This is a genomic window from Desulfogranum marinum, from assembly GCF_016918565.1.
Lineage (GTDB): Bacteria > Desulfobacterota > Desulfobulbia > Desulfobulbales > Desulfobulbaceae > Desulfogranum > Desulfogranum marinum.
In genome coordinates this window covers 1-49,909 of record NZ_JAFFQD010000038.1, presented here as the reverse complement: position 1 = coordinate 49,909, position 49,909 = coordinate 1, and the positions used below count along the sequence as shown (strand labels likewise).

Below are 49,909 nucleotides of genomic sequence, written 5' to 3'. Positions count from 1 at the left end.
GCACTCGGAACCGAAAGCTAACAGCTCGGGAACAGAAGAGTAACAGGACCAAATCGAAGGTTCGTGTAAGGGTTGAGCATGTTTTCGGTGCGCAAACCCAGAAGGCAGGAAATTTGCTTGTAAGAACAGTCGGCCTGGCAAGGGCGACGGTGAAGATTGGGATGAGAAACCTTGCGTACAATATGGATCGGCTGGGCACATTGCTTGTAACATAGCAGGAAAATGGGTTTCAGGGCGATTGAGTTGTTCGCTGCAACCCCAAAAACACGAAAATTTAAATGTTGAATTGACCCTGATTTCCATATTTATCGCATAATTAAAGACGCTGGGGAATAAACCATTTATTCGAGATTCCCTTACGTCTTAGATCATTTAACCCGGCATACAGGGAAATTTTTGCGCATTCCGGAAAGGTTGCAGTGATTTTTTCAAGAATCTTTACGAGAAACGGGGTTTTTAAGGCCAGTACGTTTCCATCGATAAGAAAGATTGATTCGACCCGGTGCATCGTGCTCCCGGCTTCATCGATATCCTTGAAAATGTCCTCGATATCTCTGATGCGAAATCTTTTTTCCCTGAACATGTCGCAGAACGTACATTTGTTATGGGTACAGCCCAAGGTCGTCTGAATCAGTAAACTGTTGGCCTCAGGCCATGGACGGTATATTTTTCCTTGGTATTGCATATCTCTGTCCTTTGTGTATTATCGCGCACTTTGCGTTAATATCTCCTCAATAACACCAACAATTTCTTCACATTTTTGAGGATTGAGTGCATCGGGGTGCGGCGAGGCAAATTGTCCAATATCGTTATCAAAATACTGTCCGGAAACACCTTCGAATTCATCGGACAAGGTCGCGCGGGTGAGTATTTCCGCACCAATGCGCAGGTCGCCGCCGGCCACGCCGTAGGCCTGTTTCACCATCTTGGTGCCCAGCATTGATTTGGGATTGACCGCAATAATGGAAGGGCCGGCATTTTTGAGCGAAAGCGCCATATGCCGAGACCACATCGTCAGTGCCAGTTTGCTTTCAGCATAGGCCGCACCGTCGGACAGCTCCGCCTTGCCGGCCAGGGCTGCTGGATCGACCGGGAACTGGGCAGCAGAAGACAGATTGATGACTCGTCCGGATGCATCAAGCAGTGGTAAAAGCTTTTTGGTCAGCAGGTAGGGTGCAATCGTATTCACCGCAAAGCGGACGTCAAGCCCGTCCTTGGTTAGCGGGGTGGACGTGCTATAAACACCGGCATTATTGATGAGCACATCAAGTTTTTTGTGCTTTTCTGTCACAGCTTTTGCCATTGTTTCTACGCCTGTCATGTCGGATAAATCAGCTACGTAGCTTTCAACAACTCCACCATCGGGCAGCGTCGAGAGCATAGTTTCTACGTTGTCGAGTTTTTCCGGGTTGCGGCCATGCAATAAGACTGTGTGGCCTAAGGAGACCAGTGTCCTGGCTGTTTCCAACCCGATTCCGTCGGTGGCCCCTGTAAGAAGAATTGTTTTTTTCATACTCTTGTCTCCTGGCTTTGTTGCATGTACCCATGCACTTGTTTATTGCAGTGAAATGTAACAATGTTTCTATTTGTTGATAATAGAGATAATATGCGAATCAGTTTTTAGGATTTATTGATAATCAGAGCTTCCGTTCAGTATTCATTATCTTTTGGATCGTAATCACACTTTGTTCAAGTGTTTGCGCCAGGGTGCTCAGGTTGACCAACATCGGCAGACCTTGAATCTTTACAAGTGGGTGCTGCTGAACAATGACTATCCCATTTGATTTTTATAATGAGCAAATGTTCAATTTCTGATTGCATGATGAGACTATAATTGCCATTTTATAGTTTGATAATTAGGTAAAATAGATAATCAGTTTATACTTTTTGTTGACAATGAAAAATGAATATTGAACACCTCAAACTCTTTGTCCGGTTAGCCATAACCAGCAATATCAGCTCCGCCGGGCGCGAGTTAGGGTTGTCGCCAGCAGTAGCAAGTGCGCATATAAGCAAACTGGAAGAAGAGCTTGGTGTACGCCTGCTCCACCGAACCACCAGAAAAGTGTCATTGACCGAAGAGGGGGTGGCCTTTCTCCCGCACGCAGAAGAGGTGCTGGCAAGTATTGAAGCCGCTCGAGCCTCTGTCGGTGCCGGAGACGTTTTGCCAAAAGGAACCTTAAGGGTTACAGCTCCTTCGTCTTTTGGCCGAATGCATCTTATGCCCGCATTAAAGGGTTTTTTAACGCGCTACCCAGACCTCTCTATAGACTTGCGGTTGACAGATACAATAGTTGATTTGGTTGAAGGTGGATTTGATATTGCCATTCGCAATGCCGATTTGAAAAGTTCAACCCTGATTGCCCGCAAACTGGCACCTGACAAGAGGATTATTTGCGCATCCCCGGATTACCTGGCAGAGTTTGGTGAGCCCCTTTCACCGCAAGATTTGCGTAATCATCAATGTATTCATTTAGTGGGCCTTGAAAGCTGGGTATTTGATACCCCGGAGGGTCAGGTGAGTATCAAAACAAAGGGACGCTTTCGCACCGATCATGGAGAAGCAGTCCGGGATGCTTGCGTAGATGGGTTGGGGCTAGCGATGAACGCTACATGGAGCGTCTATCAACATCTCAAAAGGGGGGATTTGGTGCAGGTTTTGAAAAATTATCCGCTGGTGACCGAGGCCGCCATTTGGGCTGTTTATCCAAGCTCGCGCTTGCTGGCGCCAAAAGTACGAGTTTTTATCGACTATTTTGGCGAATGTTATGGTAACCCGCCATATTGGGATCAGCAATAAGGAAGTTTTACCCGGTGGTAAATGGTTTTATTTACAGCTTTTTGGTACGGGTAATTTTTTGAATATTCGATGAATAATTACATTTGCGGGACAATGGCTATCTGTGAAAAGAGTAATCGGTAGCGCTTCAAACTTTTGACAAAAAGAGCGTCCGTTCTTATCACTGTTGTTTTCTTGTAGACAACGATCATTCAAAGGCACCACAAAAGGATATACACTATGCAATGGCTCGTCATACTCGATCCGATAGAGGCACTTTTCGAAGCAACAGATACCTCGCTTGCCCTTATCAGGCAGGCACGGCTCCAGGGAATTGAGGTCGAAACAGCCACCATGGACTTGCTTCACTTTTCCGGTCAACCATTGGTGATTGGGACGGCCGAAGACGGGACCGAGCACTGCAGGGGGTTGGACGAATATGACCTTATTTTTATGAGAAAGGAGCCGCCCTATGATCTTGCCTTTCATTATGCCACCCAGCTGCTCTCCCTCTCCGATACTCCGGTGATAAACTGTCCGGAAGCCCTGCGTAATTTTAATGAGAAGCTGATTGCTCTGCCGTTTTCCTCCCATATGCCTCCTACCTTGGTCAGTGCAAGCCCGAAATTGATAAAGAAATTTATCGATCAACACGGAAGCTGTGTGATCAAGTCCCTGGATAGCTTCCAGGGGAAGTCGGTTCGCCGGATAGAGCCGGGGGAGGATGAAACAATCGAGGATTTCACCGATGGTGGGCGCTCTCCAATTATGGTGCAGCAATTTCTCGAGCGGGTGTATGAGGGAGACAAACGTGTGATCATGCTCGGCGATCGAGTGTTGGGGGCGGCAATGAGAAAGCCAAGGAGCGGCTATCATGCTAATTTTGCCAGTAGCGATGCCCTGAAAACACGGCTCACGCCCCGCGAGCAAAAAATTGTTGACGACGTTGGGCCATGGATGGTCGAACAGGGCATCCATTTTTCCGGCCTCGACTTTATAGGAGAATACTTGACCGAGATTAATATTACCTGTCCCACTGGAATCATGCAGATATCCAAACTGGACGAAACAGATCTGCCCCGGCAAATTGTTGATTATTTTATTGAAATGACGAGGTAATACACTCCTGATGAATGCCCTTTCTATCACGAATCTCCAAAAGACCTATGCAAGTGGATTTCAAGCGCTAAAAGGGGTTGACCTGGAGGTTCCCAAAGGCGATTTTTTCGGTCTGCTTGGTCCAAATGGAGCAGGGAAGACCACCACCATCGGCATCATAACGTCCCTTGTTACAAAGAGTGACGGCAAGGTGGAGATTTTCGGGGTCGATATAGACCAGGATTTCCCCCGGGCCAAGAAACTTATCGGTGTTGTTCCACAGGAATACAATTTTTCCATTTTTGAAAAAGTACAGGATATCGTCACCCAGCAGGCAGGCTATTACGGTATCCCACGGGATGCAGCTCTAGCCAATTCAGAGCGCTATCTCAGGCAACTGGGGCTTTGGCAGAAACGTGACAGCCCTGCCAGGGAACTTTCCGGAGGCATGAAACGAAGGCTCATGATTGCAAGGGGACTTATCCATGAACCGGAACTGCTGATCCTTGATGAGCCAACGGCCGGGGTGGATGTCGAGCTGCGGCGCGGCATGTGGGACTTCCTGCTGGATCTCAACAGCAAGGGCAAAACCATCATCCTCACCACCCATTACCTGGAAGAGGCGGAACAACTTTGTAATACTATTGCCATCATCAGCGAAGGCGGGATAATCGAAAATACAGACAAGAAAACGCTGCTCAGGAAATTGGACCATGAGACGTTTGTGTTTGAAGTCAGCCCATTGGCTGGTAGGGAGATTCCTCTGCTTGCAGGGACAAACTTTACCCCGGTTGACGAGACAACCCTGGAAGTAACCAAGACAAAAGAGCAGTCTATGAATGCAATTTTCGATCATCTCTCCTCATGCAGCATCGTGGTCGAATCCATGCGCAATAAGTCCAACAGGCTGGAAGAGCTGTTTATGGAGCTGGTAAACAAATGAAGGAAAATTTGATATCATTAGGCGCAATCGCCAGAAAAGAAATCATCCGGATTTTTCGTATCTGGATACAGACACTGGTACCTCCGGTTATCACATTAAGCCTTTATTTTATTATTTTCGGCAGTTTCATCGGTTCCCAGTTGCGAGAGATTGAAGGGTACAGCTACATGGCATTTATCGCTCCGGGGCTGATTATGATGTCGATTATCACCAACTCCTACACCAACACTGTTTCCTCGTTTTTCAGTGCCAAATTTCAACGCAACATCGAGGAACTCCTGGTAAGCCCAACCCCCAACTGGGTGATCATACTCGGCTACGCATCCGGCGGAATGGTGCGGGGACTAAGTGTAGGTTTTCTGGTTTCCTTAGTCAGTCTTCTTTTTGTCAGGCTGCCCATTCACAGCCTTTTCTACACTGTGCTTTTCGCTTTGTTGACCAGCTTCGTGTTTTCGCTGGCAGGAATTATCAACGGCGTATTTGCCAGGAAATTCGACGATGTCTCCATCATCCCCACCTTTGTAATCACTCCACTTACGTACCTGGGCGGTGTCTTCTACTCGTTGAGCCTGCTTCCCGGTTTCTGGCAAGGGGTATCCAAAGCCAACCCCATAGTCTACATGATCAACGGGTTTCGCTACGGCTTTTTGGGCATCTCCGATATCAGCATTTTCATAGGCTTGTCCATGCTGGTTTTTTTTTCGGTGGCACTTTTTTCAGCCAATATCTATTTTTTGAAAAAAGGAGTGGGGATAAGAACCTGAAAAGTTACAATACATATTTAGCTCCGATTTCCCATCAGTTCAGGCTGTGCCGGATTCAAAGTATGTAGGGTGGACCGATCGTGTACAAAAATGAGGTGCGGTGAACGATTACCATTTTTTGAAATGGACGATTGACCACCTTCCTTTTTTAGGGAGGATTAATCTCCGTTAATCATGTCTGCGGACAATAAAATGCCGCCCTTTGATCTTGTTTTTGGAGAGCGCTTTCTCGGCTTTATCGGCCATGGTGCGCTCGATGGCAACGTAGGAATAAAGCGCAAAGCAATTAATCTTGCCCACGCAACTTCCAGGGATTCCCGCATCCTTGGTCAGGGCACCGAGGATATCTCCCGGCCGAAGCTTGGTCTTACGTCCACCATTTATGGAGAAGGTTACCATGGGAGGGGTAGCGCTCTCTTCGGTTGATGGTTCAAGCGTTTCGATATCAGTCACCTCAAAAGTAGTGCCCATCAGGGTGTTTATCTCTTCCAGCCTGAAGCGCTCCGTGGGCTCCATAAGGGAAAAAGCCATTCCCTCTTTCCCGGCCCTGCCTGTCCGGCCAATGCGGTGGATATATACCTCCGGCTCAAAGGGGAGGTCAAAGTTGATTACCGCACTGAGCCCTGAGATATCAAGGCCCCTGGCTGCCACGTCCGTGGCAACCAGAATGGGAGTGCTGCCGTTGGAAAAGCGCACCAATGTTTGGGTTCTGTCCTTCTGCTCAAGGTCACCGTGAATGGCTAGAGATGAAAAACCTTTTTCATTAAGGAATGTAGAAAGAGACTTGCACTGCAGTTTGGTGTTGCAGAAAATCAGTGCTGATGACGGCTTATACGCCTCTAAAACCTGAGCTGCAACAGCGGGCTTACTGTCCAACTCGGCTTCGTAGAAATATTGCCGGATAACGTTTTCTTCGTGCTCGGCATCCACCACCACCCGGTGCGCGTTTTTCTGAAAACGCGTGCTCAGTTCAAGGATCGGCTTTGGAAATGTAGCGGAAAAAAGAAGGGTCTGGCGATGCTTTGGAACATACCCCATGATGACTTCAATACTGTCGGCAAAGCCGATATCCAGCATTCGGTCGGCCTCATCCAGGACAAGGGTGGTGACATTATCAAGGTTCATTGTTCCGCGTTTTAAATGCTGTTCAATGCGTCCGGGAGTCCCCACTACAATATGTGCTTGATGCTCCAGGGAAATTTGCTGGGGCAGGAAAGGAACTCCACCGCAGATAGTTACAATCTTGATATTGTGTTTAAACCGGGCTATGCGCCTCAGCTCAACGGCCACCTGCTCTGCCAGTTCGCGGGTGGGACACATAACCAGGGCCTGCACCCTGAAGCGCTTCACATTCAAATTATGCAGCAAGCCGATGCCAAAAGCTGCGGTCTTCCCGCTTCCTGTTTTGGCCTGTGCCAGCAGGTCCTCACCTTTCAGCACATGGGGCAAACTCTCCGCCTGGACCGGAGTCATCTGTTGGTATCCCATGGTCTCCAGGTTTTCGATCATTGGCTTGGTTAATGGTAAAGCGGTAAAAGCACTCATGAAACCCTTTTTTATTGAATCCAGGCCTGCAAGGCCATTTATATTTTTTCCACACCCAGCAGTGTCTGGCTTATACACGAGTCAGTTGATTTACTGTCTTTTCCCCCAATGAGTCACATAAGCACTGATGAGAAATCGAGGTTAGACCGCCAAAGCTTCTAGCTTCGCGTAAGCCGCAAGTAACACCTTTTCTCCATGGTCGTCAAAGAGCACGGTGAGGCGACCCTGCTTCTTGTCCGTAATCGCAGTGACAGTCCCTGCACCAAAGGTGGGATGGAAGACCATCAGACCTTCACAGACGTCTGTTATCGTGAGAAATGTGGACTGTTTTGTGGTGGAACTGGTTGTTGCCTTCTTCTGAATTAGCTTCCTTTTGACTCCAAGAGCCTGAAGGTAACGCTCAGCTATAAGCACTTCATCAGCTGCAAGGTCCTTATCGCTAGACTTTCCAGACAATAACCTGCCAAGGGCGCTTGAAAGACCTATATTTGCCTCATACAAGAACCTGCTGGCCCGAAGACTTCCTGTAGGTAGCTTACTATGATACTGAGCGATGTTTCGTTTCAGTTTCGCGTCAGGTGGATGAATACATGCGACCTTTTCAATTCCCCGGGTTAGAGCCACATAAAACAGCCGCCGCTCGTCCTCAAGGTTCCCCTCCTGTTCCAGCTCCCTGTACAATGGAAAACTCCCATTTTCAAGCCCTGGCAGAATAACGAGAGGCCACTCCAGTCCTTTTGCTCTGTGGATGGACGTAAGCAGTAGACTCTCTTCATGTTCAACATTTGTTTCCTGCTGCAACGAATGTATCTTCTCAATCAAACCCACCATTGTCAGATTATGAATGGTGGCAAAGTTGATAAAGGCTTTGCAGGTTTTGACTCTGTTTTCGGCAGTTGCAGCGCGGGCGGAAAAAGAATGATAAAACTCATACAGTTTGAGTTTTTGCACAAGCTTTTTAAGAAAAGGTCCTGCCGGCCCTGAGTGACTGCGGAGCTGGAGCCATTTCCAGGTTTCAGCAGCCTCAGTAAAACGCTTTTTTATAAATGGTGGAACCTCGCCGTCACACCATTGTTTGAGTATTCCTTCACCCTTGTCTAGATCCAGGCTAATGGTAGTAGCAAGCGTCGTAATTTCTTCTCTGCGGACCCCAAGATGGGGCTGGGAAAACATCGCTTCCAATTGCTTGTGGCGATCTTCAGAAGAATCGTCAGCAAGGGATCCACACCCGAGTTTGAGGTACCCCATTAAGGCATTAATTTCCTTACAGGTAAATACATCAGCACCGCCCTCAAGGCGATAGGCAATACCTGCCTCCAGCAGAGCAAGCTCCACCGGAACCGTCTGTGCAAACAGGCGAACCAGAACCGCTGCTTCGGCGAGGGATCTACCATTCTCCTTCCAGGCACTAATCTCCTGCAACACTCCTTTTCCACTTTCTTCTTCAATGCAGGAAAGTTCGGTATGGCTGGTTGATTGGTGGGAAACGCATATTTTTTTATCCCGCTTCCTATTGTGTACGATCAAGTGATTTGCAGCAAGCGAGACCTGGTGACCATAGCGAAAGGTATAAGAGAGCTGGTAATTCGTAGGATTTTTAAAGTCGATTGCAAACCGTTTGGTTATATATTCCGGCTGGGCCCCTCTCCACTCATAAATACACTGATCGACATCACCTACGACCATAACTTTGGCACGCGTGCCTGCTACGGTCTTAATGAGTTGCTGCTGACATTCATTTATATCCTGGTACTCATCAATAATAATGTGTTCGACCCTGTTGGCCACCCACCTCGCGAGGTCATCGCTATCAAGTATCGCCATCAACGGTTCATGTATTAGATCGGAGAAGAAGCGGATTCGCTCTCTTTTTCTGGCCTCCTCAAATCGTCTAAATGCTTCAGGGAAAAAATGAAACCGGGAAGGAAAATCCAGCTCGCGAAAAATCTTTTCAGGTCCTCGAACTGTAGATTTTACCTGGTCAATGAAATTGAGAAACTCTTCAATGTCCTCTCCCATGAGAAAACCGTCTTCTTCTCCTGCATCACGGTAGGCTTCATTTGCTACTTTTTTGGCAATTCGTTCCTGGGTGTACTCTTCGGTTACAAGTCGGTATTGGGGCAAGGCGCCCCTTTTGCAGAAACTGTTTACCAGTCGTAGGCCAAAGGAATGGAAGGTGCGAACTTCAGGGAGAGGTTTATTCAGATGAGCAAGGTGTTTTTCCATTGCCTCTTGAAAGGCATCACGCGCAGAACGGTTAAACATAAGGATCAGGATGTTTTTGGCCACAGCGCCAGACTCCAGTAGATGACCAATCCTTGCTACCATTGTCGTGGTTTTACCTGAACCTGCTACAGCACTAACACGGGCATGCCCGCCGCTATGTTCTACTATACGTAATTGCTCGCGGGTCAGGTTCATCAGGGTCTAGACATAATGTTTGTGAGTTGGATGGAGTGAAGAAGAGACCCTTCACCCTTGTCAACGTGGGTTAAAATGAACGTATATACAGTCACCCCTGAGCCATAACCAAGGAGGCAGGTCATGAAAGAGAATAACATAAAGCATGCAGGATTGGATACCCATAAAACAGTATCGTAATAGCTGTTAGAGATGAACATCGTGCGTGAAATACGTATTTATGGACCCAGCCCCAATACACTTGAGACGGTAGATAAATTCCTTTGTAAACAGGTATCTCGACAAAACGAAGGTGGTTGCGTTTACCAAGCCTAGCCCACAGGATTTGGTCGCTGCCGCTATTAGCCCGAATTCTGATGAGAAAAACGGGCTGGATTATAATAAATCCAGCTCTCCCCCCATTTTTATTCAATTTCCTTATTTCCTACAAATTTCTTGCATAATGCAGCTGTATCTTCTCAAGCAACAAAATAACAAAATCATTCGGTTGGTTAACCGGAAAGGAGACAAAAAATGATGACACAAAAAGTAAAAAGTCTGGTGATACTGTTCATGTTCCTTGCTGTTATTCCTGCAACAGGGTGCACAGCAGGTAATGATAATAGGCGGCAACAGGGTCCCCCGCCTGAAGCTATCGCAGCATGTAAAGATAAAGCTGTTGGCGATACGGTTCAATTTTCAGGACGGCGGGGAGAAACAATAGAGGCCACCTGTCTGGAGATAGAAGGTCAGATAGTGGCTGTTCCTGAAGGTATGGAAGGCGGAAGGCCTCCGCGAGATTAAAGGCCACTTTGAAAAATAGCTATTACGTTCAGTCTTCCTGAGTCTTGGCAATACCTTGTTATGCTTAAAAAAATTATCCTCGGAATATCAGTTGTATGCCTGTGGTAATTGGTTCGCATGCCTCGGTGGTCATGGCTTGCCTGACCTTGAACGTAATAGCTAATTTTTCCAAGACATCCCAGAAAAGATTGATGCCGGCTTCCATTCAAATTCCTCTTGAGCATTTTGTATCTCGTTGATTCTGATTGTATGTATTTGAAATTGCAAGTTTTAGAAAATGAGCAAGATGCTCAAGAGAAATTTGGGCCAATTGGTTTGGTGACAGTATCATCGAAAAATACATGAGACCTGTAAATGAGTATTGAACATATAAAAGGGTGTATTGGCTGTGGCATTTGCGTCCAAACCTGTCCGACTGATGTTCTCCGTCAGGACGTGAAAACAAAGAAGGCTTTCATTAAATATCCGGCTGACTGCCAGATATGCCATCTTTGCAGGATGTATTGCCCGGTTGATGCCATAACTATTTCTCCGGAAAAATCCATTCCGGTTGTTGTTTCCTGGGGGTAAAGTTGATAGCAAATACAGAGAAAAAGAACGTATGGCAATCAGTTATCATTTTTACAGGACTACCTTTGTTTATTTGGGCAATGAGTACTTTTCCTGAGCGTTCGCTATTGAAAGAATCGCTGTCCGTCGTCACTATTCTGGCTTTTTTTCAGATGGTGGGACAGTTTTTTTGGACACGAGCCAATAAATCTGCGGTTGCACAGCTTACGATGAGCAAAATAATAAAATATCATAAAATCATCGGCTATATAGTGGTCATGGTTTTATTGATCCATCCGTTTTTACTGGTACTACCAAGACTTTTTGAGTCAGGCGTTGCCCCTGTCGATGCTTTTGTCACCATCATCACTACCCTGCACCGGGGAGTGGTACTTGGACTCATCGCGTGGTCGTTAATGCTTGCATTGGCAGTGATGTCTCTTGTCCGTAAAAGACTGCCCATGCAATACAAGACCTGGCGGGTTGTTCACGGCATGCTTGCAATGGTGTTTGCCATAATTGCTGCGTGGCATGTTATTAACCTTGGTCGTCATTCTACCCTTGTCATGTCTCTGTTTATCAGCATGCTGACAGGTGGCGGGGTTTTGTTCCTTTTGAAAACGTACATGTTGAAAAAAAAGAAAACCAGCGAGGCATAAATGAAAAGTTCTCAACCTAAACCGGACATGTCCCGTCGAAAATTTATGGCACTTGCGGGTGGGACCGCAGGGCTTGCCGCAATGGCAGCTATGGGCTTGTCTCCGGAGCAAGGGGAGTGCAGCCCCAATATTCCTGCAATTGATGTTGATAAAATGACATATGCGGAAAATGAGGCAGATGTGCTGGTTATCGGTGGCGGAATGGCCGGGTTATTTGCAGCTGTCAAGGCGCATGATGCAGGATCTAAGGTTATGCTTGTTTCCAAGGGACGTTTGGGGGCATCGGGGCAAACTCCTTTTGCAAAGGGAATATTTGCATTTGATTCCAGTTCTGAAAAAATGACGCTGGATGAATTTGTAGCTACGGTAACGCGCTCAGCACTGGGCACCAATAATCAGGTATATACCCGGCAAATGGCAGAGCATTCGCTTGCCCGTATCAACGAGCTGCGGGAATGGGGATTTTTTGAATCACCTCTGTACAACAAGAATTTTACCAAACCGATTAAAGAGAGAAACATTGCTCTCAAAGAGAGAATTGTCATAACTCATCTCATCAAAGAAAATGGCAGCGTTGCAGGTGCGGCCGGGTTCAGTCAGGATGAAGAAAAAATATTAATTTTTAAAGCCAAAAGCGTAATTTTGTGCACCGGGGCCGGTGGTTTCAAGCCAAATGGCTTTCCCATTTGCGACCTCACCCACGATGGTACGGTTATGGCCTATAATATTGGCGCGAAAGTGACCGGCAAGGAGTGGAACGACGGGCATCCTGGGCGAGCGAAAAATGCGGCAGCCTGCTTTGACGGGTGGCATGGCATGTTTGAGCGAAAACCAGGTATAACAGGGGTTGAAGTGCACCATGATCTAGGGGTGGATTTAAACTACAAAGTCTATGCAACAGGAAATGCAGTAAAAATGGGTCCTCCGGGGGCGGGAGGGCGCGAAGTGGTAGCGGGCGGACCGTATGTTCCTGAAGAATTTAAACGACGAAATGGACCTCCCCAGGGCGAAAAGGGGCCCCGAGGTGGTAGACCGCCCGAAAGGGAAGGAGGAGCCCCCCCTCCAGGTATGGGGGAGGAACCTGTGGGTGGTTCGTCGGCAGGTATGGCCATTCATAAGTCGGAGGGTCTGGTACCCATTAATGATAAGTGTGAATCAAACATTCCAGGGTTATATGCTGCCGGTGATGCATTAGGCTCTTACATGGCTGGGGCGATCTATACCCAGATTGGCTCTTCGTTGGCCGGTTCTGCTGTACAGGGTGCTGTTGCCGGGCAGTCGGCTTCCGAGTATTGCCGGGGCGTAGAAATGCCTGCAATTTCAGAAGCAAAAATGGATGAAGTCCGTGAAGAAATCCTTGCCCCTTTAAAAAGAGAGTCTGGGTATAGCCCTGCCTGGGTAACGCAGACCCTGCAAGGTATTATGATTCCCAATTTCATCATATACATCAAAAAAGAAAGGCTTCTTAAGGCTGCGCTGGCATACGTTGAAGAGTTGAGAGAACATCACCTGCCAATGCTGCGCGCTGCGGATTTGCATGAATTACGGCTGGCTTTTGAAACTGCCAACATGATTATAAGTGCGGAAATGAAGCTCAAAGCATCACTGATGCGCACAGAGAGTCGCTGCAGCCACTTTCGGCTTGATTATCCTGAAATGGATACTGAAAATTGGAACGCCTGGATCAATATCTATAAAGGCAGTGACGGCTCTATGCAATTTGAAAAGCAGCCTTTTGATAGTTGGCCGACATGAGTTGGCAATGCTGGGCTCCGATTGTTCCTCATTTGAAAGTGAAAATGATCGTAACCGTTATATAGTTGCTGCCTGGAAAATCTCTACCAGGCGCTGATCAGCCCAGCTGGTAAGGCGGAAGTCCTGAAGAAAGCCGCAATGCCCGCCAAAATTTACCTGCTCAATGTCCACGATTGGTGAAAGGGTAGAGAGATCGCCGCCAGGCATTGCCGTTATTGGGTCATCAGTGGAACAGATAATGTGGGTTGGTATCTCAAGTGATGCCAACTGCTGCCTACTGAGTTTGTAGGCCGAAAGATAGGCATGGGTTGTCGGGTGGTCTGTGTGTCTGGGAACAAAGTAATCGTGCATCTGGGTAAGGGAGTGCAAGCGGAGCAGGGTTTGCTGGTCGTCGATATCCGGGTAAAGTTGTATTTTTATACGGAGAGATTGCTTCCATTTGCGCACAAAGTATCGGTGGTATACAGGATGTTTTTCTTCCAGGTTGATGGTCGCTGCAACGGGGTCGATCAGGGGACTGACTGTGGCTATTTTTGTCAGGTGCAGTGCTGCCGATGCTGCGCGGAGACCGACGCGCAATGCAAAGTTGCCGCCCAGTGAAAAACCGGTCAGGAAGTGGTGGTCATGGGGGAATAAGCGCTGAATTTCAGCCACTGCCTGAACAACTTCATCCAGTCTGGTGGAGTTGAACAGTGCCTTGTTGAGATGATGACTTTTACCGTGATCCCTGAGGTTGAGCCGGAAAACATTAAAACCCTGCTCATAGAGGACACCGGCTGCTGAAAGGAGATAAGCGGAATCTATGCTGCCCTCCCATCCATGGATGAGGGTAACCAGCCCTTTGCTGTTTTTTTGATTCCGGCTGATTGCTCCAAGGAGCCGAATCCCGTTGCCGCAGTTGAGGATATATTCTTTACTGTCCTTGCGCAGTTTGGAGGCGCGGATGGTGGCTGCAACTTTTCTTGGGGCAAGGCTAGCCAGTATGGTTTGTACGTGCGGGTTTTGCAGAGGGCGTGGTGGAGTAAATGTTGCGACCATGGTTGCTGTTGCCTCTGTTATTTTGATTGAACAATCAGGGGGCTATACCGAGAAGAACCGATTAGCCTGATCCTCCAAAAGTAAGACAAATAGAAAGAAAAAGAAAGACTGTAAAACGGCCGAACCTTAGCCCATGAATGTGCCTCCAGGAAAGGCAGCGGGATAGGTACTGTCCTTTTATCTTTTACGAGGATATGGTCAGGCCGGTACACCACCTGCAATCACTTTGACATTGCTAGGCCGTGCGGTAGGTTCCCGCCACGGTGATGCCGTTGCCCTGTATGACATTTTTACCTGTCTTCTGCCTGCCGGGTTTGCCTGGTTGTCCATTGGGGAAAAGCCTTTTCCCAGGTCATTTAAATTATTGATTTCGACACAATCGCCGTTAGCATATAGTAAATAAGCGCTGCTCACACACAAAATGCACAGGCTGGACCACTCTTTTTCCCAGGTAAGGAGCGTTTGTTTGTAAAAATTTATTTCGTGTTTAAATTATCCTTTTTGGTTTTCGTTAGTTACTGATAAATAATTCCTGAAGGAAAAAAGAAGCCTTGGATTGTTCGTGAAGTAAACGTTGCAGCCCATGCGTGTGAAACGGTTATTTACATGAAAAAAGAGAACAATGTGTCGGGAAATGTCACAGAAACGATTTTGGAGAGTATTTCTGATGGCGTTTTTACTGTGAATCATGAATGGCGAATTATGTCCTTTAACCGGGCCGCCGAAGAAATAACCGGTATATCCCGTGAAGAGGCAATTGGGCGCTATTGCTGGGAGGTATTTCGTTCCAATATGTGTGAGGGCGATTGCGCGCTTAAGCGGACCATGAAAGAGGGAAAAGCTTTTGTCAGTACCTCTACCTATATTATTAACAGTGAGAAAAAACGGATCCCTATCGGTGTTTCCACAGCTCTTTTGAGAGACGAGCAGGGTAAGACCCTTGGTGGTGTGGAAACTTTTCGAGACAACACCTTGGTTGAAGAGCTCCGTAAAGAGTTGAGCGGCAATTTTAAACTGGGTGATATGGTCAGTTCCAGTGCATTGATGAAAAAGATCTTTGCAACGCTACCATTGATTGCCGAAAGTGATAGTACGGTTTTAATCGAGGGCGAAACCGGAACCGGTAAGGAAATGATGGCCAGGGCACTGCATGAGTACTCGCTCAGGCGAGAGAAACCATATTTGGCGATCAATTGCGGAGCACTGCCGGATACCCTGCTTGAATCGGAATTGTTTGGCTATAAGGCAGGGGCATTTACCCATGCCGTTAAAGATAAAGAGGGTATTTTTTCCGCTGCAGCAGGGGGAACAATTCTTTTAGACGAATTAGGAGAGACAAGCCCGGCCTTTCAAGTCAAACTATTGCGGGTGCTGGAAGAAAAGGCCTTTCAGCCACTTGGCAGTGTGAAAAAGCAGCCTGCTGATGTTCGTATTTTGGCTGCAACCAACCGGGATCTTACAGAACTGGTGAAAACCGGCGCTTTTCGTCAGGATCTTTTTTACCGGGTCAATATTGTCCGGATCGCTCTGCCGCCATTACGAAAGCGAAAGGAGGATATCCCACTTCTTGCGCAGTGCTTTGTAGACAAGATGAACCGTCTGCGAAGCAAGGCTGTTTCCGGATTGAGTGAGCAGGCCCTTGAATTGCTCATGTATCACGATTTTCCAGGAAATATTAGAGAGTTGGAGAATATAATCGAACATGCCCTGATTCTTTGTTCCCAAGGGGCGGTTGAGCGGGAGCATCTGCCTGCTTATTTATTACAGGGAAAAAATCCTACGTCCCAAACAGATGCAGATGCGTCTTCCATGCAGTCGGCTGTTGCTACAACAGAACTTGAGTTGATCGAGGCTGCACTCAAGCGAAACAATTATAATCGAACCGCTGCGGCCAAAGAACTGGGGATGCACAAGAGTACTTTGTTCCGTAAAGTGAAAAAGCTTGGCCTTGAACTGCCCCAGGTTGATGGAAGATATGCGCGAAAAAGCTGAACAAGAAAAGGGACCTGCAAAGCAGGTCCCTTGCTCTTGGGGACGTCATATCGGGATCGGTATCGTCTGTTTGACATGTTACCGAGGGAGATGCTTTTTTATTGTTGGGTAATGGGTGACGGTATCGCAGACCAGCGAACGTGCCTGGTGGTAATCAAGCAGATTATCCTGAACAGCATTTTGTAACTGCAAAAACAGCTGATGAAAGAACTCGTTATTTTTCTTCGCTAATCGCAGGAGTACCTTTTTGCTGCTTTTGGGTGGCGGAGTCAGGTGAAACAACTGTGCATGTGCAATGGCTGGAAGCCTGATGCCAAATTTTGCAGCAAGAAATTCTGTTATTTTTTGTGCTTCAGCATGGGAAAATTTTTTTTGTTTAAGATTACTTGCTACAGCATTCGTAATGTTCCAGGCTTGCTCTTGCCGGTTTTTATGAATGTAATAATCCCTTAATTCCGTTTCGACTTTTTTCTTATCTTTTTCAAACGCTGGTTTTCTTATATCATAAATCATGGTCACCTCTTCGGCCATTCGTTACTTTTTTACTCTATCAATCACCCTCACAAGAAGAAACAATCCTTCAGGGTATTCTACTTATTTAATCACTATCTCTTTAAATAACCTGTTAAAGTTGATGATGACCTGTTGCAGAATTAATGATGAACAGAGCAAAAAGCTTTTTTGAAAGGTGTTTTTTCTGTTGGTTACCCGCAATTGTATATTTGCAAACATGCGACGGTGTAGGGTCGCATGGGGGTGTATGGTTGCATCTGTAGGGTAGCTTGTTCTCCGCTCAACTGTGCTGATTTTCTGCGTATAATTTTTTATATGATAAATAATATATTTTTTCTGTGTATCATTTTTTTGGTTATTGTTCAAGATATCAAGTGGTTATATGTTTGTAGCGGAGGGCGGGTAAGGCTGTTCCCATATGGCATGGGCCTGTTTTGTTAAACGAAAAAAAGTATTGGCATAATGCTTGCTTCGTTACAGCCATGGAAACACAAACCCCACGATCTAGAGTTGCCATCACGGTATGGGAAGACCGGGTTTCACCTGTCTTTGATGCAGCTAATACGCTGTTGATTGTAGACATAGTCGATGCCCAGGTCATAGCTACCCGCTACCATCGGTTTGACCCGACATTGATATCCCAACTGATCCATATACTAAACGATCAAGGGGTCATGCTGCTCATTTGCGGAGCTGTTTCTGAGGGACCGGCTAAGTTATTGGAAGCCGCCGGTTTGGAACTTATCCCTTTTATAGCCGGCAATATAGCCGAAGTACTTGCCATGCTGGTGCTGGAAAATCCGGTTTGGAGAGAGTTGAAGATGCCTGGCTGCGGTCGAGATATTTGTTGTCGTGGAAAAATACGACATGGCAGAGAAATTAAAGTAACGCATCCGGACAGCATCTTTAAATAATCGTTGAGGAGAGGAACAATACCATGGCTGAGAACAAAGGTGCCTTGGTCACAAAATCTGATGTTGAAGTACAGACTAGACAAACAACATCACCCTTGCCTGGCCGGATCGGGAATGTTGAGCCGAATTTTCGGCCCCCGGTGCCGTCTTCCGGCGGTATACTTAGCGCCTTGTCTTCTCTGGTATTGAGTGTTGCCCGGTGGATAGATACAAACTCTGGGAAAACAGATGTGAGCTCGAGGAGAAATACTGGGCAAAGTTTGGAGCGACGAGGCAATTGCGGCAGAGGTCGCGGACAGGGAAGAGGACGTTGTTTTAGAAATTAATTAGCGTCCCCCAAAAAAATTATTTCAGGTCGATAGCGGCGTTATGCTGAAAAAATTTTCGTATGGCTTAAAGACCGTCGTGACCCTGCTTTCAACCGAAGACCTCATTTTGGGAAAGACACTAATAGGTTTTAAATATACATAGTTTGCTAAGGAGTTATTAGGCGTGAGGATATTGTTGGTATATACAGAAGATACGGACTTAGAATCGTTTAAGGACATATTGGAGCAGCATGCTGATATTGAGTTAGTGGAAAACCATGATACCTCTTCTGCTTTGCAGATGATTAAGGACGCAAAGGTTGATGCGGTTGCGGTGGGCGAACAATTGGCTGATATGAGTGGTATCGAGTTTGTCGAGGCCTTGGTCAAGGTGAATCCTTTTGTAAACACTGCTCTTTCAAGTGCGCTCCCACCTCGTGATTACCATGAGGCGACCGAAGGCCAGGGGGTGCTGGTGCAGTTAGCAGTACAACCTGGCAAAAGTGATGCGGAGCTGTTTGTCGAAAAGTTAAAGAAAGTGGCAAGTCTGCTATAGCTGTAAGAGAGAATGACCATGATAATTAGTGTAGCCAGCGGAAAAGGCGGGACAGGAAAAACAACGGTTTCTACCAACATGGCTTTGGCGATTGACCGTGATGTGAATTTTCTTGATTGTGACGTCGAGGAACCCAATGCTCACCTTTTCCTGAATCCTGAAATAGAAAAAAGTGAATTGGTGGACACCCCGGTACCGAAAGTAAACCTGGAACTTTGCAACCAATGTCGTAAGTGTATGGATATCTGTAGGTTTAATGCCATCACAGTGGTTGGTGAAAAGGTGCTGGTGTTTTCAGAACTGTGTCATAGTTGCGGAGGATGCATGTTGGTTTGCCCGGAAGGGGCGATCACGGAAATTGGTCGCGAGCTTGGAACAATAGAATATGGCAAAACCGATCATATTACCTTTACCCATGGCAAAATGCGTATTGGAGAGGCAATGTCACCGCCATTGATCAAAGAAGTGAGAAAGAGTGTTAACCCTGAAGATCTCACTATCATTGATGCGCCTCCCGGCACCTCATGTCCCGTAATAGCGGCCATTAATGGAGTTGACTTTGTCCTTATGGTGACCGAACCGACTCCTTTTGGACTGCATGACTTGAAATTGGCGGTTGAAGCTGTCAAGCTGCTGGGGATACCGAGTGGTTTGGTTATTAATCGGTCTGATCTTGGTACACGAGACGTGTACGACTACGCTCAGGAACAGAATATACCTGTTTTGTTGGAGATCCCTTTTGATCGTAAAATAGCGGAAACATATTCCCGCGGAAAGACTATTGTTGAAGCAATGCCTGAGTGGACGGATAAATTTCAGAAGCTTTTTTACGATATAGAGCAAATTGTTGAATCATAACTAAGAGAAGTTTGATGCGTGAACTTGTGATTTTAAGTGGAAAGGGTGGAACTGGTAAAACGAGTCTTACTGCTGCCTTTGCCTCTCTGGCGCAAAATAATGTAATATGTGACGCCGATGTGGATGCGGCCGATCTTCACTTGCTTGCCCAACCAGAGGTAAAAGCGACAACAGATTTTATGGGGGGCGGAATTGCGGAGATTGTTACCGACTCTTGCATCGAGTGCGGCACCTGTCGCGAAGTCTGCCGCTTTGACGCCATTGACGAGAGTTTTACCGTTAATCCAATCAGTTGTGAAGGGTGTGGTGTGTGTGTTGATATGTGTCCTGAAGGTGCTATCAACTTTCCGCCCCAGAAATGCGGGGAATGGTTCATTTCAGATTCACGTTTTGGGCCTATGGTGCATGCACGGCTTGGCATTGCTGAAGAAAATTCAGGCAAACTTGTCAGTCTGATCCGTAAGGAGGCCAGAGAGCTCGCAGAACAAAAAGGACACGACCTTTTGATCACTGATGGCCCTCCAGGTATCGGATGCCCTGTTATTGCTTCAATAAGTGGGGCTACAGCTTTGGTTATTGTCGTTGAACCTACTGTTTCCGGTATTCATGATATGTTGCGGGTGGCTGAGTTGGCTAAACATTTTCAGATACCAGGTATGGTTTTGGTAAATAAATTTGATTTAAATCAAGAGCTAACTGCGTCAATTGAGCAGGAAGCGGCCAAGCTGAATATGAAGGTACTTGGTAGGGTACCGTTTGATACGATTTTTGTAAAATCAATGGTCAAGGGCGTTAACATTTTTGAATATGAAGAAGATTCTCCGACCCTGCAGGCTGTAAGGGGTATTTGGGAGAAAATAGTGAATGCACCGGTGCTCAACAATATGGGTGTGGTGGACTTAAAGGCAACAATTCAATAATAATAAAAAAAGTAAAAGGAAAAAAAATGGTGATGATGAGAGTAGCAATTCCCTCGAATGGTGATGGCGGTTTAGATGGCACCCGTGCCGGTCACTTTGGCCATTGCGATGTCTTTACCTTTGTTGATGTCGAAAACGGGGAAATAAAAGAAGTCTCAACTCTTCCTAATAAGGAGCATGTTCAAGGCGGATGTATGGTCCCGGTTAACCTGCTGGCAGATAATAACGTTAATGCTCTTGTAGTAGGTGGTATAGGCATGCGTCCATTGGCAGGATTTCGTCAGGTTGGAATTGAAGTGTATCATGATGCTGTTCGAGCGGAGATCAAACCCGTAGTTGACGATTTCTTAGCGGGCAAGCTTCCCAAGATTACCGACAACGATGTTTGCGGTGGTGGTGGTCAATAATTTGCTTTGACCCGTCCGGTAAATAAAATGCTTTTGTATTAATTTCAGGGTTTCTCCTACCTCGAAACGCTTGTTTCTTTTCTGAATGTACTGACATTTTACCGGACGGGTCATTTTTTTTTGGAGATAATAAAATGAAGATAGCAATAACTGCAAAAGGTGATACTTTGGACAGCGAAGTGGATCCTCGATTCGGCAGAGCACGTTATATTATGATTGTTGATACTGATTCAATGGCTTTTGAAGCAGTAGATAACACCGTCAATATTAATGCTTTTAAGGGTGCTGGGATTCAGGCTGCAAGCATGGTGAGCGATAAGGGAGCGGAAGTGCTGCTTACCGGCTATTGCGGCCCTAAAGCCTTTCAGACCATTAGTGCGGCAGGGGTTAAGGTCGTCAGCGATATTTCTGGTACCGTTGCCCAGGCTGTTGAGAAAATGAAAAGCGGCGATGTGACCTACACGGATAGTCCCAATGCCGATGGCCATTGGTAAGCAATGCCTGTTGGACTCGAGTAACGGTAACAATGGGTACCGTAGTTTATTGTACCGTCGTGATTGAAGAGGAATGTGTAGTACATGAATGACGAACAGTTTAACGCTATGGTTGATTCAATCCAGGAACAAGTGTTTGAGGATGCCAAAGATGCGTATGGTGTAGTTGGATTTGATCGCTGGCGTAACCCACGTTTTCACGGAAGAATGGAAGATGCCGATGTTCAAGGGCGTATTACCGGAAGCTGTGGGGATACGATGGAAATGTTTTTGAAAATTGAAGAAGATCGTGTCACCGACGCCTCGTATGCCACAGATGGTTGCGGATCAAGTAATGTCTGCGGTTCCTTTGCCGCGGAAATCGCTATCGGTAAGACCGTGGAAGAAATTTTTGACTTGACCGGTGAGGATGTACTCAACAAGATCGGTCAATTTCCTGAGCAGGAAGAGCATTGCGCCTATCTGGCAATAAAGACGGTTCAGGATGCCGTTAATAACTATATGGTCAAGAAGGTACAGTCTAGCTGATTACCCCGACCATGCAGGGAGAAGCAACTTTAAGATTGTTGCTGCTTCTTACGGCTGTCTTGCATAATTGTCAGCCCGTATTTCGCACGAACACTTTGTCATTTTTGAAAAGTTGATTTTTAATCCTCCACCGACCGGTAAACTCACTGTCGCGGCAGCCGGCTGTCTCTAGCAGCGTAGGGCCGGTGGAGATGTCTGTTCACCAGGGCATGAGGCCGGCAAAGTCACAACGGAAACATCCGCAAACGGGGAACACTCTCTTTTATCGCAAAGAAAAGGTGTGTTATACCCCTTTTCTTTTTTATTGTATTCCCTCTTTTGATCAAGCAATTTTATCGCCTTGCCGCACCCGTCAACATTGTTTAAATCTGTACCAATTGGCCGGTTTCCCTGGTCGAATATCCGCCCATGGATTCCAGTGTTTGTTGAAAGGGTTCGGAATTGATGATGGCAAGCAAGGTTTGAATCATCGGTAACTCCAAATAGGCCTCATCAATGAGCAAATCATATCGTTCCTCAGTCACTGGAATAAAGTCGAGTTCCAGAGCTTTGGCAGCACTCATTATTCCCAGTCCCATATCTGCTTTTCCTGAAAGAACGGCTACAGCCACCGCCATGTGCGTATATTCATCATGGTCGTACCCCTGGATATCGTCGGAATCGATGTCGTTTTTGTCGAGTTCGTAATCCAACAGGACTCTGGTGCCGGAACCCGCCTGCCGGTTGATAAAGGTAACATCATCACGAACTAGGTCCGAAATGGTCTGGATAGCTTTAGGATTGCCTTTTTTGATGATAAATCCCTGTTGTCGATGAGCCAGGGTGAAGAGTGAGATTTTACGATCTGCGAGATATTTGTTAATAAAGGCAGTATTATACGTTCCGCTTTCCGGATCGAGTAGATGTGATCCTGCGATATGGGTCATGGATTTCTGCATTGCCATGATGCCGCCCAGCGACCCTACATGGGTGGAGGCCAGGTAATAGGCTGGATTGTGTTGTTGGAGCGAATCTCTGAGTAGATCAAGGCTTAAATCATGGCTACCTGTGCTGAGTATGGTCCGCTCGATTGCTTGTTTGGGTTGGAGCAGCTCAAGCTCAGCCAGACTGCCGCGGGATTCACCCTCTGAGGCTGCATCGATGTGGAGCATGGCATTGGCCCGAGTGAGAGTGGTTATGGCGCCGGACCCTTTTTTCAGGGGAACGGCCACGTAACTGTCCCCAATTTTCCCTGTTATCATGCGCCTGAACTCTTCGATGCCGCTTTGCGAGGGAATATCCTTGGCAAGGATGGCGGGAACGCAAACCGGTTCCGGCAGCGTTATTCCCTGCATCTGTGCAAGCAGTGGCATCACAAATTGCTCAAAGGCAATGATGGCCGAAACCGGATAACCGGGAATCCCAACAACCGGCTTGTTGGTGACTGTGGCCAGGATGGTCGGTTTGCCGGGCATAATGGTTACGCCGTGAACCAGTATTTCTCCAAGATCATCTATGATTTGGGCGGTATAGTCGGCGCTGCCCGCTGATGAACCGGCATTGACCACCAGCATGTCGGTATCTGTTTCCAGAAGGCTTTGAATGTGGTTTTTTAAGGTTTCGTAGTCATCGGCTACAATGTCCGTGACCCGGACGGTAGCTCCGGCCTTTTCCGCAAGGCCGGCGAGTACCGCCGAGTTAGATTCAATGGTTTTACCTGGTGGAGGGGTCTGGACTGAATCTGTGAGTGGGATAAGTTCCGAACCTGTTGGGATAATCGTAATCACCGGCTTTCTGCGTACTTCTACAGTGGTGCAGCCGGCGGTGATCATGGCTGCTATGTCGGCAGGTTGAATTTGGTGGCCGGTGGGGAAAAGCAGCTCCGTGGCAACAATATCTTCCCCTACTTTACGTACGTGTTGCCAGGGAAATACAGGTTCTCGGATGACTGCTGTGGTGTTGTCGCTGTCCAGAAGGATGTTTTCCACCATGATCACTGCGTTTTTATCAGGTGGCAGAGGGTGCCCTGTATTGATCAAGGCTGCCTGTCCGCCGGCTATATCAAGAGAAACCGGGTTGTCATCGGCAGCGATAAAGGTGTCGGCAGCAACCACTGCGATACCGTCCATGGCGGCAGAATGAAAAGAGGGGGCTGATAGCCTGGCAATGATCGGAGCAGCTGTTATGCGACCGCAGCTATCTTTGACAGGAATGGTTTCCGTATGTGTTGTTAAGCTGGTAAAGTGAGACCAGAAAATGTTCTGTGCGTTTTTTCTGGATTGCATATTCAGGTAAATATTTCGTTTCATGACAGCTCCGGCTGTTGTGATAGTGTTTCTTGGGAAGAGGTAGCCTGCGTTTTTGATTGTTGGTGAAAGGGATGCAGGTGCTCTTCAGTTGCTGCATTAATGGCTATCTTGAATAATTGCTAATTCGTCCAACTTCTTTGTTCCATCCAAAATTTTATCCTCGGAATATGGGTATATGCCTGTGGTAAAATTTTAGATGCGCCTCGAATTTGAACGAATTTTCTAATTATTCAAGACACCCTAATGCCGTATCGCCAATTAAGGAAAAAGCAGTATCGTTGCCTCTACTCCTTTGTCTAACCCTTCAACATCACGGCCAATGGTCAACAGGCCATCAGCCTGTACCAAGGGTTTAAGCAGGCCGGATTTACCATAAATAGGCGTGGCAAGGGGAGGTGCATCCTCGGGTTGGGGAGTTAATTGCACCCTAACGTACTCTTCTCGGCCAATGGTTGATGGAATTTGCTGGCCCGTGATTGCCCGGATTGCCTGGAGCCCCATTGTACAGGGCCGTCCTTGGAACTTATGCAGCAGAGGACGGACAAACAGGTAGAAAACAACCATTGCTGAGGCCACATGGCCTGGTAGGCCAAACAAGGCTTGGTTCCCCAGACTGGCAAGAATAGTGGGCTTTCCCGGCCGAATGGATACTCCGTGAGCCAGTACCCTGGTCTGCGGTATCTGTTCCAGGACCTGTAAGGTGAAATCTCTTCGGCCCACGGAACTGCCACCGGAAAGGAGGAGCACATCCGCCTCTTCAAGTGCTTTTATGCAGGCTTCTTTCATGGTGTTGAGGTCGTCGCCGATGATACCAAGAGGGAGAGGTATACCACCCGCCTCTGTAACAAGTGCAGCCAGGGTGGTTGAATTGATATCGCGTATCTGTCCCGGACCAGGCTGCCGGTTAGGTTGTACAAGCTCGTCACCGGTTGATATGATGGCCACCCGTGGTTGGCGGTACACCGGAATCGATGTAATTCCAAGCCCGGCAAGAACACCAAGGTCTGCTGGACGAAGTTTTCTTCCCTGTTGCAGAACAGCGGCTCCTTCCTGATAATCTTCCCCGGCGCGAATGGTATTTTGTCCCGGAGCTACCGGACGAAAAATTTCTACGGTTTGCTCGTCAAGCTGGTGGGTATATTCCACCATAACCACACCATCACCTTTTTGGGGTAGCTCACCGCCCGTCCAGATACGAAGAGCCTGGCCGGGGCGAAGGGTGTATTGTCTGCCGGAACTGCCCATGGCTATTTCGCCTATCACATTCAGCAGTGCCGGCTCTGACTCAGAGCAGCCAAAGGTATCCTTGGCTCTTACCGCATATCCATCCATGGTGGACCTGGAAAAGGGTGGCAGGTTGTCTCCAGCCAGGATGTCAGTGCCCAGGACACGTTGGTGACCATCTGCGAGCGTTACTTTTTCTGTTGCAATGGGAAGAAATTGTTCAAAAAGCCCGGTGAATTCACTGGAGCTGATAAGCTTGAAAAAACCTTTCATAAGTATATTGATTGCTGTTGTTTTTTGAGGAAAAACGGGCTTGAGCCGTGAAAACTGCCAGGGCGCTGTTTACATTTTACCTGCAGATTGTTGCAGGGTCTTAGTGGTCGCGTTATGCCGGTTACAAATATGATGGGGTATGTGGTTACATCTTTTGAACGTCGTTTTTGCATTAAAAGGGATGAGCCATAAACAGTTCTTCTTTTTTACTGAGAGGAATCGTTTTTTGCAACCATTTCCAATGAATCCGATTAGCCGAAATTGCTCATCAGTTCAGAGGGAATCAGGAGCAAAGTTTTTAGCAATCTATGGTAGATGTTTCTATTCATTGCCAAAATACTGAAGAAAATGATGCGAATCAGCTGACCGTTAGCGAACAGGGAGAAAATATGCAATTCCACCTGAGGGCGCATCACATAATGAAACGGTAGGCAGGTGAGTAAGGCAACCAGCTGTTCAGGAGGATTTCGGTTTAGGGGTGAGTAGCCGGCATATAGTCAAAAGTGTTGTGTTTGAGATCAATCTGGGCCCAGTTGTTGTGCAGTGGTGAAGGGATGCCAAGTAAAAGTTTGACAGCTTCGCATGCCTGAAGACTGGCGATGGTTGCTACTGTAAAGGAGAGGACAGAGGGGGGACTTTGCTCAGCAGATTGGTTTGTTTTAGCAGGGAAGATGGCTGCTGCAAGGTTGAACCCGGGAAGCTGGACTCCGAGTTGTCCGTACCAGCTTGTCACGGCTCCATGGACGAGGGGAATGGCAAGCGTGTTGCAGAGATCTGAGAGATGAAATCGGGTTTCTATGCTGTCCAAACAATCGATAACCACACCTATGTCGTGTTTCTTTTTCGGTAAGTGATCTCTATAGTCAAAAGGAATCGCTTTTGGTATACACCCTGTGCCCATATCCAGAATACGTTGCGCAGCCACTTCTGCTTTGTTTTTGCCTTGCGTCGAGTTAAGAGCGTTAATCTGGCGGTTGCAGTTGCTGGGACTGAATGTGTCGGGGTCGTAAATGGTCAGCCAGCCAATGCCGATACGGGCAAGTTCTTCTATAGCATAGCCGCCAAGTCCGCCGCATCCGATAACAGCGATATGGCTGCTTGTGAGTATTTGCTGTTGTGCTGCCGTGAGAGCTTCACTGTTTCTTGAAAGTGTTTTCGGAAAAATGCTCGCCATGTCTTTCTCTGGTTATAATTTTATATCCTCCACATATTACTCAATTTAACCAAACTAAAAGTAATATGTAAGGGTGTCAAGCAAATGGTGGGCATAGCGTTTTTCGCGATGAGAGAGTTGCGAGAGCTGTTACCTGTGCAGAAGAGTGTTGCTTATGGTCATTTATGGTTGTTTTTAAAGAAAAAAAGTTAGTTGTTGCTTTTTGGTATTGACTTGTGGGCAATGGAATGACCAATATATGACAGCAATTATATCGAAACAGGCTGGGAGAAACAATGAGTAAGTTGATGACAACCAGAGAAGTGGCGGCATTTCTCAATGTTAATGAAAAAATGATTTATACTTTGGTGGCAGACAAGGAACTACCTGCGACTAAAGTGACTGGAAAATGGCTCTTTCCTCAACATTTGGTTGAGCAGTGGGTGGACAATAATACCACCAATTTTCCCAAGCAGGCTGGACAGCTGCCTGCAGGCAAAGGAGTCATAATCCTTGCTGGTAGTAATGATTTATTGCTGGACCAGGTTATTGCCATGTTTAACGCCTCAATGAAAGGGTGTTTGGCCGTATTTGCAAATGTCGGCAGTATGGGGGGGATCCATGCCTTGCGCCAGGGGCTGTGTCATATTGCTTCCAGCCATCTGGTGCAGGATGACGATAGTGATTACAATTTTCAATTTGCTTTTGAAGAGTTAAAGGCAATGCCGGTGGTTGTTAATTTTTGTAAACGGCAACAGGGGTTGCTTTTTAAAAAGGACAATCCGCTGGGTATTCATGAAGTCGCAGATTTGGGCCGAAAAGGTGTGCGTCTTGTTAATCGTCCTCTTGGGACTGGAACGCGTCTTCTTCTTGATAACGAATTGAAAAAGAGGAATATGGCCGGGGAAAAAATTTCCGGCTACGATTACGAAGTTGCCAAGCACCTCGATGTAGGTTTGGAAATTTTAGCAGGGCGTGCAGACGTCGGCCCTGGGATAGAAGCTGTCGCCGGTGCACTGGATCTCGGTTTTTTGCCGCTGCGCTGGGAACGATTTGATTTTTTAATTTCCCGTCATCTTTTTTTTGAAAAACCCATCCAGCACTTCCTCGGACTTTTGGAGCAGGATGAATTTCAAAAAGCGGTCACGCAAAAGGTGGGCTACGATATAAATCTATCTGGAAAAATGGTATTTCAAGTTGATGGGTGATAATGCTCATTTGTTCATTGGTATATAATTAAAAATAGGAGAAAGAATGAAAAAAATAACAGGGATTATTGCGGCAATGTTGTCAGGCCTCTTGATCAGCCAAATGGCGGTGGCCGAGGAAAAGGTACTGAAAATGTCTACCACTACCAGTACCCAGGCCTCAGGCTTGCTTGATGTCCTGCTGCCGGTTTTGGAAAAAGATACCGGTATCAAAGTTAAGGTTATTGCCAAGGGAACCGGTGCTGCCATCAGAGATGGAAAAGACGGCAACGTAGACGTGATATTTGTTCATGCAAAAGGACGCGAGGAACAATTTGTTGCTGAAGGATACGGTACCAAGCGATACGCAGTCATGCATAATGATTTTGTCATTCTTGGTCCTCAGAGCGATCAGGCAAAGATACATGGTACCAAAGACGCTGCAGCAGCGTTGAAAAAAGTTGCCGAGGCCGGTGCGCCGTTTATCTCCCGTGGTGATGATTCAGGAACCCATACCAAGGAGCAGGCTCTGTGGCAGGCGACAGGTTTACCTATGGAAACAGTGACTGCGGAGATTGTGAAAAAAGGGAAAAAAGTTGAAGTTACCTCTGCCCATCCTGCCGGATCGGGTGAATGGTATTTTTCTGTTGGCCAGGGAATGGGCAAGACCTTGACCATTGCTGATGAAAAGCAGGCTTATACGCTTGCCGACCGCGGTACCTATATCAAATATAAATTCGGCCGCGAAGTACCCATTGATCTCGACGTACAGTGTGAAGGCGATCCGTTGCTGGCAAACCCTTATGGGGTTATCCCGGTAAATCCGAAAAAGCATCCCCATGTTAAGTATGAATTGGCAAAAGAATTTGCCCAGTGGATTACCTCGGAAAAAGGACAGAATGTAATCGGCAGTTATCGTTTGCTGGATAAGCAGCTCTTTTACCCGGACGCACTGTAAGTAACAGGGGAGCGGTGCTGACCGTACTCGCCATAGACTATTGAAAGCGCGCATCCTGGAAAAGGGTGCGCGTTTTGTGTTTGTATCTTTGGTGGAAGTATCACTATGCCATCACGAGCTCCTACAATGACTGCCTCAAAAAGAGGTACGTAACAGAGTTTTTTCAGGTGTACAGGCTTGTGCGTGTTCGGTACTGCGAAAAAGTATGGAACACCGTAGATTGAAGTTTTTACAGCACAGTCTTCCTCTATTGAGAGTATACAATTTAACCTCTTATGTCTTTTTTTATAGATAGTTTCCTTTCCGCAATCAGCCTGGTGGTAACCCTGGATCCTGAGCTCTTTCAGGTGGTAAGAGTCTCGCTTCGGGTGAGTTGCATCTCAACCCTTGTGGCGGCAGTGGGCGGCATACCATTGGGATTTTTTATTGCCTATGGCAATATTAAAGGCAAAAGAATGGTTATTACCTTGCTTAACACCATGCTCGCCATGCCCACCGTTGTTATTGGGTTGTTTGTTTATGCTTTTATATCCAGGCGAGGTGTGTTTGGTGTATTTGATTTACTGTATACCCAGAACGCCATCATAGTCGGTCAGGTTTTTCTCATTACTCCGTTAATCGCTGCCTTAACCATTGCTGCTGTCAGCCGCATTGATGAGCGGTATTCCAAGACTGCCAAAACCTTGGGCGCCAATTCCCTGCAAACCGTACTTGTTATTTTGCGGGAAGCACAGTTCGGTATCTGCGCAGCTGTTATTTCGGCTTTTGGAAGGGTTGTCTCCGAGATAGGGATTTCCATGATGTTGGGTGGGAACATAAAGGGATTTACGCGAACCATGACCACTGCAATGGCCCTGGAGTATGATAAAGGGTCTTTTACTCTGGCCGTCGCTCTTGGTTTGGTGCTGATGAGTATAAGTCTTATCATGAATGTCTTGTTTAATTTTGTTCAGGGAAGAGGTCGTCTTTGATACAGTATGAGCTTCAGCAGGTAACGCAGCAGTATAATGGCAAGACCGTCTTAAATATCAAGAAACTGGAGATTGAATCCGGGAAAATATATGGTCTGCTCGGCGCCAATGGTGCTGGAAAAACAACCCTGTTTAACATCCTCTCCTTTCTTGAAGCTCCAGCTTCAGGCCAGGTTGTGTTTGCTGGTCAGTCTGTTTTTTTTGGACGGACGGAACTGCATAAGCTGCGCAGGCGGGTGGTGATGGTTGACCAGTACCCGATAATGTTCACGACTACGGTGTTTAAGAATATTGAGTTTGGTCTCAAAATTCGAGGGATGACAAAAGAGCGTCGGCAGGCGGTAATTGATGAAGCCCTTGATATGGTCGATCTGGCTGCCTACAGGGGTGCATCTGCTGCCGAGCTATCTGGTGGAGAAACACAAAGGTTGGCGCTTGCCAGGGCGCTGGCTCTCTCTCCGGAGGTGATGTTGTGCGATGAACCGACAGCAAACGTTGATGTCGAAAATCAGGCAGTTATTCGCGCCCTGCTGACCAGGGTCAACCTGGAGACACGATGCACTATTCTCTTTACCTCCCATGATCGCCTGCAGGCAGCAGGGCTTGCCGATGAAACAGTTGTCCTTGAAAAAGGAGAACTGGTTGATACGAGCTATGAAAATATTTTTTCCTGTTCCTTGGAAAGTAAAGGGAAAGGGCAAAAGATTTGTCTGTTGCAGCAAAAAATTCCTTTTAGTTTGCCTGGTTTTGTTCCAGAGGCAGAGGGGCGTGACTATAGGGTTTATTTAAATCCTGACAAGATTAAACTCGTTCAGGGAGGGCAACAGGTCCAACAAAGGCGAGGTGTGCTTTTCGGCACTATCAATCTGATGATGGCGGAAGGGGAGAAAGTACGCTTGATTGTGAATGCCGGGGTGATGGTTACCGTGCTTTTGCCGGTTGATGAATACGCGCAATTACGGCTGGCCATAGGTGATGCGGTAACCCTTAAATTAAAACCGGATGCAGTGGAATGGTTGTGACACAGGAAGGCCGCACAAGGCATTGGGTATTTTTAAAGGCTATCCTGAAAAATTGCTCATCCATTTACATTTTCGTTACATCCTAAAAAACTATCCTCGGCGGTAGGCCGGACTCCGATATCAAGTATATGCTGTGGTACAATTTCCGCCACGCCTCTGCGTCATGCTTTACCTGCCCTTGAAAAAAAGTCCCTTTTTAAGCTATCCTTTTTTTCACGGTACTCTTGAATGATAACCAACGGACCGCCCTTGTTGCTGGACAGTACAAACGTCGCCCCGGGCAGCCTGGCACATTGATGGTTTCCGATTAATATGCAACCTCAATGTAGATGCATATGCACTTGGTTCTTTATTTTCTAGATTATTTCTCCGACCTTCAGCTGTTTCTGTTGCTTGTATACCTCCTATTGTGAGCATTCGGTGATTTTTGTAAAACTCGGCCGCAGTGTTTGCGCACCGTTTAGCCCGAATTTCTCATGAACTTTTTGACTTTAAACTCAACTGATTGATATTATTTCTTAAAAATTAATTGCCCAATTAACAGTATGTTTTTCGTTTTCAATCAAAAAGTACCCCCTTCGGGTCAATAGATTTTTCCGCAGGGTCTGCGTTACAAACCACTTGCGGTAGTTTACTACAGCTGCGCGGCCTGTGCCTTGCCCTGCGAAAAACTTTATTGATGAGAAATCCGAGTTAGGGGAAAGAATCTTTTCCGCAAGGCGCTCTTTATAGATATTGTCAGTTCGAATGGAGATAGAAGGGCGTTGTCTTCATGGAAATTGAACATACAGTATACAGGGAAAGGGACTGTCATGGTTGGTTTCTGCTGGTAAATATGACCTAATTGTTCAGCCGCACCCCAACTTTTTACGATCGGCCCGCCCAGCATGCCGATGTGTCGAAGTCGGGGCTTATCTGCTAAATCGTTCAGCCTTCGAACATTTGGAGCACTGTTGGACAGTTACAGTTCCGGATAGATAGACAGCTTTCAGATCTTCGTTGAATAGTTGTAAAATGAGAGGAGATTGAACATGATAATTAATTTGGGAAAAGACGATAATTTCGCTCGAGAACTTGCCAAAAAAATGGATCTCACAATTGCGTCGGAAGTGACACCAAAACACGCCGGAGAGGAGTCGGTAATTGTTGCAGATCTCAGTGAGGAAATATCGAAGGAATATAGGGAGGTCATTGGCACTGGAATCAATAATCAGGCCTCTGTTGTGTTCAGGAATACGAAGAGCGAGACAATGGCTGAGTTTGCTTTGTTCGGTGTCGATGGGGTGACAGCCGTTTTAAAAGCCAGGGATGCGGGGCGCGCGCAGGACATTATCGTTTTTGGCGAACAGGACGGGCCAATGCCTGAGCCTGAGCCGGATATGATCGATACCGGTGTGTCGCCGAGTCAAGCTCTCGCAATGGCAAGCGGGCAGCGACCGGAGCCGGAGGAACCGGAGGCAGATCAGCGGGAGGATCGTGAAGAAATTGTGGAGGATCGGCTTTCAGAATCTCAGATGGTTGCCAAGGCAATTGATGGGCTCAATTTCCGTACCAGCTTAGCGCGTGAGGAGCACGTTCAAGTGAGCAATATCAATGCATCACAGGCTAGCGGCACGGTTATTTTTGCCCAAAAAACGTGGCACCCGGCGAGTAACCCTAAGGGTACCAATACAATTTTCGGTGCTTTCGATATCGAGTTGGCAGCGGTTGTGGAGCCGGTAAGGTCAAAAATAATTAAGATTACGTCTCGTGGCACGGCAGTTGGTGTGACCAAAATGGCAGCCGACGGGATTCAAAACAGAGCCTATTTCACAGCACATGGCTTGGTGATGCTTTATCCCGGAGGGTCATATACCTGGGATATCAATTCGATCACTCTACCCAATGGCTGGACCCGAAGAGCGATATCACCAGAGACGCCCAACAATACTTCTACCTACACCAAGACAACCGGGTGGAGTATCGGCGGTAAAGTGGGAGGCAAGGTCGCGAAGACCCCTGAGATGACGGCTGAACTATCCGCCTCGTACTCTGAGTCGAACAGCATTTCAACCGAAATAGCAGATTTTCGCGTAAAGAATGAGTCCAACGCTGCAGTCAGCAAGTGGAAGTATGAATACTCGAAACTTACGGATGATTGGAAGTCTTTGTTCTATCAGCCCTTTTTTAAGCAGGGGCGCGTGGAGAACGTTGTCCCGTTATCCAAATCCACGATGTTCTTACAGAACGAGTCGGTGTATCAGGCGCCGGCTGATGCTGTTGGGTCTCAGCGCTTTATTTTTTATATAGGGCAGGGTACCGCACAGCTCTATGAATCCGCCCACAGTATCTGGAAATATAGTAATCATGTTCGATATCAAGCTGACGGCATGTGGCAATTTATGGATCTAAACCTGGGAATGGTGCGGCATCCATAGCACACGCGACCCATGACCAATGTCGGCAAGGTCTGCGTTATCTATTTTTGCTACCAAAACACTAAAGAAGATGGCACCGCCTGGACTGGCCTTGGGTGAGCATTTAGTTCATTGTATATCTGATTCCTTTTAACAGCATCGATATGAATCACGAATTTTTTCGGGAAATGACAAGGTGCTCAAGGGACATTAGTATTAATATTGGCTGAATGTTTTCTTGTCAGGTAAGATTGGCGTAATTTAGAGGGATTATGAGGTCGAGCTTGAAGCGCAAGGAAGAAGGTCGGATAAAAATCGGTTAACTACCAGAGCAGGAAAAGGGGTGTAAGGAGTTTTGAGTGATATTTCTGGAAAGAGCGTCACAGGTATACAACAGCTGTAATCCAAAAGGTATCGTCCTGCTCTGGTAACTAAGCCGAATTTCATACGCTATCGATTGTAACTGGGAGTTACAGGAAGAATATCGATGTGTGCGTCTGTTGATTATTTATTTAGCATACTATGCACAGTTTGCATAGTTAAATTTGCCTCTTTTGTTCTTTTTGTGTGATGAGCAGACGGTGCAGGTCTGAGTAGAATGCCTGGGGTTGTCTGCTAGGTACCAGTATTTATTGGTAATGTGGGGTGAAGGTGAAGGTGCTTCAAGCGGTAAACCAAAGACAGAAACTGTTGGATTTTTCGATTGAACGTGGGGCAAGCAGGGCCCTCTGGCTGCCTTCGTCCAAAGTGGTTGTGGAGGAACGATTTGCTTCCATGTGTCAATCGTCCCCCCGTTGTCCAAGTTATGGCCGTGCACCTGGATGCCCGCCGCATGTTATGTCGCCGAGTAGTTTTCGCTCAGTCCTTAATAGATATGAATGGGTATTGGTTTTTACCAGGGATGTGGCTGCTGATATGCTTGCAGGCAACGGTCGAGTGGAGGTGGCGAAAGATATTCATGAGATTGCAGCTGCAACAGAGTTAGCTGCAGTTTCCTTTGGTTTTTCTCAGGCACAGGGGATAGCCGCAGGGTCGTGCAAGGAACTGTTTTGTCCTGATGACCAAGCATGCAGGGTGTTGCAGGCCGATCAGCCTTGTCGGTTTCCAGACAGGGCAAGGTCTTCGGTTTCCGGATTAGGGGTTAATGTGAGCGCCCTATGTACAACACTTGGCTGGGAACTCTGTTGGCAGAGCTATGAAGGGGGAAGGGATGTTGAGATGGCATTGATGCTGGGAATGGTCTTGACAAGATAAACAGATGGTCGAGGATCGGGGAGATTCTCTGCGACCATCTGTTGAAGCGAGGATACTGCTATGCAGAAAGCAGGTTTTTCAGGTAAGTAATCCATTGGTCAAAACCTTCGCCGGTTGTCGAAGAAAAACAAAGTATGTCCAGGTCCGGCTGAATTTTTAAGGCTTCGCTTTTCGCCTCCTCAATGTCAAAATCAAAATGTTGAAGCAGGTCGGTCTTGGTGATCATAAAGAGGTCTGCTCCTTTAAACGTAGTCGGGTATTTAACCGGCTTGTCTGATCCTTCGGGGACAGAGAGAAGAATGGCTCGGTGGTGTTCGCCCAGGTCAAAGGTGGCCGGGCAGACCAGGTTACCCACATTTTCAATAAAAATAATGTCAAATCCCTTTCCTTTGCCAAAATGTTCCAGAACGTGGAGGCCGCCGTGTACCATGGGGGCGTCCAGATGACAGGCTCCACCGGTGGTTAACTGAACGGCAGGGACACCTTTAGCCCGAATTCTGTCAGCATCGCGCTCTGTTTCAATGTCACCCTCGATTACACCTATTTTCACACTGTCACCCAGCTCATCAATGGTACGTTCCAGCAGGGTCGTTTTCCCTGACCCGGGGCTGGAAATAAGGTTGATAGCTATGGCGCCCATTTTTTCAATGTGGGTTTTATTGGATGCTGCCTGCTTTTGGTTTGCTTCCAACAGGCTTTGGTTGACTTCAACAATTTTACTGTCGGAATGATGGTGGTCATGTAGTTGGCAGCCGCATACATCGCACATCGTAATTACTCCATTTCAAGTTGTTTTAATATAAGCTCGGTGCCTCCACTGGGCGAAAGACGGGATGATCCGCATGCAGAGCAGAGCTTGTCGTTGATGGTTTCGTAAACTGCTTTTGGGTGTTCATTGGTCGTTCCTGCATCGCCGGTGTTAATGGTATTGCAGTCAAGACAAATATATTCAGGTGCAGGTGTCTCCAGTATGAGATCTGCAGTAGCCGTAGGTGGGTGATCCTGTTTTATGGCATTAAAGCCAAAGGCAAAGGATTCTACCACAATGCCTGAAAAGGGACCGATGATGACTGTTGCCTTGGTTACGATTTTCGCATCATGCTGCTTCGACAGCTGCAGCAGCTGGTCAAGCAGATTTTGGGCAAGAGAAAGTTCATGCATGGTGTGGTGATTGGTGTCTGTTAAAAGCTAAAATCAGCATATTCGTGGAAGTGGCTCGCCGGTAAGGGGTTCAAGCAGTCGTTTGCCGCCTATGGTGGTGGTCAGGGTTACTCTACCTTGTTCAGCTTTGCCGGTAACAGACCCTATGATCGCAGCTTCTCTGCCTTGTGGGAATTGGCGCATAGTCTGCAGTATTTTCTCTGCTTGAGCAGAATCGCAAATGACCAGGCATTTCCCTTCATTGGCCAGATAGAGAGGATCTAGGCCGATGAGCTCACATGCCGCGTTGACCGATGCCTTGATCGGGAGCTGATCTTGCTCAAGAGTGATTTCCACTTTTGATGCAGACGCTATCTCGCACAGGGTTGTGGCAACCCCGCCCCTCGTCGGGTCGCGCATCACGTGGGTCGCGCATGGTGCCTCTTCAAGGATTGCTGCAACTAGATCGTGGAGCGATTGGGTGTCACTTTTAATATCGCCGCCGATTGCTATCCCGGCCTGGCTGCTCATTATAGTAATACCATGATCGGCAATGGATCCGGAAATGATAACGGTATCCCCCCATTTGGCCTGGGTGCCTGAAATATTGCAGCGATGGGAGACGATTCCCACACCGCTGGTGTTAATGAATATTCCATCAGCTTTGCCTTTAGGAACCACTTTTGTGTCTCCGGTCACGACGGCTACATTTGCAGCATTGGAAGCTTCGGCAACAGATTGGATGATCTGCTCCAGGCTTTCCATGGAAAAACCTTCTTCAATGATCAAGCCCAGGCTCAGTGCTACAGGACGCGCCCCGCGCATTGCCAGGTCGTTTATGGTGCCGTTGATTGCCAGCTCGCCAATGTTGCCCCCAGGGAAAAAAAGCGGGTCAACTACATAGCTGTCTGTGGTCATGGCGATCTTGCCATGATGCTCATCAAGAACAGCACAGTCCTCAAGTTCATGCAGGGCCGGGCTTGTAAGGTACTTCAGGAACAGGTTGCTGATCAGGTTCTGGCTGGCAAGGCCTCCGCTTCCGTGGTCAAGGCTTACTGTTGTTTTTGTTCGCATAGATTTCGTTTTGCTCGAGTTACCTTTTTTCACTGTATCGATGATAAGCTGCACAGGTTCCTTCGTTGGAGACCATGCAGGGACCAACAGGATGAAGAGGAGTGCAACGTTTCCCATAGAGAGGGCAGTCGGGCGGCAATATCAGTCCCTTCAGGATATCTCCACATTTGCAGCCTTTAGGATCTTCTGTCGCTTCAATGGGGATGGCGAGTTCCTTGAGTGCATCGAATCCGGCAAATTCTTCTTGTAATTTCAAGCCACTTCCCGGAATAAGACCCAGGCCGCGCCACTCGCTGTCCTCAGGGGTAAAAACCCTGTTGATGAGTCCCTGGGCTTTGATGTTTCCCTGATCGGATACAACGCGGGTGTAACAGTTATCAACCTGCGGTTGGCCATTCTCTATTTGCTTGATGATACTGAGGAGCCCGGCGAGTATGTCGGCCGGTTCAAAACCGGCTACTGCGCAGCTTAAGCTATATTTTTCTGCAAGCGGCAGGTATGCATTGGCGCCGATGATCGCGCTGACGTGGCCGGGACAAAGGAGTCCATCAACTTCCAGTTCCGGATCCGACATGAGCAGTTCCAAGGGCTGAGGCATGGTTTTGCCGGCACTGATAATAAAAAAGTTATCTATTTGCTGTTGTTCTGCCGCCAGGATTGTCGCCGCTATGGTTGGAACTGTGGTTTCAAACCCGATCGCCGGAAAAACTATTTTTTTGTTGTTTTCTTTGCGAGCCAGTTCCAGGGCATCCATGGGAGAATACACTATCTCGACTCTGGCGCCTTCTGCACGCGCAGCAGCAAGAGAATTTTTACTTCCCGGGACCCTTATAAGGTCGCCAAAAGTGGCAACTATCACATCCGGTAGCTCTGCAGCCCGAATAAAGGCGTCAATATGGCTTGCCGGGGTGACACAGACCGGACATCCCGGACCGGAAAGCAAGGTGATCCCTTCGGGCAGCAGAGAGCGAATGCCGTGCCTGAAAATCGACATGGTGTGAGTGCCGCACACCTCCATAATTCTTACTGGCCTGGACAGGCAGTTGTTGAGTTCTGCAAGCAGTGGCCCTGTTATATCCCGGCTTCTGAACTCGTCAGCGCATTTCATGAGGCTGGTCCGGGAAGTCGTCCTTCTCTCTCAAGGCCTTCTGCCATCTGGCGCATCAGGTCGAGATTGACCTGTGCCTCTTGTTCAGTGAGGGTATGGATAGCGAATCCGGCATGGATGATCACATATTCACCTATCTTTGGTGGGCGATCAGCCATTTCCAGGCGGATCTCTTTTTGAATGCCATCTGCATTCACCAGGGCCACAAGGGGATCGAGAAAATCATCCTCTTTCCCTTTGAGTTCTACGACTTGCATCGGTATAGCTAGGCACATTGTTTTTACTCCTTCCTCATGGTTTTTAATCGTTCCGTCTGCGTTGGACTGTCTAGCCAGGGTTTCTCATGAGCAATTCGGGCAGAGAGCGGCACTGCCGGTTTCGCAAGCTTTTCTGCTCAAGGGGCACCGGCAATGTATGCCTGGCCAAGGGCTATGCCGCCGTCGTTGACAGGAATCTTTTCACCGCTGTAGACCGTAAATTCTTTTTCACGCAAGGTCGTGTCGAGCCCTTCAAACAATATTTTATTTTGCATGGAGCCTCCGCAAAGGACGATTGTATTTATTTTATACTTTTTGCGAACTTTTTCAACCAGCATACCGATGCCGTCGATAAGCCACCAGTGGAAGCGATAAGCTATTTCTTGCGGAGAAACTTTCTGGTTGAGATCATCCAGTACCCATTGTGCCAGCGGAAGGCTGTCAAGTATCACCATGTCTTGAGCGTTTGCCGGGACCGGGCTGTAGCCGGTGCCCGGCTCCCTGTTTTGCGCTCTCTGCTCGGTAGCAAATAATTGTGCCTGTTGTTCAAGCAGCATCGCCGCCTCGCCCTCGTAGGTTGCTTCCAGGCAGGTGCCTGTCAATGCCGCAACAGCATCAAAGAGTCGCCCGCAGCTCGAAGTGAGGGGGCTGTTGATGCCTTTTTCAAGCATTTGGCCGATGGCTTCGCGTTTATATGTACTCACTGTTTGCAGCCAGTGGGGCAAGGTCTGCTGGTTGAGCCCCTGTCGGCCGAAATGCTGAAACAGCAGGGCAAGTGCCATCCGCCAAGGCTCCTGGGCGGCTTTATCTCCACCAGGTAACGGCAGATGGGAAAGACGTCCTTTTCGTTGGTATCCTTTTCTGTCTGCGATGTAGATCTCTCCTCCGAAAATGGTACTATCATCACCAAATCCGGTGCCGTCAAGGATTACACTCAATACCGGCTGCTCAATTCCATGTTCTGCCATTACAGCGCCGGTATGGGCGTGGTGGTGCTGGACAGGGGTGCAGTTCACTTGGAGTCGATTAGCATAGCGAGTGCTGGGGTAATCAGGATGGAGATCGCAGGCAACTTTCTGGGGGGTGCATTCGAGGATGGTCTGCAGATGGCTGATGCTTTCCGTGTAAAAATCAAAACATTCAAGATGGGAAAGCTCCCCTATGTGTTGACTGAGGTAGGCTTCATTGTTGCGAATGATGCAGAAGGTATTTTTCATTTCCGCACCACAGGCAAGCATGTCGGATGTTTGTGCAACCGCAACAGGTACCGGGGTGTAGCCACGTCCACGACGTAAAAGGCGCGCCTTCCCTCCTATTACTCTGGCTATAGAGTCATCGACCCTGGTGACAATATTTCGGTTATGGAGCAGGAAGTAATCAGCAAAGTTCTGCAGTCGGTGGAGGGCTTCCTGGTTTTGGGTACAAATCGGTTCATCTGTGGCATTACCGCTTGTCATTACCAATGCATCGGGTGCTGCGGGGTGGTCAAGGAGTAATGCATGGAGTGGCGTGTAGGCAAGCATAACCCCCAGCATGCCTAGACCGTCGGCGAGGTTGTCAGCAAGGTGATGATTGCTTTTTTTGTCTAGAAGCACGATTGGGTGCTGAGGAGAAGTGAGCAGGTTGCTTTCCTTGTCTGATATGGAGCAGAAAAGCCGTGCTTTTTCCTGATTCCTGACCATTATGGCAAAAGGTTTTGCAGGCCTCTTTTTTCTTAAACGCAAAAGGGCTACAGCTTCATTTGATGTTGCGTCGGCAGCCAGGTGAAAGCCACCTAATCCTTTTATGGCAACAATCCTGCCCTCTGCAAGGGACTGTGCGGCAGAGCCGATGCAGTCTTCAGTCGTTATCTCCAGGCCGTTTCGGTCGTGCCAGCTGAGTTGCGGCCCGCAGGTCGGGCAGGCATTAGGTTGCGCGTGGAAGCGGCGGTCAAGAGGATCATTGTACTCTTGCTCGCATTGGGCGCACATAGGAAAATGGCGCATGGAAGTGTATGGGCGATCATAAGGGATTTTTTCAATAATGGTAAAGCGTGGACCACAGTTGGTACAGTTTGTAAAAGGATAACCCCAGCGGCGATTTTCAGGAGCGCTTATTTCCTGGAGACAGTCACTGCAGATGGCAATGTCCGGGGTTATCGGGACCGTGGCCGCACTCTGGTGCCGGCTGTCAATAATGATAAATTGATTGTGGTCACAGGGTGCTGTTAGCTCCTCGGTCGCAATCGAGCTGATGTCAGCCATGGGAGGTGCTTCCAGCTGCACTCTTTGGGTGAAATCAAGTAGGCTGGAGGTGCTCCCCGTTGCTATGATATGCACACCATCTCCAGCATTGGAAACAGTGCCCGCCAGCTTTAGTGAGGTGGCCAGTTTGTAGACAAAAGGGCGAAATCCTACACCTTGAACAATACCGTTGATGTGAATGGCAAGGGTTTGGGTGCTTTTATCAGCTGTCTGCATGAGCCATTCTTTCAGATCTGGTTATTTTGTAATGTTGGGAAGCAGGATCAAAACCGGTGCAGGGAAAAACAAGCAGCGGCAGTTATCGGGCGGCCTCAGCTTCATTTATGATTTCCTGATAACGTGGTGAGTCAACCACCCGTTGCTGCTCCAACTCTTCTATCTCTTCCCGGCTTAAATGGATGAGGCCGCATGCCGGGCATGCCAGGTCCACATCATCATGGGCTGCTCTTTCTTTCAGCTCGTCGGCAGTCATGTGCCCCACATAGCCGCAAGCACAGCCTGGGCATTCCGCTCTAATTGGTTTGCGGGCCTTTTTTTTTCTTTTTCTTTCAGCCATTATGGTTCTCCAGCATTGTGCACTCTGCTTTCCGGTCTTCTTTCACCGGGCGGCGGCATTCTTTCTCTGTTGATTTAGATCCACCTTGATACATTGCTTTTTTTGCCACGTCTCCCAGAGTCTTGCGCTTATTTGGTCTTGTTTAATGGGCTCTTGGATGAGGAACAATGTAGTAAGGCTTGCCTGATTTTGAACGAAATATCTATTTTCCCACGGTGCCCTTAAGTTCAAGTAATCGTTCATTCATGTCGTACACCGCATCAACAAGCATATTGGGTTCATTGGCTGAGAGCCATGTTGTTTGCAGTTGTTCTTTTTGGTATCCGAGATCGGCGAGTATTTCTTCTAAAATTTCCATGCGGGCAAGAGCTTTGTAATTACCATCCTGGTAATGACATTCCCCGAGGTGGCAGCCGATAAGCATGACTCCGTCTGCCCCTTGATTAAGGGCGTGAAGAATCATGTCCGGATGCACCATGCCTGAACACATCACTCGGATAATGCGCACAGAACATGGATATTGGATACGGGATATCCCTGCCAGATCAGCTGCAGCATAGGAGCACCAGTTGCAGCAGAAAGCAATGATTTTAACGTCACTATCCATGTTCTTGCTCGTTTTTTAGGATTTCAGCAGGATTTTGTTCAATGGGTGCCAGGGCTGCGTCAACTTGAGCTAAAAGCTGATCATAGGTGTAACCGGTGATGTATACCCCCCGTTTGGGACAAGCACCCTGGCAAATGCCGCACCCTTTGCAAAGGGATGGATCTATTTCGATAATTTTACCGGCAGTGCCGTCTGGCTCTGCGTGGTCGACAAGTCGTATGGCATGGTAAGGGCAAGCATCAATGCAGATGGCACATCCGTCGCAGTGGGCCGGGTCAACATGGGCGACGATAGCATCCAGTTCCACGCTCTCTTGCGCAAGGAGCGCAGTAGCCTTAGAGGCGGCAGCCAGGGCTTGTGATATGGATTCTTCCAATGGCTTTGGGTAATGGGCAAGGCCCGCTACAAAAACACCATTGGTGTTAAATTCAACCGGTCGGAGTTTGGCGTGTGCCTCTTGAAAGAAACCATCGCTGCTTAGGGGAAGTTTAAACAACTGGGCAAGATCCTTGCTTTCAGGGTTGGCAAGTGTTGCCGAGGCGAGTACGACCATGTCGGTTTCTATCTCCATCGGCCTGTGAAGAATATGGTCACGGGTGGTCACTATAAGGCCGTTTTCACCCTCGGAAATGACCGGTGGGCCTTGGAGATCATAGTTGATAAAGATGATTCCCATCTCCCTTGCCTGGTTGTATATTCTTTCCCGCTGGCCATAGGTTCTGATCTCCCTGTAAAGGATATATATCCGCCTGGAAGGCATTTCCTGCTTAAGCTTGATGGCGCTTTGGATGGAGTGAGTGCAGCAGGATTTTGAGCAGTAGGGGCGCAACTTGTTACGGGAACCGACACACTGGATGAATACAAAGGATTTGCCATGGGCAACCCGCATTTCATTGTGCATGTGGAGTTTGTCGAATTCGATGGAGGCAACCACGTTTGGTATTTTGCCGTATCCGAATTCGTTGGGAATGTAACGTTTGCCTCCCGTGGTTAAAATGACGGCTCCGTGTTCGATGATTTTTTTACGGCCCGTAGCGGTTTTGATACTGGTCTTAAAGTGGCCGGCCTGACCTGATGAATCCGTTACCGTGGATTTGAGATGAACGGTAATTTTATCCTGATCATAGATTTGTTCCTGCAGCTTTTTCAGGTAACGGGGAACCTGCTCGCCGTTCCACGTCTGAAAGAGATGAAGTGCGTTTCCACCCAGCAGGTTTGATTTTTCGATGAGATGAACTGGAAAACCTTGGTTTGCAAGGTTAAGGGCAGCCGTCATTCCGGAAACACCGCCTCCTATTATCAGTGCTTCGGGGACAACCGGTATGCTGACGGGGTACAATGGTTTTTGCAGAGCGACTTTGGCAACTGCCATTCTGACCAGGTCTAATGCCTTGTCAGTTGCCTTTTCCGGTTCATGTCGATGGACCCAGGAGTCCTGATTTCGGATGTTGGCCATTTCGACCAGGTACTCGTTTATGCCAGCGGAGCGCAGCGTTTTCCGGAACAGTTGCTCATGGGTTTGTGGGCTGCAGGCGGCGATAACGATCCTGTTGAGTTCTTTTTCCCTGATTTGTTGAGCAATGTATTGCTGGTTATCCTGGGCACAGGCAAAAAGATTCTGGTCAACATATATTACACCAGGTAACGATTTGGCATATTCTGCAACTCGATTTACGTCAATCACGTCGGCAATGTTGGAACCACAGTGACATATGAATACCCCTGTACGCGGTTTGTTCTGGTCTTTTTTTGTTTCCACTGCCGACGTGGGGCGGTGCGTAAGTGAGTGCCGGGCGGTGGTCAGCATCATTGAAGCACATGCAGCGGCTGCAGACCCACCTATTACTGATTGAGGGATGTCCCTGGGGCCGTTAAACGCACCGCAGGCAAAAATACCCTTTTTAGATGATGCAACAGGCATAAAGGAAGATATGGAGGCAAACCTGTCCGGGGTGATATGCACGCCCATTTTTTCTGCAAGCCTGATGGCCGAATCGGGTGTTTCCATTCCTATGGAAAGAACTACAAGATCAACTGATCGGTTAACTTGCCGTCCTTCCTCGTTGGCATAATGGATACGTAAGGTTCCCTTTTTGTCTTTTGGCTGTACGGCGTTGACTTTCGCCCGTATGAAATGAATGTTGTGTTCATTTTTTGCCTGGATAAAAAAGCGGTCAAAATCTTTACCGTGGGTACGGACATCGCTGTGGTAAATTGTTATTTCCGTATCCGGCAGTTGTTCCTTGATAATCACTGCCTCTTTGATAGCACTCATGCAGCATACAGAGGAGCAGTACTCGTTGTTACAGCGGTTTTTGTCGCGGCTGCCCACACATTGTAAAAATGCCACTTTTTTTACCGGTTTATTATCTGACGGCCGGGTCAGGACGCCGCCGGTAGGGCCGGTGGATGCCAGTATTCGTTCAAGTTGAAGCGAGGTGACTACATTGGGATAGTGACCAAACCCCAGTATATGGTTTTTGTTTGGATCAAAAGCCTGAAAACCAGGAGCAAGTATAATGGCACCGACATGCAGGGAGTGTTTTTTTTCACGGTCGTCGAAATTCACAGCATCGGCTGGACAGACCTGTGCGCAGGCCCCGCATCGACCTGGGCCATTGAGTTGAATGCAGGCCTGCTGGTCTATTTGGTATTTTAGGGGGACAGCCTGGGGGTATTTGATATAGATGGCCTTGCGGATGGTCATCCCCTCGTTGAAGGGATCGTCAACTTTTATCGGACATACATCTGTACACAGACCGCAAGCGATGCATTTTTGTTGGTCAATATAGCGCGGGTATTCTTTTACCCTCACCGTAAAGTCTCCGGCTACCCCTTCAACATCCAGAACCTTGCTCAGGGTCATGATTTGAATGTCTGGGTGGCGACCGCATTCAACGAGTTTAGGCGCAATGATGCACATGGAGCAATCATTGGTGGGAAAAGTCTTGTCGAGTTGAGGCATGGTGCCACCGATAGCACCGGTTTGTTCTATGAGGTAAACAAAATAGCCTGATTCGGCTAGGTCGAGGGCTGCCTGCATTCCGGAGACACCGCCGCCAACAACCATAACTGCACCTGTATTTTCAGTCGCTGACATAACTATTATACCTTGTGTATGACCTTAAAACCGATTTAACCTGTCGCATAACATGACGCTGATTGTTGAAGCCTTGCAGCTGATCGTTTCATGTACTTTCAGGGAGAACCAGTGCCTGCGACACCAGCTCCCAGATATACTTGACTTCAATGTTCAGGTTAAATTCTCGGGCAAGGGTTTTTTCAAGTTGGTCTTTACAGCTGTGACAAGAGACAACAACAATCTCTGCCTCTGCCTGCTGAATTTGTCGAGCCTTTTCTCTGCCGAAATAGGTACGTTCGGCGGCATAGGGGGTTGCCCAGGCTCCTCCTCCGGCACCACAGCAGTAGTTGTCCAGCTTGTTGGGGATAAGTTCGATAAAGTTCCGGCAACATTTTTTGACGATTGTACGTCCCTCATCGAAATAGCCGTGACCAAAAGCCTTGAGTGATTTTCTGCCGTAGTTGCAGGAGTCATGGAGTGTTGTCAGCTGGTTATGTACCGCATGGTCAAGAGTTATTCTGTTTTCTGTAATATATTCAAGTAATAGGTCAAAAACAGAATAAATTTTGAATTTTTGTAGTGATTCCGGGAACCATTTTTCCAAACCATATCGGGTCGCATAATAGGCATGACCACACTCAGGAAGGAGCAGGGCCTGACAGTTAAGCCGTTCCATATTGTCGACGATACGTTCAACAATTGTTTTCATCGCATTGTCATCGCCGGTATAGAGTCCCCAATTGACCCCCTCCCAGTTTTCAGAGGAGATTGTCCACGATTCGTCAGCAGCATAAAATATACGCCACCACCGCGTCATATCGTCGGGCTGGGCAAATGGTTCTTTAGAGTTGATCGTTACTAGCAGCCGTGCACCCCGGACATCGATGGGGGGGACAAAACCAGGGCAACTGGTTTCAGCAAGTTCTACTCCCAGATCATTGACAAGCTCTAGAAAATCATCTTTTGGGATACCCAGATTGTTTCCTTTTTCCAGGCAGGTTGTAACTCCTTTTTGGAGAGGGTGGGGGACTTTGTGACGTTGCCTGTGTGCACGGAGAGTGCGCATGAGTGTCACTATCTTAATGTTCATCGGGCAGGATTCTTCGCACCTGCCGCAGAGAGTACATTTCCAGGGCCATTCGATGTCTATCAGTTCCTTGCCTATGCCGAGCGCTGCCATGCGCACTATTTTTCGAGGGTCAAGGCCGTCTACTCCAGAGAGAGGGCAGGCGCTGGCGCAGCTGCCGCATGTGGTGCAGATGCCGGCAAAATCAACGGCATCTTTCAAGTCCGAAGTTTTCAGGTTGAGATGGATGGGCGGGGTCGTTGACTCTTTGGTTTGATCTTTTTGAAATTCGTTTTCTATTCGTCGTTTGGGGAGGTCGACTTTTGGCTTGCGGCCGAATTTTTCGCACAGCTTAAGGTAGTCTTCCTGCTGGATGACATATCGGCGCCCAGGTGCTTTCTGGGCGGGGAGAGATCCTGAGTTGATCCAGTTTCTGATCGTATTGCGATGAACACCGAATTCTTCGGCTAGTTCATTGACTTTAACTTCATAAACCATGCTTTATAACTAGGTTAAGACCTTAAACAGTTGTTTTTTGGGGGGCGTGGCTATTTGTGCAAGATGTGCAATGTTTAATATCGCATGGTTTGTTTGTTTTCTGCAACCCTAAAGTAACAAAAGGCTGGAAATAAAGAGAGGCGGATAACGTATTTTCCAAGATAATCGTCGGTTTTCGGCAGAAAGTGAATTTTGGGGGTGTCTTGAGTAATGAGATTTTACAATCAAGACCGGGGAAGTATCGACCAATCCGAAGCATGCGAGAATTTTACTACGGGCAGATACGGAGTATCGGAGTCTTCTTTTTCTCCGAGGAAAAATTGTAGCATTGCCCCTGATATTACTGGAAAAAGTATTGTTTTTGGTCCCCTTAAAAACTAGTTTCCTATAAATCCAGCCAGCCACATGGTTAGGGGGGGGTAAAAGGTTATCAGGAGAAGGTCGATCAGGAGGATAAGCAGAAACGGGATAATACGCCTGCTTACTGCTCCTATGGAATCACCGGAAATGGATGCGGAAACAATCAGGCAAATACCCATGGGTGGAGTCAGCATGCCGATAGCCAAGTTGGTGACGACTATCACGCCGAGCTGGACAATGTCAATGCCGAGCATAGGCAGCATCGAGATGATAGTGGGGACCAGGAGGATCAGGGCTGCGGTTGTTTCAACAAAAGTACCGGCAATGAGAAGAATAAGATTGATCAGCAGCAAGAGTATGGTCGGGTTGCTGGTCATGCTGAGTAAGGATTGAGCCAGTTGTTCCGGGATATTTTCAATGGCAGCGATCCAGCTGAAAATAGAAGCCATAGCAATAATAAACATGACTATGGAGGAGGTAACAGCAGCATCGCGAAAAAGGGGAAAAAGACTTTTTATGGTCAGTTGCCTATAGATAACCATTCCAACGAGCAGGGCATAAATAACAGCCATGGCAGCCGATTCCGTTGCAGTGAAAACGCCGCTGAGGATGCCGCCGAGGATAATGATCGGGGCTCCAAGAGCTAAGAGTGACTGTTTAAACGTATGCCAAACATGTTTTGCTGAAAAAGGGGTGGTCGCCGAATATCGATAACGAAGCGAGATGAGAGTAGAAACTGCTATCAGTGAAATCCCGATGAGCAGGCCGGGGAGAATGCCAGCGGCAAAAAGTTGTCCAATGGAGGCGCCGGTAAGAAAACCGAAGATAATCATAGGGATGGAAGGAGGAATGATGACCCCGATAGATCCTCCTGAAGCCTGTACTGCAGCGGCAAAGTCTGAAGAATAACCTGACTTTTTCATTGCCGGAATAAGGATAGCGCCCACTGCTGCGGCGTCGGCGGCAGCAGATCCTGAAATGCCGGCAAAAAACATGGCTGAAACGATGGTGACAGCTGCAAGTCCACCCGGCAGCCAACCTACCAATGCATTGGCAAAGTCAATAATGCGTTTGCTTATCCCTCCCGCATCCATCAAAACACCGGCAAACATGAAAAGTGGAACGGCCATGAGGTGGAATGAATCAGTTCCGGAAAAAAGGCGCTGGGCAATCATCATGATCGGAAAATCGCCTTGAATGACAATGGCCAGTACTGAGGCAGCACCGATACTGATGGCTATGGGAACATTGAGCGCAAAAAGTGCGAGAAGGGAGATAAGCAGTATTTCGCTGGTCATGACCAGTCTCCCCTTGCCGTGCAGGCGAGTGCCGTCAGTGCGTATCCGATGAGAATAATCCCACTGATCGGAATAACAGCCAGGATTACCCATTTTTCAATTCCTAAAGCCGGTGAAATCTGGTGGCGGACAAAATAAGCAAATTGAAAGCCTGCAACAGTGATCGTCGTGAAAAGAGAAATGGAAACCAGGTGCACAACTATTGCTGTCCACCTTCGCTGAGTTGCTGAAAGGCGAGAGACGATAAAGTCCACACCGGGATGAAGGCCCTTGTAGTAGGCTGTCGTTGCGCCGAGAAAACTGATCCAGACAAGCATGTACCTTGCCAGTTCCTCAGACCAGAAAAGCGAATTGTTTAAAACATAGCGGTAAAAAACCTGAGCAGCAACAAGCAGGGCCATGGAAAAACCAATGGTAAAGAGAAGATACTCGATGCAAGCGTTCAGTCGCCGACAGCAGGTTTGCATGGATCGAATCACAGCAAGGCCGATAAGTAAAGAGGGCAGACCTTGCGATCTGCCCCCGTAATTTTTAAAAGAAGGTGTTGGCCGGGTAAACTGAAAATTACTTGGTGGCTTCCAGCATCTTCAGCAGCAACGCCTGAACTTTAGGTTCTTGATAGATGTCCATGTTTTTCAAGGTTGCGACCTTATCACGGAAGCTTGCGATGTCAGGTTGTTCTTCGATAACCATTCCTTTTTCCTTGAGCAGGGCTAAACGGGCTCCGTCTTTGTCGCGATTATCTTTTCGTTGGAAACGGGAGGCTTCAACCATTGCCTGTGTGATCATCTTGCGGTCTTCAGGGGTAAGGGTCTGCCACCACATGAGCGAGGCCACATCAATGTGGGCGGAATATACGTGGCGTGACATGGTCATGTATTTCTGTACTTCGTAAAACTTGTACACCTCCATAACCCAAAGAGGGTTTTCCTGTCCGTCAATAACTCCCTGCTCGAGCTCTGAGTAAATCGGCCAAGGCATAGGGGTTGGGTTCGCACCAAGGGCCTGCCATATGGATTTGTGCAGAGGGGAAGCCATAACCCTTATTTTGAGTCCTTTGACATCGGCGGCTGTTTTTACGGGCCGTTTGTTGTTGGTTAGATTCCTGAAACCATTTTCGGAAAATGCTAATCCTTTGAAGCCGACTTTTTCAAGATCACTGAGTATTTCGTCGCCTAATGGGCCGTCAAGAATGAGATCTGCCTGTTGATTGTCCTTAAAAAGGAAGGGATAGTTGATGACACGGACTAGGGGAGCAAAAGTGTCAAACGGGCCAACTGTAATAACACCCATTTGTACTGTGCCCATCTGGATCTGTTGAAGTATTTCGGTCTCGTTACCGAGAGATTTGGAGTGGTAGACTTTAACCGTATATTTTCCGTCGGAAACTTTTTCCAGGATTTCCTTGAATTTGCCGGCAACGATGTTTTGTGCCGATCCGGGTTTAGTGACAACTCCAAGCTTTATTTCCTGGGCTGCTTGAGAGGGTTGGCTGATGAAGAAAGAAAGGAGACAAGAAAACAGTAAGAGGATGTGTTTCATGCGGGAAGCCTGTCTGGTTGAAGTGAGAGCTATGAGCAGCTGTACAGACGCAACAGGAAAAAGTGTTGATCATCCTCCGCCAATAGCAGGAAAAATAGCAACTTGATCACCCGCCTGTATTTCCTGATCGAACTGACAATGGCGAGAATTAATCATGGTTACCCCTATTTCTTCAATATCAATTTCCAAAGAATTGATAATGTCGCGGACAGTCGTTCCGGGCGGGAGATCTTGCTCCTGCTTTATGAAACGATTGTCACGAAAATACGCAAAAAGTTTTACTGTAATTTTCATAGGTGTCAATAAAAAGTTGTATGAGGCCCGGCTCTAGGGAGTCAGGCCTCAATGTTCAACAAAAAACGGTAGAAAAGTATAATAATACTTTTCTACTTACAGCTTTATTAGAAATTCCAGAAAGTATCGATTTCCTCTCCAGACATATCCCAGACCACGTTGTGCGGAGCAATGGGTTCTTCAGCAAAAAATTCAGGCAGGCGATCATCCAGGTTGGTAAATCCGGCTGCCTGG

The 49,909-nt window shown here is 47.6% G+C and carries 46 protein-coding genes and 1 pseudogene; 23 read left to right on the top strand and 24 right to left on the bottom strand.

The window, feature by feature from the left end; translation table 11 throughout:
- A partial coding sequence (locus tag JWH17_RS18180) for a transposase (protein WP_205223768.1) occupies window positions 1-215 on the top strand: 215 nt, incomplete at its 5' end.
- Window positions 216-346: 131 nt separating this feature from the next.
- Here JWH17_RS18180 and JWH17_RS18175 read toward each other — a convergent pair.
- Window positions 347-685, bottom strand: a pseudogene (locus JWH17_RS18175) (radical SAM protein); the annotation flags it as partial.
- 18 nt (window positions 686-703) lie between these two features.
- Window positions 704-1,513, bottom strand: a complete 810-nt coding sequence (locus JWH17_RS18170) for an SDR family NAD(P)-dependent oxidoreductase (protein ID WP_205224083.1) — start codon at window positions 1,511-1,513, stop codon at window positions 704-706.
- 390 nt (window positions 1,514-1,903) lie between these two features.
- Between JWH17_RS18170 and JWH17_RS18165 the strand changes: the two genes are divergently transcribed.
- The 4 genes from JWH17_RS18165 to JWH17_RS18150 all read left to right on the top strand — a co-directional run bounded on the left by JWH17_RS18165 (window position 1,904) and on the right by JWH17_RS18150 (window position 5,584).
- Entirely contained in the window at window positions 1,904-2,800 is an 897-nt protein-coding gene (locus JWH17_RS18165) for a LysR family transcriptional regulator (protein ID WP_205224082.1), read from the top strand.
- Between the two features lie 219 nt (window positions 2,801-3,019).
- Window positions 3,020-3,898: an ATP-grasp domain-containing protein gene (locus JWH17_RS18160; protein ID WP_205224081.1), complete on the top strand. Its 879-nt coding sequence runs from the start codon at window positions 3,020-3,022 to the stop codon at window positions 3,896-3,898.
- Window positions 3,899-3,908: 10 nt separating this feature from the next.
- Window positions 3,909-4,820, top strand: a complete 912-nt coding sequence (locus JWH17_RS18155) for an ABC transporter ATP-binding protein (RefSeq protein WP_232371173.1) — start codon at window positions 3,909-3,911, stop codon at window positions 4,818-4,820.
- Window positions 4,817-5,584 (top strand): ABC transporter permease, encoded by a 768-nt coding sequence (locus tag JWH17_RS18150; protein WP_205224080.1) that lies wholly within the window; start codon window positions 4,817-4,819, stop codon window positions 5,582-5,584. Before JWH17_RS18155 ends, JWH17_RS18150 begins: the two co-directional genes overlap by 4 nt.
- Before the next feature lie 168 nt (window positions 5,585-5,752).
- On the opposite strand, the gene dbpA is transcribed toward JWH17_RS18150, so the two are convergent.
- Window positions 5,753-7,129: an ATP-dependent RNA helicase DbpA gene (gene dbpA, locus JWH17_RS18145; protein ID WP_205224079.1), complete on the bottom strand. Its 1,377-nt coding sequence runs from the start codon at window positions 7,127-7,129 to the stop codon at window positions 5,753-5,755.
- A gap of 141 nt (window positions 7,130-7,270) precedes the next feature.
- Window positions 7,271-9,550, bottom strand: coding sequence for an ATP-dependent helicase (locus JWH17_RS18140; RefSeq protein WP_205224078.1), 2,280 nt, complete (start codon window positions 9,548-9,550; stop codon window positions 7,271-7,273).
- A gap of 513 nt (window positions 9,551-10,063) precedes the next feature.
- Here JWH17_RS18140 and JWH17_RS18135 point away from each other — a divergent pair.
- Window positions 10,064-10,333 carry a hypothetical protein gene (locus JWH17_RS18135; protein ID WP_205224077.1) on the top strand — a complete coding sequence of 90 codons (270 nt, stop codon included), beginning with the start codon at window positions 10,064-10,066 and terminating at the stop codon, window positions 10,331-10,333.
- A gap of 73 nt (window positions 10,334-10,406) precedes the next feature.
- Here the strand turns inward: JWH17_RS18135 and JWH17_RS24175 are convergent, their stop codons facing one another.
- Window positions 10,407-10,538 carry a hypothetical protein gene (locus JWH17_RS24175; RefSeq protein ID WP_269755882.1) on the bottom strand — a complete coding sequence of 44 codons (132 nt, stop codon included), beginning with the start codon at window positions 10,536-10,538 and terminating at the stop codon, window positions 10,407-10,409.
- 149 nt (window positions 10,539-10,687) lie between these two features.
- Between JWH17_RS24175 and JWH17_RS18130 the strand changes: the two genes are divergently transcribed.
- The 3 genes from JWH17_RS18130 to JWH17_RS18120 are packed head-to-tail and all read left to right on the top strand — an operon-like array spanning window position 10,688 to window position 13,296.
- Window positions 10,688-10,903 carry a 4Fe-4S dicluster domain-containing protein gene (locus tag JWH17_RS18130; protein ID WP_205224076.1) on the top strand — a complete coding sequence of 72 codons (216 nt, stop codon included), beginning with the start codon at window positions 10,688-10,690 and terminating at the stop codon, window positions 10,901-10,903.
- 2 nt (window positions 10,904-10,905) lie between these two features.
- Entirely contained in the window at window positions 10,906-11,541 is a 636-nt protein-coding gene (locus JWH17_RS18125) for a ferric reductase-like transmembrane domain-containing protein (RefSeq protein WP_232371172.1), read from the top strand.
- Window positions 11,542-13,296, top strand: coding sequence for an FAD-dependent oxidoreductase (locus JWH17_RS18120; RefSeq protein ID WP_205224075.1), 1,755 nt, complete (start codon window positions 11,542-11,544; stop codon window positions 13,294-13,296).
- Window positions 13,297-13,353: 57 nt separating this feature from the next.
- On the opposite strand, the gene JWH17_RS18115 is transcribed toward JWH17_RS18120, so the two are convergent.
- Window positions 13,354-14,334 carry a YheT family hydrolase gene (locus JWH17_RS18115; protein ID WP_205224074.1) on the bottom strand — a complete coding sequence of 327 codons (981 nt, stop codon included), beginning with the start codon at window positions 14,332-14,334 and terminating at the stop codon, window positions 13,354-13,356.
- A gap of 606 nt (window positions 14,335-14,940) precedes the next feature.
- Between JWH17_RS18115 and JWH17_RS18110 the strand changes: the two genes are divergently transcribed.
- Window positions 14,941-16,326, top strand: a complete 1,386-nt coding sequence (locus tag JWH17_RS18110) for a sigma-54 interaction domain-containing protein (protein WP_205224073.1) — start codon at window positions 14,941-14,943, stop codon at window positions 16,324-16,326.
- 78 nt (window positions 16,327-16,404) lie between these two features.
- Here JWH17_RS18110 and JWH17_RS18105 read toward each other — a convergent pair whose 3' ends face one another.
- Window positions 16,405-16,839 (bottom strand): hypothetical protein, encoded by a 435-nt coding sequence (locus JWH17_RS18105; RefSeq protein WP_205224072.1) that lies wholly within the window; start codon window positions 16,837-16,839, stop codon window positions 16,405-16,407.
- Window positions 16,840-17,321: 482 nt separating this feature from the next.
- On the opposite strand from JWH17_RS18105, the gene JWH17_RS18100 reads away from it, so the two are divergent.
- From JWH17_RS18100 to JWH17_RS18070, 7 genes are all read left to right on the top strand, one after another.
- Window positions 17,322-17,753: a NifB/NifX family molybdenum-iron cluster-binding protein gene (locus JWH17_RS18100; RefSeq protein WP_205224071.1), complete on the top strand. Its 432-nt coding sequence runs from the start codon at window positions 17,322-17,324 to the stop codon at window positions 17,751-17,753.
- 492 nt (window positions 17,754-18,245) lie between these two features.
- Window positions 18,246-18,617 (top strand): response regulator transcription factor, encoded by a 372-nt coding sequence (locus JWH17_RS18095; RefSeq protein ID WP_205224070.1) that lies wholly within the window; start codon window positions 18,246-18,248, stop codon window positions 18,615-18,617.
- Between the two features lie 18 nt (window positions 18,618-18,635).
- A complete protein-coding gene (locus JWH17_RS18090) occupies window positions 18,636-19,475 on the top strand; it encodes an ATP-binding protein (protein WP_205224069.1) in 840 nt (279 codons plus the stop codon).
- Window positions 19,476-19,489: 14 nt separating this feature from the next.
- Window positions 19,490-20,395: an ATP-binding protein gene (locus JWH17_RS18085; RefSeq protein WP_205224068.1), complete on the top strand. Its 906-nt coding sequence runs from the start codon at window positions 19,490-19,492 to the stop codon at window positions 20,393-20,395.
- A gap of 32 nt (window positions 20,396-20,427) precedes the next feature.
- Entirely contained in the window at window positions 20,428-20,802 is a 375-nt protein-coding gene (locus JWH17_RS18080; protein ID WP_319548187.1) for a NifB/NifX family molybdenum-iron cluster-binding protein, read from the top strand.
- A 134-nt stretch (window positions 20,803-20,936) separates the two neighbouring features.
- Window positions 20,937-21,296 (top strand): NifB/NifX family molybdenum-iron cluster-binding protein, encoded by a 360-nt coding sequence (locus tag JWH17_RS18075; RefSeq protein WP_205224066.1) that lies wholly within the window; start codon window positions 20,937-20,939, stop codon window positions 21,294-21,296.
- 84 nt (window positions 21,297-21,380) lie between these two features.
- Window positions 21,381-21,824, top strand: coding sequence for an iron-sulfur cluster assembly scaffold protein (locus JWH17_RS18070; RefSeq protein WP_205224065.1), 444 nt, complete (start codon window positions 21,381-21,383; stop codon window positions 21,822-21,824).
- A gap of 362 nt (window positions 21,825-22,186) precedes the next feature.
- Here the strand turns inward: JWH17_RS18070 and JWH17_RS18065 are convergent, their stop codons facing one another.
- The 3 genes from JWH17_RS18065 to JWH17_RS18055 form a co-directional block, all read right to left on the bottom strand.
- A complete protein-coding gene (locus JWH17_RS18065; RefSeq protein WP_205224064.1) occupies window positions 22,187-24,112 on the bottom strand; it encodes a molybdopterin biosynthesis protein in 1,926 nt (641 codons plus the stop codon).
- A 258-nt stretch (window positions 24,113-24,370) separates the two neighbouring features.
- Window positions 24,371-25,609 (bottom strand): molybdopterin molybdotransferase MoeA, encoded by a 1,239-nt coding sequence (locus JWH17_RS18060; protein WP_205224063.1) that lies wholly within the window; start codon window positions 25,607-25,609, stop codon window positions 24,371-24,373.
- Window positions 25,610-26,081: 472 nt separating this feature from the next.
- A complete protein-coding gene (locus JWH17_RS18055) occupies window positions 26,082-26,783 on the bottom strand; it encodes a HesA/MoeB/ThiF family protein (RefSeq protein ID WP_205224062.1) in 702 nt (233 codons plus the stop codon).
- Between the two features lie 275 nt (window positions 26,784-27,058).
- On the opposite strand from JWH17_RS18055, the gene JWH17_RS18050 reads away from it, so the two are divergent.
- From JWH17_RS18050 to JWH17_RS18025, 6 genes are all read left to right on the top strand, one after another.
- Complete coding sequence (locus JWH17_RS18050; RefSeq protein WP_205224061.1) at window positions 27,059-27,970, top strand: substrate-binding domain-containing protein; 912 nt, start codon at window positions 27,059-27,061, stop codon at window positions 27,968-27,970.
- A gap of 46 nt (window positions 27,971-28,016) precedes the next feature.
- Window positions 28,017-28,907: an ABC transporter substrate-binding protein gene (locus JWH17_RS18045; protein ID WP_205224060.1), complete on the top strand. Its 891-nt coding sequence runs from the start codon at window positions 28,017-28,019 to the stop codon at window positions 28,905-28,907.
- Between the two features lie 275 nt (window positions 28,908-29,182).
- Window positions 29,183-29,878, top strand: coding sequence for an ABC transporter permease (locus JWH17_RS18040; RefSeq protein WP_205224059.1), 696 nt, complete (start codon window positions 29,183-29,185; stop codon window positions 29,876-29,878).
- On the top strand, window positions 29,875-30,900 hold the full coding sequence (locus tag JWH17_RS18035) for an energy-coupling factor ABC transporter ATP-binding protein (RefSeq protein WP_205224058.1): 1,026 nt from the start codon (window positions 29,875-29,877) through the stop codon (window positions 30,898-30,900). Before JWH17_RS18040 ends, JWH17_RS18035 begins: the two co-directional genes overlap by 4 nt.
- Before the next feature lie 1,031 nt (window positions 30,901-31,931).
- Window positions 31,932-33,317 carry a leukocidin family pore-forming toxin gene (locus JWH17_RS18030; RefSeq protein ID WP_205224057.1) on the top strand — a complete coding sequence of 462 codons (1,386 nt, stop codon included), beginning with the start codon at window positions 31,932-31,934 and terminating at the stop codon, window positions 33,315-33,317.
- 669 nt (window positions 33,318-33,986) lie between these two features.
- Window positions 33,987-34,550, top strand: coding sequence for a DUF2284 domain-containing protein (locus JWH17_RS18025; protein WP_205224056.1), 564 nt, complete (start codon window positions 33,987-33,989; stop codon window positions 34,548-34,550).
- 58 nt (window positions 34,551-34,608) lie between these two features.
- Here JWH17_RS18025 and hypB read toward each other — a convergent pair whose 3' ends face one another.
- The 14 genes from hypB to JWH17_RS17955 form a co-directional block, all read right to left on the bottom strand.
- The gene (hypB, locus tag JWH17_RS18020) at window positions 34,609-35,319 is read right to left on the bottom strand and encodes a hydrogenase nickel incorporation protein HypB (protein WP_205224055.1); all 711 of its coding nucleotides are present in this window, start codon (window positions 35,317-35,319) and stop codon (window positions 34,609-34,611) included.
- A gap of 5 nt (window positions 35,320-35,324) precedes the next feature.
- A complete protein-coding gene (locus JWH17_RS18015) occupies window positions 35,325-35,711 on the bottom strand; it encodes a hydrogenase maturation nickel metallochaperone HypA/HybF (RefSeq protein WP_205224054.1) in 387 nt (128 codons plus the stop codon).
- A gap of 33 nt (window positions 35,712-35,744) precedes the next feature.
- Complete coding sequence (gene hypE, locus JWH17_RS18010; RefSeq protein ID WP_205224053.1) at window positions 35,745-36,764, bottom strand: hydrogenase expression/formation protein HypE; 1,020 nt, start codon at window positions 36,762-36,764, stop codon at window positions 35,745-35,747.
- Window positions 36,765-36,783: 19 nt separating this feature from the next.
- Window positions 36,784-37,872: a hydrogenase formation protein HypD gene (hypD, locus tag JWH17_RS18005; protein WP_205224052.1), complete on the bottom strand. Its 1,089-nt coding sequence runs from the start codon at window positions 37,870-37,872 to the stop codon at window positions 36,784-36,786.
- Window positions 37,869-38,147, bottom strand: coding sequence for a HypC/HybG/HupF family hydrogenase formation chaperone (locus tag JWH17_RS18000; protein ID WP_205224051.1), 279 nt, complete (start codon window positions 38,145-38,147; stop codon window positions 37,869-37,871). The genes hypD and JWH17_RS18000 overlap by 4 nt, the downstream gene beginning before the upstream one ends.
- A gap of 119 nt (window positions 38,148-38,266) precedes the next feature.
- Window positions 38,267-40,588, bottom strand: coding sequence for a carbamoyltransferase HypF (gene hypF, locus JWH17_RS17995; RefSeq protein WP_205224050.1), 2,322 nt, complete (start codon window positions 40,586-40,588; stop codon window positions 38,267-38,269).
- An 82-nt stretch (window positions 40,589-40,670) separates the two neighbouring features.
- A complete protein-coding gene (locus tag JWH17_RS17990) occupies window positions 40,671-40,928 on the bottom strand; it encodes a hypothetical protein (RefSeq protein WP_205224049.1) in 258 nt (85 codons plus the stop codon).
- Window positions 40,929-41,130: 202 nt separating this feature from the next.
- The gene (locus tag JWH17_RS17985) at window positions 41,131-41,535 is read right to left on the bottom strand and encodes a hydrogenase iron-sulfur subunit (RefSeq protein ID WP_205224048.1); all 405 of its coding nucleotides are present in this window, start codon (window positions 41,533-41,535) and stop codon (window positions 41,131-41,133) included.
- Window positions 41,528-44,635: an FAD-dependent oxidoreductase gene (locus tag JWH17_RS17980; protein WP_205224047.1), complete on the bottom strand. Its 3,108-nt coding sequence runs from the start codon at window positions 44,633-44,635 to the stop codon at window positions 41,528-41,530. Before JWH17_RS17980 ends, JWH17_RS17985 begins: the two co-directional genes overlap by 8 nt.
- Before the next feature lie 88 nt (window positions 44,636-44,723).
- Window positions 44,724-46,181: a 4Fe-4S dicluster domain-containing protein gene (locus JWH17_RS17975; protein WP_205224046.1), complete on the bottom strand. Its 1,458-nt coding sequence runs from the start codon at window positions 46,179-46,181 to the stop codon at window positions 44,724-44,726.
- 377 nt (window positions 46,182-46,558) lie between these two features.
- Window positions 46,559-47,839, bottom strand: a complete 1,281-nt coding sequence (locus JWH17_RS17970) for a TRAP transporter large permease (protein ID WP_205224045.1) — start codon at window positions 47,837-47,839, stop codon at window positions 46,559-46,561.
- Window positions 47,836-48,306, bottom strand: coding sequence for a TRAP transporter small permease (locus JWH17_RS17965; protein ID WP_205224044.1), 471 nt, complete (start codon window positions 48,304-48,306; stop codon window positions 47,836-47,838). The genes JWH17_RS17970 and JWH17_RS17965 overlap by 4 nt, the downstream gene beginning before the upstream one ends.
- Before the next feature lie 97 nt (window positions 48,307-48,403).
- The gene (locus JWH17_RS17960; RefSeq protein ID WP_205224043.1) at window positions 48,404-49,381 is read right to left on the bottom strand and encodes a TRAP transporter substrate-binding protein; all 978 of its coding nucleotides are present in this window, start codon (window positions 49,379-49,381) and stop codon (window positions 48,404-48,406) included.
- Between the two features lie 69 nt (window positions 49,382-49,450).
- Complete coding sequence (locus JWH17_RS17955; protein ID WP_205224042.1) at window positions 49,451-49,675, bottom strand: MoaD/ThiS family protein; 225 nt, start codon at window positions 49,673-49,675, stop codon at window positions 49,451-49,453.
- Window positions 49,676-49,909 lie beyond the last annotated feature (234 nt).

Excerpts from the sequence above, each read along its gene's own strand:
- JWH17_RS18170 (WP_205224083.1), bottom strand. The coding sequence starts at position 1,513 with ATGAAAAAAACAATTCTTCTTACAGGGGCCACCGACGGAATCGGGTTG.
- JWH17_RS18165 (WP_205224082.1), top strand. The coding sequence starts at position 1,904 with ATGAATATTGAACACCTCAAACTCTTTGTCCGGTTAGCCATAACCAGC.
- JWH17_RS18160 (WP_205224081.1), top strand. The coding sequence starts at position 3,020 with ATGCAATGGCTCGTCATACTCGATCCGATAGAGGCACTTTTCGAAGCA.
- JWH17_RS18155 (WP_232371173.1), top strand. The coding sequence starts at position 3,909 with ATGAATGCCCTTTCTATCACGAATCTCCAAAAGACCTATGCAAGTGGA.
- JWH17_RS18150 (WP_205224080.1), top strand. The coding sequence starts at position 4,817 with ATGAAGGAAAATTTGATATCATTAGGCGCAATCGCCAGAAAAGAAATC.
- dbpA (WP_205224079.1), bottom strand. The coding sequence starts at position 7,129 with ATGAGTGCTTTTACCGCTTTACCATTAACCAAGCCAATGATCGAAAAC.
- JWH17_RS18140 (WP_205224078.1), bottom strand. The coding sequence starts at position 9,550 with ATGAACCTGACCCGCGAGCAATTACGTATAGTAGAACATAGCGGCGGG.
- JWH17_RS18135 (WP_205224077.1), top strand. The coding sequence starts at position 10,064 with ATGATGACACAAAAAGTAAAAAGTCTGGTGATACTGTTCATGTTCCTT.
- JWH17_RS24175 (WP_269755882.1), bottom strand. The coding sequence starts at position 10,538 with ATGGAAGCCGGCATCAATCTTTTCTGGGATGTCTTGGAAAAATTAGCT.
- JWH17_RS18130 (WP_205224076.1), top strand. The coding sequence starts at position 10,688 with ATGAGTATTGAACATATAAAAGGGTGTATTGGCTGTGGCATTTGCGTC.
- JWH17_RS18120 (WP_205224075.1), top strand. The coding sequence starts at position 11,542 with ATGAAAAGTTCTCAACCTAAACCGGACATGTCCCGTCGAAAATTTATG.
- JWH17_RS18115 (WP_205224074.1), bottom strand. The coding sequence starts at position 14,334 with ATGGTCGCAACATTTACTCCACCACGCCCTCTGCAAAACCCGCACGTA.
- JWH17_RS18110 (WP_205224073.1), top strand. The coding sequence starts at position 14,941 with ATGAAAAAAGAGAACAATGTGTCGGGAAATGTCACAGAAACGATTTTG.
- JWH17_RS18105 (WP_205224072.1), bottom strand. The coding sequence starts at position 16,839 with ATGATTTATGATATAAGAAAACCAGCGTTTGAAAAAGATAAGAAAAAA.
- JWH17_RS18100 (WP_205224071.1), top strand. The coding sequence starts at position 17,322 with ATGGAAACACAAACCCCACGATCTAGAGTTGCCATCACGGTATGGGAA.
- JWH17_RS18090 (WP_205224069.1), top strand. The coding sequence starts at position 18,636 with ATGATAATTAGTGTAGCCAGCGGAAAAGGCGGGACAGGAAAAACAACG.
- JWH17_RS18085 (WP_205224068.1), top strand. The coding sequence starts at position 19,490 with ATGCGTGAACTTGTGATTTTAAGTGGAAAGGGTGGAACTGGTAAAACG.
- JWH17_RS18080 (WP_319548187.1), top strand. The coding sequence starts at position 20,428 with ATGATGAGAGTAGCAATTCCCTCGAATGGTGATGGCGGTTTAGATGGC.
- JWH17_RS18075 (WP_205224066.1), top strand. The coding sequence starts at position 20,937 with ATGAAGATAGCAATAACTGCAAAAGGTGATACTTTGGACAGCGAAGTG.
- JWH17_RS18070 (WP_205224065.1), top strand. The coding sequence starts at position 21,381 with ATGAATGACGAACAGTTTAACGCTATGGTTGATTCAATCCAGGAACAA.
- JWH17_RS18065 (WP_205224064.1), bottom strand. The coding sequence starts at position 24,112 with ATGAAACGAAATATTTACCTGAATATGCAATCCAGAAAAAACGCACAG.
- JWH17_RS18060 (WP_205224063.1), bottom strand. The coding sequence starts at position 25,609 with ATGAAAGGTTTTTTCAAGCTTATCAGCTCCAGTGAATTCACCGGGCTT.
- JWH17_RS18055 (WP_205224062.1), bottom strand. The coding sequence starts at position 26,783 with ATGGCGAGCATTTTTCCGAAAACACTTTCAAGAAACAGTGAAGCTCTC.
- JWH17_RS18050 (WP_205224061.1), top strand. The coding sequence starts at position 27,059 with ATGAGTAAGTTGATGACAACCAGAGAAGTGGCGGCATTTCTCAATGTT.
- JWH17_RS18045 (WP_205224060.1), top strand. The coding sequence starts at position 28,017 with ATGAAAAAAATAACAGGGATTATTGCGGCAATGTTGTCAGGCCTCTTG.
- JWH17_RS18040 (WP_205224059.1), top strand. The coding sequence starts at position 29,183 with ATGTCTTTTTTTATAGATAGTTTCCTTTCCGCAATCAGCCTGGTGGTA.
- JWH17_RS18030 (WP_205224057.1), top strand. The coding sequence starts at position 31,932 with ATGATAATTAATTTGGGAAAAGACGATAATTTCGCTCGAGAACTTGCC.
- hypB (WP_205224055.1), bottom strand. The coding sequence starts at position 35,319 with ATGTGCGATGTATGCGGCTGCCAACTACATGACCACCATCATTCCGAC.
- JWH17_RS18015 (WP_205224054.1), bottom strand. The coding sequence starts at position 35,711 with ATGCATGAACTTTCTCTTGCCCAAAATCTGCTTGACCAGCTGCTGCAG.
- hypE (WP_205224053.1), bottom strand. The coding sequence starts at position 36,764 with ATGCGAACAAAAACAACAGTAAGCCTTGACCACGGAAGCGGAGGCCTT.
- hypD (WP_205224052.1), bottom strand. The coding sequence starts at position 37,872 with ATGAAATGCGCTGACGAGTTCAGAAGCCGGGATATAACAGGGCCACTG.
- JWH17_RS18000 (WP_205224051.1), bottom strand. The coding sequence starts at position 38,147 with ATGTGCCTAGCTATACCGATGCAAGTCGTAGAACTCAAAGGGAAAGAG.
- hypF (WP_205224050.1), bottom strand. The coding sequence starts at position 40,588 with ATGCAGACAGCTGATAAAAGCACCCAAACCCTTGCCATTCACATCAAC.
- JWH17_RS17990 (WP_205224049.1), bottom strand. The coding sequence starts at position 40,928 with ATGGCTGAAAGAAAAAGAAAAAAAAAGGCCCGCAAACCAATTAGAGCG.
- JWH17_RS17985 (WP_205224048.1), bottom strand. The coding sequence starts at position 41,535 with ATGGATAGTGACGTTAAAATCATTGCTTTCTGCTGCAACTGGTGCTCC.
- JWH17_RS17980 (WP_205224047.1), bottom strand. The coding sequence starts at position 44,635 with ATGTCAGCGACTGAAAATACAGGTGCAGTTATGGTTGTTGGCGGCGGT.
- JWH17_RS17975 (WP_205224046.1), bottom strand. The coding sequence starts at position 46,181 with ATGGTTTATGAAGTTAAAGTCAATGAACTAGCCGAAGAATTCGGTGTT.
- JWH17_RS17970 (WP_205224045.1), bottom strand. The coding sequence starts at position 47,839 with ATGACCAGCGAAATACTGCTTATCTCCCTTCTCGCACTTTTTGCGCTC.
- JWH17_RS17965 (WP_205224044.1), bottom strand. The coding sequence starts at position 48,306 with ATGCAAACCTGCTGTCGGCGACTGAACGCTTGCATCGAGTATCTTCTC.
- JWH17_RS17960 (WP_205224043.1), bottom strand. The coding sequence starts at position 49,381 with ATGAAACACATCCTCTTACTGTTTTCTTGTCTCCTTTCTTTCTTCATC.
- JWH17_RS17955 (WP_205224042.1), bottom strand. The coding sequence starts at position 49,675 with ATGAAAATTACAGTAAAACTTTTTGCGTATTTTCGTGACAATCGTTTC.